The organism is Pusillimonas sp. ANT_WB101 (assembly GCF_008369125.1).
In the GTDB taxonomy this organism is placed as follows: Bacteria; Pseudomonadota; Gammaproteobacteria; order Burkholderiales; family Burkholderiaceae_B; genus Allopusillimonas.
The window spans coordinates 1434528-1492198 of record NZ_VOAY01000001.1; the positions used below are offsets into that span (position 1 = coordinate 1434528).

The window sequence follows — 57671 nt, forward strand, 5'->3', positions numbered from 1 at the left end:
GACATGTTTCAACCAAAAAAACAAAAACTGCACCGCCTACCTGCCGACCCTGAGCAAGCCGCAGCCTTCACGCTGGCAGACTTGTCCGCACCCGACGGCAGCTATCCACCTGATCGCGTACATACGGATTACGAAATGCGGATGGCGCAGGCAGGTATCGTTTTCGATGAGAACGGCTTTAATGAACAGGGCTTTCTGCTTCGCCGCCTGACCTCTCGAAGCTTGATTCTAGAGACGGCATGGCATCAGACAATGCGCCAACTGGCCGACACACACCTGACCCCACAACAAACAGGTACGCTTATACGGGCTGCAAGCCGCTTGCAGGAAGATATGGACAAGACCCTCGCCCTCATCCTGAAGGTACGCACTGCACAAGGTGAAGGGGCCTACCCTTTCCTGACAGGCTCCGAACAGGCAGTGGCGGATGACCCCCGCGCCGAAGCCCTCACGCTTAAAGACGGCATCCTCACTATCCCTCAGGTGGTGCAGGCTGAGCTGTTAGGCGAGGCTATAGCCGATGCAGAGGCCTGCACACTACCGACATTAAACGAAACCAAAACCGAAAACGCACACTGAGCTTGCGGCTTGCTGACGCGCCCCCCGCCGCCAGGCTTGACCAATCGGGAGCGTGTACAGGCTGGTCGATGCCCTGCGCGAGGCGATCCTTAAACACGATGTGCTGCACGCGGATGAGACGCCTGTCACGATGCTGCGCCCCGACACGGGAAAGCAAACACATCGTGCCTATCTGTGGGCGTATGCCCCCGGCGTGTTTGAAGATATGAAGGCCGTTGTCTACGATCTCACACCCGGCCGTGCTGGGGAGCACGCTCGCGCGTTCCTGGGCGAATGGCGCGGCAATCTGGTGGTGGACGATTACGCGGGCTACAAACACGGGTTTAGCCAGGGCATCATAGAAATTGGTTGTATGGCCCACGCGAGACGAAAACTCTTCGATCTGCATGTGGCCAACCAAAGCCAGCTTGCCAAGCAAGCCCTGGACTATATCGGCGAGCTCTACGAGATCGAGCGTGAAACCAAAGCGATGGATGCCACTGAACGATGGCGGATCCGCCAGGAAAAGGCCAAACCGATTGCAGATAAACTGCATGCGTGGATGCTGGCGCAACGACTACGGGGTGCCTGATGGCTCGGGAACGGCCAAAGCATTGGACTACAGCCTAAAACGCTGGGTGGCGCTCACGCGTTACCTGGATGATGGGCAGATCCCGGTCGATAATAATTTTATTGAACAACAATGCACAAGCCAGACTTAAAGAAACCCGCTAACGCCAAAGTCAAATGATCAGTCATGCCAATCATAGGCCGCAAGTGCTTACCATCCGCAAGACATTTCCGGCGTCTGACTCAAAAATTCAGTAATTAACACGCACTGTTACCACGTCTCTGTAGCTATCAGCAGCGAAATTAGTTGAGGGAACACGACCATAAGCTCTATAAGACTGATTCAGGCCAGTTCCAGTGCCGGCCAAAGTATTCACGCCAATTTGGCTGCCCCATTGCTTCCCCGTGCTGATTACATCGCGGTAAAGTTGATAGGGGACCTTGTCGGTGTTGCCAGATATCCCCCCTAAAGATGACATTAGTCCGGCACCAGTGGAACTATTATTGGATGGGTGTAGAGCAATATTGTAGGGCGTGCCGGGAGTGCAGTTAACGAAAATGTCGCTCTGCGCATCAACGTTTGTGGCGAGCACTGGGTGCTGAACCACTCCGAAATTCATATCTGATGCGTCCACATTGCAGGACTTGCTAATAACTGCTGTAACCTGAAATGGGAAATTCCCATCGTTATCTACGCCGCAACTAGAAGGCACCGACAATGTTGCCGATTCCAGACTGATCTTCGTGTTGTTGCCGCTGAAATTGTTTTGAAAGTTTCCAGGTGCAATCGGCGCTTGACCCTGAATGATTCGGCCCTGCATCATAATGACACCACTACGTGTTACGCCCGGGCCAACACCAGTCAACACGATCTCCACAGGAGCTGGTACCACCCCATTGTTTTTTGAACCCCAAATGGTATTGCCATCTGGCTGGAATAATTGGAACTGGAGTACATTACTCGAACTGCCGATCATCCGGCGTGGATTATAATTTCCTGCACCCTGACTTCCGTCACCGATGCTGAAACAGACTCGAGCATTTCGGGTTAAAGCGACTCCCGTATTTTTGCACTGATAACTCAAGGTCGCGGTAGAGGTTAGTCCAACGTTGTTTGCCAAGTCGACATCGCTAAACGTCATTGAAGACATCGTCGCGTTACATGAGAAATTAATTGCGCAGGCTAAGCCTGGCATCGAAGCCATCCCAATGGCAATAAGCATCTTCGCAAGTGCGTTGGAGGCTTGGGCGAGATATGAGACAGTCATGGCATTACCTCTAAAGGCGTACACGTGTAGGGACCTAGCGATGCTACACTTCGCCCTTGCCCAGTATAAGAAAAATCAACTTTGCATCTACCGACGGAATGCGCCTCCGATGTTTCTGCATCGTTCTCTGGCTGAATGTCTATCTGCAGCGTATTCTCATTCCGAAGATTCTCAAGATAGACCAAGCCATCGAAACCCACCATAGACACTTCACCGGTTTTTAGCGCACGCACTGGTGAGCCAACTGGCAAAGGTGTACCGTCAGGTCCGTGCACGGTTATGGACGCGGCCCTTACCTGCTTTATCTCAAAACGTACCATCGTACCTGCACCAAAAGTTGGTGTAGAGTTGGCCGTCACTTTATCTATATGAAAATCTGCCGGCAAAGACAGTGCGTCGATGCCAATTTTGTTCCGCTGATAGGCATGGATAGGCGTAACCAGTAAATATCCCATGTCGTTGGTAAGACCAACAGGGCGATTGCCTACCAACACAGGCACATCAGCGACACCCGAGGTTGAGACAACTGCAAAACCGTCGTCAACCCGCCTGCTGGCGAAAGTCTGTCCGCCCATAAATACGACTGCACCAGTAGCGCCTCCGTATACCTGACGCAAATCGCCAACGCTCAGTGCTCCTGCTGTCGCTCGTCCGTATCGACCCATATACTCTGCCTGGCCTTGACCGCCGCTCTGCTGGTCAGCATTTCGAGCGTTCACTCGCCAGCCCCAGCCACCTTCAGAGGGTGTCGTTTTGTTGGCGTCGAGTGTGAGTGCATTAGTATCGCCATCGCGTTGAGCGCCAGCGCTCATGGAGATGTCACCGTCTAGCGAAATGGTCAAGCCCAGATAGACGCTACGATCTCGACGACGATCAAGGTTCTGATTCACGTTCAGGCTGAGTGAGGCTCGTTGGCCCAAAGACTTAAACCAGAAGAGGTTGCCGTAACGGAGCGCCTCCTCCCCTTGATACTGAAGCTTCAAATAACTCAGGCCCGTATTTCCGAGCACAGGATGCGAGAATCCCATGTGAGCTCGCATCTGGCTACGAATATTTTTAGCGTCATATAAAGAAGGCACATCGCGATAATTGTCATTCGAGCCCAAGGCATTAATGCCTGCATTCAAGCTTGACCCAGACCAATCGTACCCTGCACTCCACTGCGTGCCTTGACGGTGCTCGTAGCGACTGCTCGTCAGAGAACCAGAAAACACGCCCAACTGTCCTGGGGCCCATACACCGCCTAGACCAGCATTGACTAAACCTCGTGTGCTCTCAAAATGGGTTTCTGCCGTGAACGTTTGACTCAAGCCGTGACGTAGCGTGCCACTGACTGCAGGATCCGATCCATAGCTAAAGGACTTTAAACCATACTGCTTTCTAACCGCACCAAGCTCCACACTCCAATCCGTCAGTCCTTGTTTCAAGAGCCTCTGAGTATCGTAAAGTGAAAAATCAAGCGTCTGCATTCTACCCAGCGCATCAGTCATAACGATTTGTGCGTTACCTGCTCCCGATATGCCAGGCATAGCATTAAGCTGAAAAGGACCTGCCGGCACCTGACCGCTGTATTGTTTTAACCCGTTTACGAAAAGCTCAATATCCGAGGGCACAGTCGCGGAGCCAAATAACTCAGGTAGCGGCGTAGTGATCCGATAGGGCTGCAGGTTAAAGTTGCGCCCAAATTGTATGCCCCCGATTCGCGTAGATCTGGTCCAGTTCAAAGAACGGGTATAAGTGTCTCCGGCGGTGAATGTAAGCATACTCTTTTGAAGAGACGTGCTAACCGACGTATCCAGTCTTACCGTGTTTACGCCCGAATACTGAGGCACTCCGTGCAAACTTTGAACTAGCGATGTCGAACTTGCTACGGTGTTGCCGGCAAACGCCCTAATCTCAGAAAATAGACTCAAGCTACTAACATGGTCGCTTTGCCGCATGCCGTACAAATCGTAATTCAACAGCGCGCCAGGCGACGCGCTGGCTGGCGTGTACTCGGCATCCTGCAATCCGGCCGTCGTCAGAGGCAAAGCTAAGTTTTCCATGCTCCCTTCAACAAAGAGACGCTGGTACTCCTCATCGTAACGAGCAGTGATACCATCGAGCCCATTAATTCGTACAGGCACATCACCTTCTTGCATTGACCGAATGCCGATATCTTTAAGCACTTTGGGTAGAACCCATAGCTCGCTTTCACGAAAAGTAAATGGGTAGATGCCACGCGGCGTCTGATTTACATATACGTCTATATAAAGGTCGATACTGGACGGGATCTTAGGCGATCCCGCCAAAGCCACCGACGTAACGGAAGGTATATGGCGCTTTATGACTTCGGGTGGGGGAGGTAGTGATGCCGACTTAACAGGAAGGGAAAAAGCAGATAAGAGGGCCGCTAAGGTCAGACCAACATGCTCACTGGGCCGTGTTTTCCGAAAGTTGAATGCCTCGCGTAATAACGCCATTGAGCAGTGTCTCTATTTTATTTTGGGCTACCGCTGATGGCATTGCAAAAGGTATGCGCCAGCGCATGGTTGAGCCCGGCAACACATATCCGAGTAATCCGCGTTGCACTTCAAGGGTTTTGCCGGTCGTGGTGACTAGCTTTACGTCGGCGAGCTGGGCATGTATTGTTCCCGTGTTACTCACTACTAACATCTGAGTGCCAGCTAGGTTCTGAACGCGCCAGCGAAGCGTCGGCTTTATTGGCGGGGCACTGACTGCAGACACAAAAACCGGAACTGAATACTGCATAACGAACTTGAGGCTTTTGGAACGGCTCGCTACAGGCAGTTCATCAATAATAAGACGATATGACTTTTCCTGATTCTCTGGAGACATATCCATTGCTGCTGCGCCCGAAGCTCGTGAGTCTACATCGCTCTGTGTCAAGTTTAAACGACCAGCGCGCATCACTCTAACCATGCGGCGCTGGCCAGGCTCCAGCTTTATAAAGGGCGGGCTTATTAGTAGGTCCGTCGTTTCTTTGTACTGATCCTGATCATCTTGTTGTGACCACTCGAATGAACGGATCTGGGCGTGAATGGCGTCGTTTCCTGTATTGCTAAGCCACAAACTCACTGCAGCTTGCTTCGGAAGCATCGTTACGGAAACCGGAGCAACCTGCAGCGTGGCGGCATTAGCAAACTGCCCCCCTGAAAACAGCAAGAGAAACGTTACCGTAAGACTTCCTCCCCAAAGCTTCAGAAAGTGCGACAAGCTGATCGCGCTCAATAAGCAACCGAGATAGTAACTAAGTCAGAATAGGTATCAGGCTCGTTAATATATTCTGTCGCGAGCACCGTGGCATAAACAGTGTGAGTTTGTGCAGAGCCGTCACCTGTAGCGGCAACGGTATTCGTACCAACAGAATTTCCCCACGGGGTACTTGCGACAGCCTGATACAGATTGTAATTTACCAGGTCCGGACTAGATGTTCCGGCCATTTCACCAGCACCCGTTGTGTCGAGATTTGAGGGCGTCATAGCAATCGTATACGGTGTCAACTTAGTGCACGTTACTGTAAACGCGCTATTTCCTGTCACATCGGCGTTGCCCTGATATTGTGTCCCTAATGCGATATCGGGCCCGGCGACGACGGTGCAACTTTTTGCTAATGTAATATTAACGTTGAAGGTTGCCGTAGCCGGGTTCACAGCTTGAGACCATGCGGCGGTGGAGGCCGTCAGAGTAATTACAGTTGCAGCGCAAATGGCATTAATTTTTAAGTTTTTCATATGGTTCATTATTGTTGAGACGCTACAAAATGAGCAACTCTGCATAAGGCAATTGGAGTTGGACAATCGACATTGTCTGGGATTTGAAACAATAAAGATAGGCCAACTCTGTGATTCGTGAGGGTGTATTCGTTTAAATCAATGATCGCTATCATAGAAAATCAGATTAACCGATGTCGTTTTATCAAATTTAGTTCGTGACTTAAATTAAAATACACTTTTACTTCATTAACTTAGATGAAAAAAGGCAATTTCTCCTGTAATTCGACGCCGTAAAATTTGTTTTATAATTTTGTTTCATAATGACACATTTAATTACTATGGGTTTTCTCCAATATGTTGTTAACACTACATAATGTTACTTGCACGTTCTAGTTAAATTGTAAAAAAAGGGGCACGAAATGTCGGATCAACAACGGAGAGGGAAATACACGGTGGAATTTAACTGTATTACTCCAGACCTCACCTGACAAACACTGTTCGATCTGTCATGCAGAAAACGACCTCGAGCGGGCTCCCAGCATCTGAGAATGCGGTCGCTGGCTCTGGATCCTGATAGACCCTCAGAGCAGCCCATTCAACTTACCCAGCTGGGTGCCTCTGCGGAAAGAAGTCAATCAAAGAAACACTGTTCGAGTTGATTTCAACTCGAACAGTGTTCTCATTGCGCGATTTTGAACCACAAGAGATGCTTTCGCGGTATCTACATCTTATTTCAAAGCGCATTCGCTGCGTCATATGCGGTTTTGGTTGCGTGTGAAATATCGGCCACGTCGCGGCAGTCGCCGACCATGACGACCTTTATGCCTTGGTTAATCAGCCCCTCAGTCTGGAATGCGACAGGGCGAGCGCCGGTGGCGATTACGACACTGTCGCAGGGTATTTTTACAACTCTGCCGTCCTTATCCGTGCAGATCAATTGACCAATGGCAACTTCCAGCACCTTGTGTCCCGTGTATTGCTCTACGCCGAATCTTTTGTAATTTTCGAGCATCGTTGGTAAAACAGTGGTACTCATGCCGCTTGCAATCTGTCCCTGCATTTCCACAATTGATACCTTGTAACCCTCCGCACCAAGAAGTTCCGCCGTCTCGCAACCGACCACGCCACCGCCGACAACTGCCACGCGTCCGGACACGTCCTGCGCTCCTGCAAGCACCTTCCACGCATCACGTACGTTCGGGCCGTCGACGCCGGGGATAGGGGGTGTGAAGCTCGACGCGCCAACCGCCAGGATCACGACGTCGGGCGCCAATGCGAGCACGCCTTCCTGGGTGGCTGTTTCGCCCAGGCGCAGCACCACGCCCGCGAAGCGGACCGCGTGCACAAGATCTTCTGTGGCGCGGCGTATTTCTATCTTTCGCGGCGGCACGTCGGCGATGTTCAACTGCCCGCCCAGCCGGGCTTCTTTTTCGAACAGCGTGACGCTGTGCCCCTTTTTCGCAGCGACTCTCGCAGCCTCAAGCCCTGCAGGGCCGCCTCCGATGATCACTACGTTTTTCGCTGTCTTCGCGGGTGTGACGATGCGGGTCTCCTCAAAGCCGTTCTCGGGATTGACCACGCAGGCGATGAACCCGCGGTTTAGGACAGCGTCGACGCAGCCCTCGTTGCACGAAATGCACCGGACGATGTCCAAGGCCTTTCCTGCAGCGGCCTTGTTCGCCCAGTAGGGGTCGGCCAATAGCGCACGGCCAATCCCGATCATGTCGGCCTTGTTGGATTGCAGCACACCCTCTCCCATTTCGGGGTCGATGATGCGCCCAGACGTACTGACGGGGATAGAGACGGCCTCTTTCACCGCGCCGGTGATATCCGCAAAGAAGCAGTAGGGCTGAACACCCATCGGCGGGATCGTGTCTGCCATGTTGCCAGTATGGTTTGCCTGCCCCACATGCAACATGTCGACGCCAGCTTCCTCAAGCCATTTCGCGAATTGCGGCGCGTCGACCTCATCAACGCCGCCTTTGCCGCGCTCTGGCGTGACGACGGACAATTTGTAGTCGAGGATCATGGTCGGCACGGCCCTTTTAAGCGCACGCACCAGCAGCAATGCAAAACGCGTGCGGTTCTGGAGAGAGCCGCCGTATCTATCTGCCCGCTGGTTCATCTGCGTGCTGCACAGTGCACCTACAAGCCTGTCGCCATGGACCTGAACAACGTCCACACCCGCTTTCTGCGCGCGCACCGCACAGGCGCACATCTTGTCGATGATTTGCATCAGGGTGGCTTCGGACACGTCATTCACGAAATTATGCATGTCGTGGTGCAGTTGAGTGCGCACGTTATCCATTTCGCCATTGTCAAACAGCGCGTTGAGGGCATCAACGTCATACTCGGGATAAAAAATCTGCACGCCGAGCTTTGCGCCATATGCATGCACGTTATCCGCGAGTAAGCGGAAGCTTTTGATCTGGCTGTCGTTAAAAAGTTTGGGTGTGGGAGCAAAACTGCGTATAGGTGCTACATCGCCCAGAACAATATAGCCCGTGCCGCCCTCGGCAAGACGCGTGTAAAACGCTCTGCTCTGTGCACTGATGCTGCCGTCCTTCGCTTCATATCCTGTGGTGAGCGGGGGAAACATTACGCGATTCTTAAAAGTGATACCACCGATGCTGATCGGCTCCAGTAGCTTCATTACGAATTACCTTCTTTGGTTAATCTGAAGAGGATGTGAGCACGATTGCGGGGAACCGTCCCTTTCAATGTGCCGAGAGCTGCCCTCTGGCAACATCCATCTTAATCAGTAGCCAAACTTACCTTAGCAAAGCTAAGGTGCATCGCTACTTCCAATGCCGGTGGTTTGTTTCGCTACTCGGCGGTCGCACCTTGTAGCCTGCTGGGCTGCCCCCACCAGCCGCTTTCGAGCGCAGACGCCAATGACTGCTTCTGGCCTATTGTGTTGAAAAACTCCCCGAAACGCACGCATTTTAGATATCTTAACGTTTAGTCGATAAACGGGAGGGCACCGCGATGATGGGTCAACAAACGGGCGTGCAGGATAGGCTCTTTTATTCCTTCAACCTTGATGATCACGTGCCCTCGACGCACATGTTGCGTGGCATTGATCGCTTTTTTTGACCTGGGTGATTTGCGCAAGCATCTTGCCCCTTTTTATAGCCACACTGGTCGGCCATCGATTGATCCGGAATTGATGGTGCGTATGCTGGATGTGGGTTACTGCTTTGGCATTCGCTCTGAGCGTCGGCTGTGTGAAGAAGTTCATCTGAACCTGGCTTATCGTTGGTTCTGTCGCCTGGGGCCTGAAGATGCGGTGCCTGACCACTCAACCTTTTCCAAGAATCGACACGGTCGCTTTCGCGCTAGTGAGGCGTTACGTCATGTGTTCGAACCCGTCCTGCGCCGGTGCATGACCGAAGGCCTTGTGGCGGGTGAAGGATTCGCCATTGATGCAAGTGTCATCAAGGCTGACGCCAATCGAGCACGTGGTATCCCCGGCACTGAAGCCATTGACTGGCGCCAAGGTGAGCAACAAAGCCGCGCGGTGCGCGAATACCTCGAAGCGTTGGAGGGAAGCAATCCAACCGATGAGGACATCCTCACATCGACAAAACCGACAACACCTGCGAAGAACATTTCATTGACCGATCCCGCCGCGCGCTGGACCGCAGCACCAGGCGGTCCAGCTTTCTACGCCTACTCGACCAACTACCTGATTGATCTACAGGCGGGCTTTATCGTGGATGTGGAAGCGACCCCCGCCTATCGAACCCAAGAGGTGGAGTCGACCAAGATCATGGTGGATCGGGTCGCACAACGGTTCGGACTCAAGCCTCGCCGTTTGGTGGGTGATACAGCCTATGGAACGGGCCCTATGCTCGGATGGATGGTTCAGGAAAAAGGCATTGAGCCGCACGTTCCCGTTTGGGACAAAACCGAGCGCAAGGATGGTACTTTCTCAAGCAGTGACTTTGCTTGGAATGAACAGGAAAACGAGTACCGTTGCCCAGAAGGACATGCATTACGCAGTGACAGGCGTGCATTCAAAAATCCACGCACACGCATCACCAAAGCGGACGCGATTATCTACTGAGCCAGCCAATCTGATTGCACTACCTGCCCGCAGAAAGGCCAATGCTGTCCAAACACGCCAACGCGTAAAATCGCTCGCAGCGTCCATGAAGCCGAGCGGAATGTGGCTCGGGCCATCGCCGCAACGCCTGAGTACCAGCAATCACGCTGCGACAGAAAGAAGGTTGAGATGCTATTTGCTCACCTTAAGCGCATCTTGAAGCTGGATCGTTTGCGACTACGAGGGCTCTCGGGGGCACAAGATGAGTTGTTGCTGGCGGCGACTGCGCAGAATTTACGACGAATGGCAAAGTGGTTGGTAACAAGCGATCAAAAGACACAAGAAATGCCCGCTTGAGGGTAAGGAAAGGACAGATTCCTGATGCAATCGCGTCGCGCTGGAAAACCAATCAGCCTAAAGCAACTTGAGCAGACCTATTTCTCAGCGTTCAAACCGAGTTTTTCAACACAATAGGTCGCTTGCTGCCTGACAGGCCGAACAGTGTTTATCAGATCAAGCCTAGGTAAATACACTTAATCTGTCTGGTGATGCCTCGTCTAGCCTTGGACAAGTCTGTTTTTATCATGCACTTAATAGAACTCTAACGATGGTCACCGCCCCTGTCAAACAATATAGAGTCTTGGAATATGCTTGGGAAGACATAGAGCCAGAACCGTAGCCATGACTTGTGCCCGAGTTTCTCCGAGATGGTGGGTGGGTTGCAGTCGCCGTTTTCGGTTTCAATTTGCTAGATGTTGAAAGTTTGAAAACTTGAAAATTTTGTGCAAGGCGGTAGGTAGTGGGAAGCCCACTCGGAGACGATAAAAACTACCCCCTTCACTCTGCTTTGCCGGTCTCTACCTACTTGCAGGGACGCGCCCGTCGGTAGGCGGTACCAGTGCAACGGAGCAGTAAGCTCGGCACAGCCTACACCTTGCACAACGCTGTACCCAACTTGCGCTACACAACCTGATAACCGAAAACCAAACCCTCCACCTGCTACTGGCAGCTCTAACCCCCTGTAACCAGCGCTGCAGGCTAGCCCTTCGAACACGAACCAGTGTCACCACTCTCAGGTTTTGCGACAATGCCGCCACACATAACAGAAATATTCCTTTGATAAGCGGCAAGGCTCAGAAGGCTCGCAGCCCACATCAACGCACACCGTAGGGCTACCCCACCACTTGAACAACGTCACTTTAATAGGGGGCGATTTCTGCTCCAATCCTGCTCCAAATTGCGCCAATGGCATACCCCATCGAAATGACCAATTTTCATTCAAATTAGTCACTTAACCATTTGATTTTAAAGATTAAGTTAGTTGATTGCGTGGGCGCTTTCGTGTAAGATTGTACTTACTGCATCAGGGCAGTGTTTTTTCATTAACTCATTGGCCTGTGCTGGCAGCAACTATGCGCCCTAACCTGTTGATCTATATAGTTCCCAGTGACGCCCACCGGAGCTAAAAGCTTGTAGAATATCGGTTCAGGGGACGTAGCTCAGCTGGGAGAGCGTCGCGTTCGCAATGCGAAGGTCGGGAGTTCGATCCTCCTCGTCTCCACCAGTATTAAAATCCTGACCGCTATCGGTTAGGATTTTTTTTGCCCAGAGCGCCTGTGTTGGCGGGAGTTAGGGGTATTTCCTCTTGAGCGCTGGCGGTTGCATTTCATAACTCGATGGACTGCCCAGCATAATCCCACAGCCGTTATCCCAAAGAAGAGCAATACATCAATAGCAGGCTCAGTCGTTCTCCCGTTCAAACAGACGGCGACACCACACTGGTCTTATCGTAATCTGGTCAGTTAACGTTTATCACACAAGGAGAAGACACCATGCCAGAGTCCCCAATCAGGAAGCCGGTTTCGATGTCTAATTTGAAACTGGGCCGTGCAGAAAATATCAAGGATCAGCTTGCCGAAATAAAATCAGGCACGGGCACGACTGTGCTCAAGTTTGAAGACGGCTACGTGCCCAAAGGCAAAGTCGTTGAATTTCCCAAGCAACCGTTGGTATTGAAGTTTCAGCCGACGGCCTATCGATCGCTAGAGCCCAAGGAACTAAAAGCCTGGCAGGCGGAAATTACCGAGCGTACAGGTGCCAAGCTCGATGCCGAAAACGGCACTGTTACGTTCTGTGGAAGCGATGGCGCGCCAGCAGCCCGCTCTGATTCCGACATAGAAACAGCCGCCAGCGCCAAGGCTAAAGCTGAAGGCTCCTCAGGGCGTATGCGGCCATGGGATGCGCTGCCAATAGTGCTTGATTTCCCGCCATTAGCCTATGAAGTCGTAGGACCCAGCCAATTCAAAGACTGGGTTGGCGAACTCCAAAAACAGTTCGGTGTCACGTTCGACATCGGCACTGGGCATGGGGGCACAATTACGTTTTGCGGCCGTGGCGGCAGTGGCGCGGCGGGCCGATGCGACTGCGATGACGAATAAACGTGACCGCTAAGCAAACTGTGGGGATCTTCTCTCATCATGACGATCTCCACGCCCACCTGGTGGCCGATCACATCCGGAAACTTGGCCACCGTTGCCATCATATTGCTACCGATAGGTTGGCTTATAGCCGCTCTTTATCCTGGTCCTCTGACCGGGCACTGGCCGAAATTCGCGATATCAACGGTCAGCTCGTGCTTCCACGAGACGTACACACGGTCTGGTGGCGACGCGTAATGGCGGGCCCAGCTTTTGACGAAGGCGTGGGCGCCAGTGCGCGTGCGCTTATCCCCACCGAGTGCCGCACGGCCATGACCGGCCTGATGTTTGCAGACTTCCAGGGGCGTTGGGTCAATGACCCAGCCGCTGAAGTCAGGGCCGATAATAAGCTGGTGCAACTGAGGGCCGCGATCAGGGCCGGGCTTACGGTACCTAAAACCCTGGTCAGCGCCGATCCAGAGCAGATCAGAGCTTTTGTCGAGCAAGAGGGTGACCAGGCCATCGTGAAGGTGGTGCGCGGCACATCGGAATTCTCTATTCCCACACGGCGGATCACCGCTGCCGACCTTACTGATGACGCGGCCCTTGTAGCCTGTCCGGCTATTTACCAGGCCCTTATTGAAGGCGAGGCGCATCTAAGAGTGCACGTTTTCGGCCAACAGGCCACAGCCATCCAACTAGAATCCACCCACCTGGACTGGCGCCCTGATCTGCAGGTTCCGATGCGGCAGGTGGCATTGTCAGACTCACTGGTCTCACGTTTTATTGGGCTGGTGCACGATCTTGGCTTGGCCATGGGTATTATCGATGCAAAAATCAACCAAAACGATGAGATCGTTTTCTTGGAAATAAACCCGCAAGGACAGTTTCTGTTTATGGAAGGTTTGACCGGCGTGCCGCTTTCTTCGTACATGGCCGACTTCCTGACGGCATCGCATGGATAGTTTGTTAGGCATGGATAGGCGTTCGACAGTACACCGTGCCACGCGTATACCTTCACGATTCATCTGCATCCAGACTTTGCGCGTACCGTAGCCGCGAAAGTTCTGCTCCCATATTCGATAGATCTGCGGCTTCAGTTGTTCGTCCTTACGCGCCCGCTGGCTGCGTAGCTGTGGTTGTCGCCCCCTGGCGGCATGTCGCCTGACCTGCAACACCCTCAAAGATGCTGAGCACGCCAAGTTCAAGACTGAGCCCGACACTTCGCTGAGCGTTGCGAGGGACTATGCACCAGCAATGCAGTTCACCTTGGCTGCCCTGATGCTGCGATGTATCAAAGAGGTAGTATTCTTATCAACAGCAGTCGCAAACTAAACTTCTAAGAGGTTAAGAATTGACAGACTCAACACACAAACTATCTCGTTATCTGCTCGGTTTTGCGGCAGGCTTCGTTGCAGTACTTGTCTTTCACCAAGCAATGTTGACGTTGCTCCATAGTGTTCACTTCGTTTCATTTGCGCCCTTTCCCCTTGCTCCGACAGCACCATTTGGTGTGCCAAAAATCTGGTCACTGGCTTTCTGGGGCGGTATTTGGGGCTTGGTGTTTGTCCTGCTTGAGTGTAAATTCCCTCGTAACCTGCTCGCCTACCTGATAACCGCAATCGTGTTTGGCGCGGTCGGCCCAAGCTTGGTAGCGTGGTTTGTGGTGTCACCATTCAAGGGCCTGCCTATGGGCGGGGGCTTTCACTCCGCTGGCGTGATAACCGCTTTTCTCGTCAATGGCGCTTGGGGGTTGGGTACAGCTATCTTTCTACTAGCAACGGCTGGGCGGCTGATAGCTGCATAAGAGCGGAACGGCCAGAAGCGCTAAACTACGCCATTTCCCCGCTATTCCTTACCATCTTGCTCGGAGATTTCTTCCCAGTTCAGCTCACTACCCCACTACCAAGATTTAAATCCTGACCAGTTTCGGCTGGTTTTTTTTTCTGGAGAGACTCTGTTGAAATTCTCTCCAGAGCCCTATTTTCCGAACATAGATCCGCCCGGCAAAAGTTTTTCTATCCCTGGCAGATAGAGCGGTTCGCCAACTCGCTCTCCGCGGCTCATGAAATCTAGCAGGCTGTCACTGTTTTGCGTTTGCGCCGAGGTGATATTTATAAAACCTGTTACATCACCATATTCTTGCCTGTGATCTTCACGATTTGACCGCGATACGCGAAAGTTGAATGTGCCAGACAAGTGATCGAGCCTGGCGTGCTCCAGAGTCAGCTCACCGACATCGCAGCCTCTTTCGTTGAAACTGCATGATGTCCAACCTGAACCGGGCTCCTCGAAATCGGCCGACGGGCTTTCTGTAAATGGTTTCATTTGTTGTACTAGACGTAAAATATCCGCCTCGGTGATATTGTCCGTATCCATTTTCGGAAGCTCTAGCGTTGCAGCAAAGTTACGCACTGTATCCAACGCATCCCCCATTGACTCTGGGGTGATGGTGATGGAGAAGTGCCGCCCTGTAACTTTTTGGGCTACAGGCTGCCGGCCGGGCAGCGTCACGCTAAACATTACGTTGCAGCTTCCCTCTGCATTCGTTCCATACAATTTAGCCTGCACATAAGTTTCGTCTTTGCGTCGAATCTCTTTAGCAGCCTGCGTGACTTTGTCGTTAACATCGCCGTTCTCAATCATGGACTGCATGCTGGCTTCAAACCGTCTACGTTCTTGCTGAATAAGCTTTAGTTCTGCATCGGGCCCCTTAGCATGCGCGTCCAACTCGGCGCGATCAAGGTCGCTTTCGAGATTCTTCAGCCCTTGCGGCAACATGCGTTCCAGTTGATCGGCGTGACCATCAGGCGTAATAATCGTAAACGACGCACGAGCATCATCGCCGCCCAAGCATGTCCAGTACTTGCCTGGGCCGCTAATTTCAAAACCTGGCGGAAGCTCACCAGCAATAGATTGGTTTGAAGGCCCAGTTTTTTCACCGTAAAAGCCTTCAACTTCAACCCTTAAAGTGAATTCTGCTGGTTGCGTAGCTGCCGCGTCGTGCGCCACGTTAGCAAGTCGCACAAAGTATTCAAACTCGCCCTGCTCATTAGGCGCATCCAGGTCGGTACGGCGTGTGTAACTGTATGGACTATCTGGATCAATTGGACGGGCAATCACCTCGTTGCCTACAATCAGATGCAGCCCATCCCGGCTGCTTTGTTCTGGGGATTCGAGAACGAACCGAACGGTATACGGCATAGGCGTGGTATGGGTCGGAGGCTGAATCCGAAACCGCCATACTCGTGTTGCCACCGGCTCAATCAGATCGTTTGCCTGGATACTTGTAAGCTCATTTTTCTTGGTATTTTTAGCCTCGCCTTTAGCCTTGCTTTTAAGCTCGTAGAGTGATGGCACCGTCAATACAACGTTTTCAACGTTTTCGTAGAACTCGTCTACATCTAAATACTGCGCTACAAACTGGGGGTACAACGCATAAAGCCCGCCATGATAAGGAGCAATGGCATTCAGCTTTTGCGCTGCCTGCTTTAGACCAGCATCTACCTTAGCCAAACCCGTTCCCCGCCAACCACCTTTCTGCTCAAATATATATCGTAAGTAAGCAGTGCGACGCCAGTCCCGTGGATCCTTACTGCCAAGCATATTGCCTACGGCGTACCAAAAATACCAGGTTCCATAGGCACATTGCCATGAGAAATTCCCGCTCGGGGTTTTGGTGGGGGTGTAAGGTTTGAACCTGCCCCAATCCAACGGCTGGTCAAAGAAACGGGCCCAAGTGATCCGTGGTGATCCCTTAAGCCCATGACCATAGGTGTATGCGTGCGTCCGTTCCATGTATTGAATTTGCACGGCTGAGGCGGAGCCTTCCGTTAGCCAATCATCAGCGGTCTCATCGTCGTAACATTCTTGGGGTCCAGGCTCCTCAGTGGTGGCGTAGTTGTAATACTCTGGATTCGCTTTCTGAATACCATGAAACAGCTCATGCACGGCAGACGCCTCGAAAAGCTCTTCTACCGATCCAGTCGGCTTTAAAAAGCCACGATGCGTAGACAGCATCATTTTGCCGCTTGAGCCATGAGTTGAACTTTGTGTTAATGGATTTGCGTTTAGAAAACCCACATAGCGTTCGCCACCCTCAAAACTCAAACGACCTTCTTCATTCAACTGGTAAGGTGCCTGGAAAGACATGGATTGAAACCAGAAACTAGCGTGCTCCAAGCTTTCTTTGTATTTTTGCGCAAAGATCTTGCGCTCGCCTATAGGCGGCTGTGCCCCGAGCGAGGGGTCATCAAGAATCGTCCAGATCGTTGTTGGCCATTTGGCATACGCTGGGTTACTTGCACCAAACATAAGAACGACTAACGCCAGCAGATAACGCATGGTGCGATTCCAAAAAATATGTACGCCAAATCAGCGTGATTGAACAGTAGCCTGCTGCTGGATCGAGACAATACGCGAAAAATATCCGCTTGAGTTCGAACCAACGTTGACACCGCTGATTTCGACCGGGGCTGTGCGATAACGCCAGATGTTTAGGGGTCAGGAAAACTCGACCCTAAGCCGCACAAGTTGGTCCAGCTGGATAAGTGCCACCTTGGTGACGAAGAGTAGCCTATCGCGCATAACGCCCGCCAGCACATTACGGCCAGCCTCAGATGATAAAATACCAACGAGGCGAAAGCCCTATATTCCGCCGTTTCGGCTGAAAAGGAAATCTCATGCATAAAACCCTGCATACAGTATTGCTGGCGTCGGCACTGTCAGTTTGTCTGGCTACCCCCGCGTGGTCGTCGGGCTTGATGGACAGCATCAAAAGTCAGGCAACAGAAAGCCTGGGCGGTATCACAGCGCCTCAATCGACGTCGGGAACAAGCGCAATGGGTAGCACTAGTGGTTTGGGTGGTTTGGGTGGCGCTAGCGGCTTGGGTGCGGCTCTGGGCCTGCCCAGCATCGCGGGCGATACAGCCGGCAATGCGGCGGGGGTGCTGCAGTATTGCATCCAGAACAAATACCTGGGTGGCACTGACGCCGCCAGTGTTAAAGACAAGCTACTGAGCAAAGTGGGTATAGGCGGCAAGCAAGAACAGCAGCAAGATAGCGGCTATCAGCAGGGGCTGGCTGGCATGCTGTCGGGTAGCGGTGGTTCTACCTTCGATCTGGGCAAGCTCAAGAGTGATCTAAAGGACAAAGCCTGCAGCTATGTGCTTGATAACGCTTCATCGCTTCTGTAAAGGCTTCCCCACGCGGGGAAACCGTTCGGTTCACCAACATTCAAGCCCTGGTTAGTATCAGTCGGGTGATCCCGCAGCAGCAGCAAATTTCTGCAAACGCAGCCCTTGGGCACGGGCCTCTGCCAGCAATTGATTCCAGTCATCTGGCGGATGCCCGCTTCCCAACATCTTGCGAAACACCCGGTAGGCGTCGTCGTTGCTCTCGTAGGCGCGTTCGGTGTCCTCGTCGTTGACCCACACAAACACGATCACCTTGCTTGCTGCGTGATAGCGGAAAAAAAGCTGGTACTGCTGAAAGAACTTGGCTCTGAACCAATGCTTGTAGCTGCTACCTAGCGAATTGCCCTGCCGGTATTCTGGCCGTGTCGGGTCTTGCGGGATGACGTCAAACGCCAGCGTGGTGATCGCCGCCAGTCGCTTGGTGGCGTTCTTCTTTACGTACCCGGCAGCATCCTTTTTCTTGAACGCCTTAACTTGCTGCGTCAAGGCTTCAAGTTGCGCACGAAACAGCGGATGGGCAAATACTGTCCAGCCATGAAACTGCAAGGGTGTGGGCTTGCCCGAACTCACTCATCCTCCGCCGACAAGGGGGCATCGAGATCAACCTCTGTATCGCCGGTGAGTAATTTTAGGCGCTGAATAAAGCTGGCGTCGACGGCCTGGAGTCGGTGTGGGTGTGTGGCGATATCGTGCGCCAGGAACCCTAGGAAAGCGCCAAGGACAGGGTCGGCTTGCTCAGGAGGCTTAACGCGCGTCAGCACGACCTCACCGCCGGGGCGAATGGTGTACTGAATTTTGTCGCGCTTACTTAACCCCAAGGCGCGGCGCACGGTTTCTGGCACCGTGGTTTGGTAGCGGTCAGTCAGCGTGGATTCAACTTCGAGGGTGGCAGCCATGGCGCGCTCCGGTTAATGCAGTAGATTTTGACCAGAATAATGCACTCGCATTGTCACGGCAATGCATTGGCATTGTCTAGGTCAATATTCATATCTTTACCATGATGGGTTGATTGACTTATCTGAACCAAGAATGTTGACGGGAATTTTTGGCTGGAGATTAGATGCCGCAATCATTGGCGGTTAACCACTCGGCAATGTCTACGTTAACCGCACAATGTTGTCTTGACCAATATACGTATAGCTCCATATACTGAAATCTCATTGGTTAAATATCTATCGGATAAACAATGAGCGACCTGATGCCACACCTGCAAAAGACGAGTGTTCCCCTGAACCCGTCGCTGGCAGTGTGGCATTTTTTCCCTTACCAGGCGCGGCGCTGGTCGGTTGCCTGTATTGCGTCAAAAAAGGGTTGTCTTATTTATCAGATGCGGCACTTTGCCCGCACGAGATGCACCATAGCGACTTTCGCGCGCTGGCGGTGCCTGCCAACAGTACTCAGGATCGGCGTCAGGTCGATTCGAAAATGCTGGGTGTCTGCCGCCAATTCGTTTTCAGGTTTCCCCCCACGTGTAGTCCCTCGCTGTGCAAAATGCTTTCTTGCATCAGCGCAACGGGCAGGCGTGTATGACTGCGTCAGTGGCACTGGCGCGTCAACGCGATGCATGCGGTGATCGCTTCCTGATACGAACATGACGCCCCAAGCCGCCGATCATCCCGCACGGGTTTCGGATGGTAGGGTACTCATGATGTCATTACTCCCATGAAACACGTTGTTTTGCGCGCTACACCCTGGTGTCTGGCGCTACTGTTGACGGCCTGCGGCGAAAGCAAGAGCGAGGCACCGGCACCCCCACCACCGCTGGTTGGCGTGGTGACTGCGCAGGCGGAGAACGTGCCACTCGTTAAAAATTTGGTCGGCCGTCTGTCGGCGTTTCGCAGCGCCGACGTGAATGCCCGGGTTGCAGGCGTATTGCTCAAGCGTGCTTACATTGAAGGCAGTGAAGTGAAGAAGGGGCAGCTGCTGTTCGAAATTGATCCGGCGCCCCTGAAAGTTGCGCTGGCCAGCGTTACGGCGCAACAGGCCAAAGATCAGGCGAGCCTCGATCAGGCGCGAGTAGACCTCGCACGCTATCAAAAGCTGAATCAGCAAAAAGCGATTGCCGAGCAAATTTACGCCAACCAGAAGTTCCTGGTGCGGCAAGATGAAGCGACCGTTCAGACCGACCAAGCGTACGTGCAAACAGCGCGTATCAATCTGGGTTACGCCTATGTCACATCGCCCATAGATGGTCGTGCCGGCCAACAGCAGGTTACCGAGGGGGCGCTGGTGGGTCAGGGTTCGGCGACCTTGCTTACGACGGTGAGCCAACTGGATCCGCTGTACGTCAACTTTACGATCGGCGCGAATGATCTGAACGCGTTGCAGACGGCGGCTGAACATGGAGACATTCAGCTGACTGAATCTAGCAAGACCACGGTCAAGGTCACGCTGCCCGACAGCACGCCCTACCCTGAGCTCGGTACCGTGGATTTCTCGGCACCCACGGTCGATCCCTCTACCGGATCAGTCACCTTGCGTGCGCTGTTACCTAACTCAAAATTCAAACTACTTCCGGGCATGTATGTCAATCTGCAGTTGGCGCTAGGTCAACGCCATGACGCGTTTCTCATTCCGCAAGCTGCGGTGCAGCGCGACATCACAGGCCCTTATGTGCTGGTGGTGGATAAGAGCGGCAAGGTCTCACACCGCAACGTGACTACGAATGACACACAGGGCGTTAACTGGGTCATCACATCTGGCCTGGATATGGGGGATCAGGTGATTGTTTCGGGGGTGCAGGTGGTGCAGATTGGTGCACAAGCCCGGACGGAGCCGTGGCAGCCAGAGGCATCGACTGCTACGACAGCGGACGCTGCCTCGGCACCCTCTAAAACCGCTGGCGACCAGTAATGGAATTTTGACATGTCGAATTTCTTTATTGATCGGCCCATTTTTGCTTGGGTGATTGCCATCCTGATCACGCTGGGCGGTGTGCTGGCGATCAACAATCTCGGCGTACAGTCGTACCCCAATATTGCGCCACCGCAGGTTTCGGTCGTCGCTCACTACCCTGGTGCCAGTTCCAGCACCGCCGAAGGTTCAGTGACTGAGGTGATTGAGCAGCAACTTACCGGCATTGACAACCTGCTGTACTTTAATTCGTCGACAAGCTCCAACGGCCGTGTGGCGATCACGCTAACCTTTAAACCTGGCACCAATCCCGACATCGCTGCAGTACAAACGCAGAATCAGGTCTCGCGGGCTGAGCCGCTGTTACCTCCGGAGGTGCTTGCACAGGGTATTGTTGTCGCCAAGACCAACCCAGACACGTTGATGGCCATCGGCTTACGCTCGGATAACCCCGCCATCGGCCGGGACCGCCTGAACGACATCGTCGCCTCGCAGGTGCTGAACCCAATTTCACGCGTACCCGGCGTGGGGACGGCGAATCAGTTCGGTGCCGAATATGCCATGCGGATCTGGTTGAACCCAGAGAAAATGCACGGTTATGGCCTGTCGGCGACCAACATAATCAACGCGCTGCAAGCGCAGAATATTCAGGTGGCAGCCGGAACATTGGGCGCAGACCCGGCCGTCAAGGGCTGGGGCTTTACCTCCAACGTGGCCGGTGAGGGCCTGTTTTCAACGCCAGAGCAGTTTCTCGACACCATTTTGCGTGCCAACTCCGATGGCACGGTGGTCAAGCTCGGGGACATCGCAACAGCAGACTTTGGGCCCCGAAGCTACGGCTTCGACACCATTTACGACGGTAAGCCGATCGGTGCCTTTGCGATCCAGACCTTGCCTGGTGCCAACGGCCTGGCCGTTGCCAAGGCCGTGCGCGCAGAGATGGTGAAGCTGCAGGCGGGCTTCCCCGAAGGGGTGAGCTGGTTTGTTCCTTACGACACGACAACCTTTATCAAAATTTCTATCCAGGACGTACTAACGACACTGGCCGAGGCCCTGGTGCTGGTGTTTCTGGTGATGCTGCTTTTTCTGCAAAACTTTCGCGCCACCATCATCCCCGCCATTGTGATCCCTGTCGCACTGCTGGGGGCTTTTATTGGCATGGATGCGCTGGGGTTCACCGTCAACCAGCTTAGTTTGTTCGGCATGGTGATGGCCATTGGCATCGTCGTGGATGATGCCATCGTTGTCATCGAGAACATCGAACGCATCATGACCGAGGAGGGTTTATCGCCCAAGGAGGCGGCTCGCAAGGGTATGAAGGAAATCTCGGGCGCTGTGGTTGCCATCACCGCCGTGCTGCTGGCGGTGTTTGTGCCTTCGGCGTTGCAGTCGGGTTCAACCGGCATTATCTACCGTCAGTTTGCGCTAACGATCGCGGTGTCGATGTTCTTCTCGGCGTTTCTCGCGCTGACGTTCACGCCGGCACTATGCGCAAGCTACCTGAAACCGGAGCACGAGCGCAAAAAAAATCTGCTGTATCGTAAATTTAACGACGTATTCGGCTGGACGCATCGTACCTACATTGGTCATGTGGGCCACGCCGTGCATCATGCTCCACGCTGGATGGTTGTGTTTCTCGTGGTAGTGCTGGCGGCCGGGTTTCTTTACGTCAAGCTACCGGGTAGTTTCCTGCCGCAAGAAGACCAAGGCTACTTGCTGGCGATGGTGCAATTGCCGCAGGGCGCGACCAAGCAGCGCAGCGAAGCCGTGATGGACCAAGTATGGGGCGTGCTGCAAAAGGAACCTGAGGTCGAGCACGTAATGCAAATCATCGGCTTTAGCCCCGTTGGCTCGGGTGAAAACAACGGCATGGCGTACATGCAGTTGACGGACTGGGGTAAGCGCACGCTTTCTGCGGAGCAGTTGATCCCAAAGCTGAACGCAAAACTGCACAAAGAGATTCGCGATGCGTCTATTGTCGTCGTCAACCTGCCCACCGTGCATGGTCTCGGGCAGTTTGGTGGTTTCGACATGTACCTCGAAGATACCGGTGGACTCGGACGCACCGCCCTTAATCAAGCGCTCGAGACGGTGCAGAATAAAGCCAAGGAAAACAAGGTGCTGGTCAATGTGCGGCCCAACCAGCTGCCGCCGACGCCTCAGCTCGATTTCACGATCGATCGCGTGCAGGCCGCCTCGATGGGGCTTTCCGCCACCGACGTCGCCAATGCGGCCAGCCTGATGCTCGCGCCCACCAATGCTGGCCAGATGTTTGCAGAGGGGCGTGTAAAGTTTGTGATGCTGCAGGCGGCCGCGCCGTATCGTATGGACCGCTCTGCATTCGATGATTTCTACACGCCCAGTAGTACGCAGAAGAACGCTGACGGCACGCCGGCGATGATACCGATTTCCAGCGTGATCAAGAGCCACTGGTCGCTTGTATCGCCTTCTTTGGCGCGTTTTAATGGGAACCCGGCGATCGAGGTGGTGGGCGACGCGGCCCCCGGCTATGCGTCGGGCGAGGCAATGGATGCGATGCAAAGCATCATGACGCATGACCTACCGCAGGGCTTTGGCTTCGACTGGACAGGCCAGTCGTTTCAGGAAGTTGCATCGAGCAGCGGTGCGCCCATGCTGATGGCACTGTCCATCTTGGTGGTGTTTCTGGCGCTTGCTGCCTTGTATGAGAGTTGGTCAGTACCGGTCGCCGTGCTGCTTATCGTGCCACTCGCGCTGCTTGGCACAGTGCTATTTACGATGGGGCGCGGCCTCTCCAATGACGTGTTCTTCAAGATCGGGCTGGTGACCGTAATCGGCCTGGCGGCCAAGAACGCGATTCTGATCATCGAGTACGCCGTTGCGGCACGCAAGGAAGGAAAAACCCTGCGTGAATCGGTGCTGACCGCAGCACAGTTGCGCTTTCGGCCTATCCTTATGACCTCGTTCGCGTTCATTCTTGGCGTGTTCCCGCTTTTTATTTCCAGCGGCGCTGGCGCTAACGCGCGTCATGCCATCGGTACCGGCGTGATCGGCGGCATGCTGTTTTCCACGATTTTCGGGTTACTGCTGATTCCGGTGTTTTACGTGATCGTGCGCCGCATTGTTGGCGACAAACTCGATGGCGCGGGTGTGCAGAAAGAAAGACCGCCGACGGACACGTGATGTGATTTTTGAAATTTTGCTCGAGCCTGGGTGCCGGGCACTTAGCCTATCGGAACCGTTTTTGTGCGACGTTTTCAGGATGGGGTTGCCTTCCTGGAAGCAGCGCATCAGGATTATTGTCCGGTAGAGTCGTAGAGTAGTGAAACCCAAGTTTGACCATGTCCTACCTCAACGTATGATAGATTGGATAGATTGCACCCACGCATGGCACTCAGCGGCTATGACAGCCAGCACGGTTTCATGCCTGCTGATTTCATCTTGCATCAATTTCGGGGAAAAACATGGGCATTACCGCAATCATTGTTCTTGTCATACTGGCCATAGTCGTCATCTATTTTATCGGTATCTACAACCGGCTCATCGCTCTGCGAAACCGGTACAAAAACAGCTTTGCGCAAATCGAAGTGCAGCTCAAGCGTCGCTACGACCTGATCCCTAACTTGGTGGAAACGGCTAAGGCATATTTAACGCATGAGCGCGAAACGCTCGAGGCCGTGGTCGCCGCACGCAATACCGCTGCCAAGGGTCTGCAGGCAGCTGCCGCCGACCCTGGCAACGCCACTGCCATGGGGCAGTTGGCCGGTGCAGAAGGCGCCTTGAACAACGCCATGGGTCGTCTTAACGTGGTAATGGAAGCCTACCCCGACTTGAAGGCTTCGCAAAACATGCAGCAATTATCCGAAGAACTCACCAGCACCGAGAACAAGGTGGCCTTTGCCCGCCAGGCATTCAATGACACGGTCATGGCCTACAACACCTACAAGCAAAGCTTCCCGCCGGTTCTGGTGGCAGGCGCCTTTGGGCACTCAGCTGACGCTGCTTTGCTCGAGTTTGAAGACAGCAAAGAAATTCAAGCGGCGCCAAAGGTCTCGTTTTAAACGAGCCCGCCATGAATTTTTTTGAACAGCAAGAGCGCGCCAAGCGTAATACCAGCAAGCTGGTTGTGCTGATGTGCCTGGCGGTCATTAGCCTCGTCGCGATTTCGTCGGTAGCCGTCGCGGCGATTCTGGCTTTACTTGGTCAGCGCGATCCGAACGCCCCCTTCATGCCAGGAAGTTGGTTTGCGCAAACAATTGCCCTGCTCGACTGGCACTTGGTCGGCACCATATCGGTGCTGGTCATTGGGGTGGTCGTGGCCGGAAGTCTGTTCAAATACTTGCAGCTACGCGGCGGCGGCAAAGCGGTAGCTGAATCCCTTAATGGCCGCCCCATCAACCCGGGCACCATCGATCTCGAAGAACGGAAGATTCTTAATGTTGTAGAAGAAATGGCGATTGCATCGGGCATCCCTGTTCCACCCGTGTACGTGTTGGAAGATGAAAGCATCAATGCCTTTGCGGCTGGTCACACGCCACAGGATGCGGTTATCGGTGTTACCAGGGGCTGCATCCGGTTGCTTACCCGCGATGAACTCCAGGGCGTAATCGCCCATGAATTTAGCCACATTTTTCATGGCGACATGAAATTGAACACCAATTTAGTGGCAACACTAAACGGCATTCTGCTTCTTGGTCTAGTGGGCTACATTTTGCTGCGCAGCGCGCCGTTCAGACGCAGCAACTCCAAAGACAATTCAGCACTTATCATGCTGGCCATCGGCGTGGTGCTGATCGTAGTAGGCTTTGCCGGAACGTTTTTCGGCAACCTGATTAAATCTGCCGTTAGCCGGCAACGCGAGTTTCTGGCCGACGCGTCATCAGTGCAATTTACCCGCAACCCCGATGGCATCGCCAATGCCCTGAAAAAAATCGGAGGCTATCAGGCAGGATCTAAGATCCACGCTGCAAACGCGTCTGAGTACAGCCATATGTTCTTTAGTCGCGCTATTGGCGGCGCATTTAGCACTTTTATGGCCACGCACCCGCCCTTAGAACAGCGCATCCGCCGTGTGCAGCCCGATTGGGACGGCCGCTTCACGTCGCCACAGTTACAGCCCGCCGATGCAGCAATGCCCGACAGTGATCGCTCTCGCGCCGTTCGCGGGGTGTTGGGCGCAGTAGCCGCCGGTACGCTGGCCGGCGGCCAGTTGCCAGCACACACGACGCCATTGCAGGCCAACGCTTCGCAGGACGCCATTGAGGCCATTGGCCAGCCCGGCGCCGAGCATTTCGCCTATGCCCAGCAAGCCATCGCAGCGCTTGAACCCGAATTGCGCGCAGCCACCCATGATGCTTACTCTGCACGAGCCCTAATTTATGGCTTGTTGCTGGACGCATCCGAACCCGTGCGGTCCAGCCAGCTGGCCGCACTGGAGCAGCATGCCGAACCGGATGCGTATCGATATGTGCTGAAACTATCAGCCAAACTCGCGGCAATGGATCCGCGCTTGCGTCTGCCATTGGTGGCGCTTGCCTTGCCCGCGCTCAAACAGTTATCAAGTACGCAATACACCAACTTTAAAAGCTGCCTGGGCCAACTGATTATGGCCGACAAGCAGGTCAGCCTTATGGAGTGGGCGTTATACCGTATTGTGGTTCATAACATAGAGCCACCACCCCGCAGTCCGAACAAAGCCGCGCTTGGCAACTTGCGCGACGAGTGCCAGGTTTTGTTATCGGCACTTGTACATGCCGGCCATATGGATGACAGCGTGGCGCAGGCTGCCTTTGATGCTGCTGCGTCCAGCCTGCCATTCAAAGACTTGACACTGCTGCCACGCGATGCCCTGTCGGCAGCGGCACTGGAAACCGCTGTCATCCATTTATGCAACGTTGCACCGTCTGAAAAACGAACGCTGATTCAGGCACTGGCGCGAGCCGTCGAACATGATGGATTTGTCACGGTAACGCAGGCGGAGCTGCTGCGAGCCATCGCCGACTCGCTGAACTGTCCACTGCCACCGCTGCTTGCAGACGTGCACGCTATCTTATAGGTATCGCCATTGTTTAGAGACCTGATTGACGATCTTGACGACTACTCTGTAGAACCGGACATGCTTTTGGATGTGCCCTTCGTGCCCACCGATGAGGCTGTGATCGAGGCCATGTTGAACCTGGGTGAAGTCGGCCCCGCCGATTTACTTTACGATCTGGGTTCGGGTGATGGCCGTATTTTGGTCGCAGCCGCACGAGATCGCGATACTCGCGGCATCGGAGTAGAAATTGACCCGCTTCGAATTGCCGACGCGTTCGACTACGCTGCACACACTCGCGTTGAGTATCTCGTTGATTTTGTTGAGGACAGCATCTTCACCGCTGACATCAGCGACGCTACGGTAGTAACGCTGTATCTTCTTGATTCCATTAATGTTCAATTACGGCCTCGACTTCTACGAGAGCTGCGCCCCGGTACCCGCATCATTTCACATGCCTTTGATATGGGCGACTGGAAGGCGGATGAGCGCGTCGAGTTCAGCGGCACCAAGATCTACAAATGGATTGTGCCCGCTCAAGTTGCCGGCGTATGGGAATGGAATGGGTACGACGGCACGCCGTATCGCGTGGAGCTACAGCAAAAATACCAGGAAGTCACAGGGCGCGCCTGGGTGGCAGACGCAGTAGCCGAACTGAAAAATGCAACGCTCTGTGGTGCGTCGCTAGAGCTGGCAATCCAGGAAGGCGGCGCAACGTCACCCACCACTTTCACGCTGAGTTTCGAGAATAACGATTTGCAGTCCATCGTTGAGAATGCGTAAGCGGCCTTAAAAGGCCGCTAGAAACAAACCTGAGCCACCGTACTACCAGTGGTCTAAATAAGACGACAAGCCTCGCCAAAATTAAGCTGTGATCCCGACTATAGCCGAGTTCCAGAAGCCCTGACAGCAAACTGTTGCCAGCGCGCCGTGCTGGAGGCATGTAAGTAGGCCCTCGCAGAATACGCTCGCAAAAACGGTGATCAAGTCGGACAAAATTTAAATCTTGAATGGATACCCGAAGCGACGTTCCAATGCCCCAGACAAATTTCATTTCAAGCCTAAATATTCTGTATACTCGTTTGTCCAAAAAGATTAAAAAAGAAGGGGACGATGAAGCATGGAAATGAAGCGTAGAGATTTCGTTAAAGGGTGCGCAGCGGCCTGCGTTATGCTGCTGCCAGGCGTTACCTACGCTGCAGTTGGCAAACACTCAAACAAGGCATCACCCTCCAGTGCCGGTATGCACATCGAGAAATCGATCAAGGCGAGCTTTGGCGGTGGCTTCTCGGTAAAGTCTCATCGCCAATCAAACGGGCTGACCCACGCCGACATCGAGCATTTTGGTACCCAGTACGCGGTCACTTCTGCAGACTTGCTAGACTGGAAAATCGTGCGCTCCGTTTGAGCGAGCTACGCACTGCATCGTCATTTCCCATCAGCTTGCCGCTATCCGGGGATAAAAACCTCTGGCTATCCTTCGGTGAGCCGCTCTTTTCGCATCAATTTAACAAGAACAATTCACAGAGGAGATAAGCCGTGTCCGAGAAGATCACGAGCATACGCATCCACCCCGGTATTGGCATTGCCCGCATGGGAGACAGCGACGAGTTTTATATCGGCCCTGAAGCGCCGGGCGTCGTGGTGGATCCGGGCGGTAACGATGGGCCAGGGCCAAACGGTGGAACCTACCGCGACAACCAGGCACGGTTAAAACGCCAGGCCCAGCGTTATCGGGTGTATGCCTATGATGCCAACGACAAGATTGTTGCAGAACTCACGTCGGATTCGGATCTGGTGCAATCGCTGCAATGGCGCGTTCATGTCAGAAACATGAAGGCGGCAAACTATGCGTTTCAGGGCGCGTACTTGTTTGACCCGGACGCGTTGCGAAACCCCTCCATCCAACCTGGCAAGAAGCCTGTCGAGCGTGATCAGCTCATTATCGACCCCGGTGTGCATACGATCGCTTCCGGGCAATCAGGCCCCGTAGTGATGAAGGGTGATGTTTTTACGGGCATTGAAAAAGGTACATTACCCGGCGAACTGCGCTTCGAAGGTTTTACGCCAAAAGATGCATCGAAAGACGTTGATGTCACTTACGCAGCCGCCAAAGATATCGAACTGGGGCAGCTTCGGCTCGACGCAAAAGATCGTCTACTCTTTGTTCCATCGCCCGGAAAAGGCGGATGTGTTACGACACCCAAGGTAGTCTTGTCAAACCCGAGTGAAACCGTTAACCCTCCCAACGGCCCAAGCAACGGCAAGAACCCGCTGACAAACCAATTTGGTTATTTCAATATTCCAGGCTGGTGGGACGATACCTGTGGCGGCGAAATAGACGCCACGGTCACGCTTAAAGACGGCACGATCTTAAGCACACGTGATAACGTGAAATCAGCAACGGATGAAGGCACAAGAAACCCGCAAGCCGGAGCATGGATTGTTACTGCACCACCTAAATTTGCGCCGCATATGTACCACGTAGTGTCGATTCTGGATCGCGTGTACGAGACGTTTCCTGATGCCTACCCTTACGCCGGGCAGAAGACAAACTTTTACCGCGATGTGTATCCGATATTCGCCAATGCGGTTAATTATGGTTGGGTAAGTGCCGAGGCGTCAGGGGTTCAGGCCGAAACCAAGGGCATCGCCCATGGCCCCAAACAGCCAGGCAACGTGCTCAACCCGGGGTATATTTCGGTGCTGGCTGACCCAAGCGACAGCAGCAAGCCGTTAAGACAAAGAATCTATAGCCTGATGCGCCATGCACCCGGAAAGCGCGGACGCCTGGTTGATTCGCTACTACCCGCCCCTCCGCAACGACCGACCAGCTGGAAGAACGAAGAATTCCAGCGTACCGAAGACGACACGAAAATGCCCAAGCTTTGGGGCACGGCAGGCAAGCCATTACAAAACCAGCAATTGGGCAATAACTTTCCTGACCAGTTCTTGAGCCTGACCGACTGGCAGTTGAATCACATGAAAAACTGGGCAGACGGAGACTTCGAGGTCGGCACCTTGCAAGAACCCGTTGCCCTGGAACAATTGCCGTTGACGGAGCAACCACATGCACTCGATAGCTCGGCACTTCAACCGACCATTGGTGGGGGCTTTCACCCGGGTATTGAATTCCCGTACTTGATACTTTATCAAGAGTATTTTGCCGAGGCGTTTCGTGTAGGCAAAGACATCGAGCCAGGTTCAGTGGCTGCCTATATGTCCAGCCCTTGGCAGGGTGACTTCTGGTCGTGCAACGTAGCATGGTGGCCAACACAGCGACCAGATGTGGTTTTTGAATACGATCAAAACAACCAGACCAGAACCTATAAAGAGTGGTTTCGTGGCTACGATGCTGACGGCGAACCACTCTCTTCCACCGATGGCTACGACCAGATGGAATATGCGTGGTCGAAGCTGGGCATGGTGCTCCCCATCAAGACCGATGACGGCAGTTTATTGAAGGACAACGGCTCGACTGTGTTCGTCGAGCAAGAGCGTCATCCTGCACTGAACCGGCCACCCGTTAAAGGAAGCTGACGCTTGCTGCCGATCCAAGACGACCAGCCCGACACGCTATGGGACGTTGTTGTTATCGGCGCCGGACCGGCGGGCGCAGCAACCGCCATTACGCTGGCCAAATTTGGCCAGCGTGTATTGTTGGTGGAGGAGCGAATAACCTCCAGCTTCAAGCTGGGAGAATCACTGCCACCAACATCCATCGGTCTGGTTAAACATTTTCTGGGTGATCTTGCAGATTCAGATCCAAGCCTTCCCGGCCTGTTCAGAACCGCAGGCAATGTGTCGGTTTGGGCGAACGAGCAGCCCGATGTCACTGACTTTTTTTTCACGCTGACTGGCTTTGGTCTGAACATTAACCGCCTGGCATTCGATGAGGCCCTGCGGTCAAATGCCGTTGCAGCCGGAGCCACCTTGCTCAGCGGCGTTCGCTTTGAGTCTTGCGCACCTATCGCTAGCGCTGCCAGCAATTGGCAAGTGAGCCTAAGCTCAGGCACGCAGACGCAGACGCATCGCGCAAGATATCTTGTCGACTGTTCAGGTCGACGGGCCGTTGTCGCCAGGGCGCTGGGTATACAGACGGTCGACAACAGCGACCAATTGTTCGCCTACGCGCAATGGTTTTCTTGCGCCGGCGAAGATAATGACCGCTATACCCGGGTCGAGGCTGCACCATACGGCTGGTGGTATAGCAACCGCCTGCCAGGCGCTGAAGGCAATGAAACCCAGAGACTGGTGGTTTTGCACTCTGACAAGGACTTGCCCGCAGCCAAAACGGCGGCCCGTCAACAAGGCTTTGACCAGTTGTTGGACGAGTCGACGCATATCGCACCTCTACTTAAGGCCAAAGGCTATCGCCCTTGCGGGGCTATCAAAGGTGCCCCGGCCAACAGCCAGCGATTGCAAGAATTTTGTGGTGAAGCGTGGATGGCGGTGGGCGATGCGGCGCAAGCTTATGACCCGCTATCGTCGCAAGGCATGGACAAAGCACTGAGCACAGGCAGTTACGCCGGACACATGATCCACTACGCCTTGACAGACTGTGCGCAGGGCTCGACCGGACTGGACAGTCGCAATACATACGTTAATCAGTACGCTGAGCAACAGGGTCAACTTTGGCAAGCGTATGTCACGCAACGAGACTACTACTATGGCATTCAGCCCCACTGGCGTGATGAACCGTTCTGGCAACGCCGGCGACACCTCACAACGCTCCGTAGGGCAAGCTTGGGCTAGTTTGCTCTAGCAGCATGCTGTACCAGAAATGGCCGCCTGATCACAGCCTGCTGCACCAAGCACGTAGTGCTTGAGGCCGCCCGATGCCGGGTGTAATATTGAACGACCCAGCCTACCCGGCCATCAGGTGTAGAGGCGCTTCTGAACACAGGCCCCTCGCAGCAACAGTTTGGCGCAGCACACGACCAAACCAGTCCAAAACCCGGTTTTAAAAGTAGTCACCCGAAATTCGGATAAGCAATAAAGAGGGTTGGCAATGACTGGCAGCATTTCTCAGAAAGCATTTCGTAACTCCAGCTAAGCTTTTTTTCAGGAACCCGAAGCGACGCAACGGGGATCAGAAGAAAAGTCGAAATCGGAGACACAAATCATGTGGAAGCTCTTACGTCTTGCTGCTCTCATTGCGATGACGATGCAAACTGCGACGGGGTGGGCGCAAGACAGTGCACTCATGGTGCGCGGCAAATACCTGATGAAAAGTGTGGTGGCCTGTGGCAATTGCCACGTGGCACGAAGCAGCAAAGGCGAACCGTTGTTCAGCAAGGGGCTATCTGGCGGCATGCTGTTTGAAGACCCCGCATTCAAAGCCTACGCACCCAACATCACCCCGGATACCAAAACCGGTATCGGCACATGGACCGACGCGCAACTTGGCAAGGCGATACGCGATGGCATCCGGCCCGACGGAAGCGTAATCGGGCCACCCATGCCCATCTACTTTTACCGAAACCTGTCCGACTCGGACTTAGCCGCGATTATCGCGTACCTTAAAGCCCAGCCGGCTGTACAGAACGTTGTTGAAAAATCAACCTACCACATGCCATTGCCAACCAGCTACGGCCCGCCTGTAGGCCATGTGAGCACGCCCGCGTCGACCGACACCCTGCTTTACGGCGAATACTTGAGCAACATTGGCCATTGCATGGATTGCCATACACCACGCAATAACAAAGGTATGCTCGTCCTCGCCAAACTGGGCGCGGGCGGTCAGGCCATCCAGGGGCCTGGCGGAGAAGTGATTACGCCCAACCTGACCCCGGCCCCAAGCGGGTTAAAGAGCTGGAGTGATAAAGAAATTGACCATGCTATCCGCACGGGGATTTCCAAAGACGGTAGCCACCTTCAGCCCGTCATGGCGTTTGATTGGTACAAGAATATCAGCAACCCCGATATGGCTGCCATCATCGCTTACTTGCGCGCACTGAAACCAGAGCCGTTCGGAGGTAAATAACCTGTTTACATGCAGGTTCACAAACATGCGCACACTACCCTGTAGGTGGCCGGGGTACCGTTTAATGTGACCTTGTCTCTGGAGCTTCGATAGATACATTGCCTTGAGTGGTATGGCGTTTAAGCGCACAGGAGACAACAACTAAAGCTCAAGCAGCAATGGCTTGTCTGCACCATAGCGTTTTCAAAGTAACGGCCAAAAACAACGATTGAGGAACAGTATGAAAATAAAATCCGCCATCGCCACACTTGCCATCGCCACGGTACTACCGGTCAGCTCGGCATGGGCACAATCGGCCGACGAACTGGCATTTCAGCAATTGGGTGCAGCGCTGAAAGCCGATGATGTAGAGAGGCAATCTGCCATCAAAACCTGTGTAGAACAAGGCATTGGAGAAAACCCGGCAGGGTTGGCAAAACTTATGGGTGTTCCGGTCGAGCAAGCTACCGTGGCATGGTGTGCACGCACAACCAATGGCATCGCACAGGGCAAGCTTAACTGGGCTGACATCAGTGCGTTAAACCAGGGCACCGTTACGCCCAATGCACACAGCGTGCTTACGACTACGTCAGATGGTCATTGAAAAATTCAGGAAGGTGCTGATCTCAGAACTTCAACGTGGCTTTTCGGGATCGATAGGCTCATGGCTGAACGCCCCTACATCTTGGGGCTGAAGGGTTTCTGAATATGAATCATTTTGGCCAGCATGGCTTTGCAAAAACGCACTCACTTGGCATGGTTCGTTAAGGTGTATTTCGGCCAGCATAGTTCGGGTCATGGTAGCCGCGCGAGCCTGCGATTGAGGGGACATACTCGACCGTAAATTAGAAAATTTACTAGTCATTGATCAGACATCAACTTCGAAGTTGCTCCAGAAGCTCATCGTAAAACCTTGCAGCGCAGGAAACGCGCGCTTCATACACACCACCATTTCCAGTTTTATCGCCGCCGTTCAGAAAAATTATAGCGCCAAGAAGATACTTAGCTAACCACCGTGTACACGGCTGTTACAGCGCTCGTAGCATGGGCCACAACATCACATTGTGGCCCGTGCCATTAATATCGATTGCCGCCGTTAGCCAACTGGCTTTGTAGCCTTCATCATGGTCATGGCCCCGGCAATCATGCTACCCATATCACCCATGTTGGCGGGCAATATCAAGGTGTTGTTCTTCTGAGCCACTTCTTTGAACGCGTCGACATAGCGTTCGGCCACGCTCAGGTTAACGGCGTCCATGCCGCCAGGTGTCTGGGTAGCCCGTGCGACGCGTTCCAGGGACTCTGCCGTGGCCTGTGCGATGGTCAACAACGCCTGGGCTTCACCCTGGGCGTAGTTGATCATGGATTGCTGCTCGCCCTCAGACTTGAGAATGGCTGCCTGACGATTACCCTGAGCAATATTGATGTCTTCCTGCTTTTTGCCCTCAGACTCGGTCACCAGCGCGCGCTTGGTACGTTCAGCGGTAATTTGCAATTGCATGGCGCGAAGGATTTCTTCTGGAGGGGTCAGATCGCTGATCTCATAGCGCAGTACCTTGACGCCCCAGTTGGTGGCCGCTTCGTCCAGCGCCTTTACCACAGCCAGGTTGATCAGGTCGCGTTTTTCAAAGGTTTCGTCCATTTCCAGTTTACCGATGACAGAACGCAAAGACGTTTGTGCCAGATTGGAAATTGCCAGCACGTAGTTGGTGGACCCATACGAAGCCTGACGGGGATCGGTGACCTGGTAGTAAAGCACCCCATCCACCTTTAATTGGGTGTTGTCTTTGGTGATGCAAACCTGGCTAGCGACATCAAGCACCATTTCTTTCAGTGAATGGCGATACGCCACTTTTTCAAGAAAAGGAACCGTAAAGCCCAAACCCGGTGAGAGCGTACGATCGAATTTACCCAGACGTTCAACAACAAAAGCATGCTGCTGCGGCACAATCTGAATGGTGGATTTGATAATGACAAACACGACCAATGCCGCGATTATCCAAAAAGACAACGTCACTAAATTACCGTCCATGGGGAATCCTGTAGAAAAAAAAAGATGAAAGCATTTGAGGATTCAAATACCTAGTTTTGGGTGCCTGGTGAGGGATACCGGCCTGGGCGCAAGATTAGCGTCAGGCCTTGTACTTCGTGAATGTAGTGTTGGCCGGGCTGCATAGGTTGGTTGGTGTCTATGCGTGCGCTCCAGTTGGCACCTCGATAAAACACCTGGGCCTGACCGTTTTCATCCCAAACTTCCACGATTACGCTTTGCCCTATGTCTTGCACCACATTAGGGTTCGATTGCGTCGCCACGTAGCCTTTAGACTTACGATAATGATGCAGCACCACCAGCCCAATTAGCGCTATAACCAAGCCGCTGGCAATTTGCCATACCAGCGACAACCCCGCATACGCCGCCGTACCAGATGCCAGCAAGCCCAGGGCCACCAGTAGCAAATAAAACGTGCCTGTAGCCATCTCCAGCAGCAGAAACAGCGCAGCTACGCCAAACCAAACCCACATGCCATATTCCTTATAAAGTGCCCCTATTTTGGCACGTTAAGCTGTTTGTAAGAAAACCAATCACCGGTTCACACAATTAAGAGGGCTAAGGGGGCCCCGTGAACACAACAAGTACCTTGTCTTTAGCCTCGCCAGCCTGCCGTGCGTGGCGACGAAAACTGGATATGCACGTCGCCCTGAACAGCTTGTCGCTGCAGTCATTGCTTTGCCAGCCGCCCAAGTGGCTATTGTCAATAATGATATCGGCGAGTACGGACACTACCACGCACCCCGCTGCTCTGGCACATATTTGACCAGCAGCAGCCCCACCACTCTGATCGCGGCAAGAATGCCATAAACCCAGGCGAGTATTTCGCCCATATTGCTCTGATGCGCCAGGATAGCCGCCACGATCGATATTGTGGCAATGGCGCCAATTTGCAGCGACAATGTTCGCAGTGCCGCCAGCATGGAAGACGATTCTGGCGCAAGCTGCAGCCCGGCATTACGCATGGATGGGTTAATGGTGCCGTTTCCGGCCCCAACCAGAAACGCCGCAAAAGCAAGCCAGGCATAAGGCGAAGTCCCTGCCATGGGTGGCATTGCAAGCAGGATCAGCCCGACTATCGTGACTACACTGCCGACATACAGTGGAAGACGATAGCCAGTACGACGCAGCAGCATGACGGCGGTTAGCGAACAGATCATGGCGGCCGCCCCCTGTGCTGTAAGCAGCGTGCCCGACCCCACCGCACTGATGTCGTAGCGGTTGATGGCATAAAGCGGCACCAGTGCCATGGCGCCAATACTAAACCCACTAAAAATCATGTTGACCAGGTTTACGACACCAAAGTCTGGGCCGTAGATAAACCGTGGGTGAATAAACGGTGCGTCGCTATGCCGGATGTGCCGAAAAAACAGCACAAGGCACACGATGGCCAAGAGAAATAGTGCCACGAACAGGAGCAGCTTGCTTCCCAACCCCTGTTCACCAAGTACTGTGGCTGCGAGCATACCGGCGAGAAGCGCAGAGCCGAGCAATGCGATGCCCTTGGTATCCATTTTTTTGACGGGAGCATCACTTGATGGATGATCATGCGGTATGAAGTGCCAAGCAAGCAGAAAAATAGCCAGCCCGATCGGTACATTCACAAAAAACACATAGCGCCAAGAGGCATAGGTGACAAAATACCCGCCAAAGACAGGGCCTATCATGGCTCCTACAGGGAAGATGCTGCCGAACAAGCTCACATAGCGATCACGTGTCGGACCAAAATGATCCACGATAATGCCTGTGGCGGTAGGCGTAAAACCAGCACCCCCCGCTGCCTGCAACGCCCGCAGGACAATCAGCACGTAAATATTGTCGGCCATCCCGCAGCCAAATGAGGCCAGCGTAAACGCCACCGATGAAATGATGAAAATGCGACGTCTGCCATAGCGTTCGGCAAGCTTGCCGCTAATGGGCAGCATCAGCACAAAGCCGAATGAGTAAGCCGTAATGGTCCAGCCAGCCAAGTTGATGGACGTGTCCAGCCCTTGCTGTATGGCATGCAGCGCCGTGGCCACAATGGTCGAATCGATGGACATCATGAGCAGTGCCATCGCAATGACGGAAAAGATGGCGTTTCGACGAGCTGGTGTGCTGACAGTGTCAGTCATGCGGAGGTTACCAAGGCTGCGACCCAGGAGAGTGAATGTTATGCGCGCAGGGCACAGTTAGACTTTTCAACAGTGCAGCCATGGTGCCTCTGAGGCCAGAGAAGAACGGTGCAACGGTTAAGCCAATCTTCATTCTACGCGCGCTGAAGTACATGGACTTAAACAGCCACTTCAGCTGTATGATGGACTAAAGAGGGAAACCTCAAAACCTCCATGACATGAGTGCCGTCTGCGACGCTTTATTACCCCAGGAGACCCTATGGACGCACTTGAATTAGCCGTGCCACCGCCAGTCGTCATGATCGTAGTCGGCGTACTGATGTGGCTGTTGTATTTTTTATTTCCTGCGTTTACGCTGCCTTCGATCAGCCATATTTGGATAACCATTATTTTCGTTCTGGCTGGATTGGTTATCGGTATGTTAGGCATTATCAACTTCAACCGCGCGGGAACAACCAGCAACCCCGGAAAGACTGCGCAGGTTTCGGCACTGGTCACATCAGGCATATATCGCTTTACGCGCAACCCTATGTATATAGGGGTGCTTCTGCTATTAATAGGCTGGGGCGTATACCTTGGAAACATACTGGCGCTGATATGCGCCTTTATATTCGTGCTTTACATTAACCGCTACCAGATCCGACCTGAAGAGCGGCTGCTGGAGCGCAAATTCGGCGATGAGTATGTTTCTTATAAGGCGAAAGTGCGGCGGTGGATATAGCACCTTATGCCATCGCAGGCCAAGTACCGACGTCATGTGAAGCTTGCGAGTAGCCTGGCAATGGGAGTAAAAAGAATTGTGCACAGACGCTTGGCGACACTCGGCTTATCAAGCAAACCTGGGCTGCAGATAGCCTCACGATTACATGCCTGTACATGCAGAAAATAGCTCGAGAGCGTCTACGGGCTACTCTTTGATCAGCGCGTAGTTCGCAAAAGCGAACCCAACTGATTCCAGCAACGTGTTGGAGGCATTATGGCAGCGATCAGTGGGGTTTCTGGCGAACAATTAAGTTTGATTCGGTGGCATTATTTTTTGTATGTTGCCGCAGCGCTGGTTGTAATGGTTGCTGCCATTCTCTACGGTAATTTCTGGTTTCTTGACTGGGTTCACGTAATGAGCGGCGTGTTGTGGACAGGCATTGACCTTTTCATGGGTTTTGTCGTCGGCCCCATCCTCCGCAGTGTCTCCCCGCCAGTACGCATAGAATTCATCACACGGCTAACGCCCGTAACACTGTTTCTTTTGCCAACGCTGTCCGTGCTTACCGGTACAACAGGCTGGTTTGTCGCCGTTCAGGGCGGCTTCACGCAATTGCCCTGGCCCCAGTTTGGCTGGATCGCTGCTGCTTTGATTCTGGTTACGCTCATGACAATACAAGGCATTGGCTACCTTCTGCCAACCAGCTTGCGTGTGTGCTTTGAATTGCAAAAGCCCCAACCCGATGGCGAAAAAATCAGGCACATGATGAGCCGCTTTTACTACGTGGTAGCAAGCCAGGGCGCAATGCAGGTAATTATTATTGTTGTTATGGCGAAGCTGGCCACTGGCGTATAACGAAAACCGGATAATCTCCCGGGGCACACGCGCCACCGCCGACCTTACACAAAGCGGCATTGACGTATTGGATGCCGCGCTTCTGACCGTGCCAGACTGGGCCGCTTCAAACAGGTACACTGGCCGGCCATTTCAAGGGAAACAACTATGACGACGCCACAATGGGGTTATGAACGGGCAGACTGTATCGGCGAACATGCCCTCGCCCTCTTCCTGGATGACATGGAGCGTGTTGTTGATCACTACGCCACCCTGGATGGTGAGCAGATTGAAACCCGCGTCTTTCAGGCACAGGCGGCTGCGAACAAGCTGCTAAAAGCCTACGCAAACAATGCCCGCAAAACCACTGCCTTCGACGGGCAGTTTATTGACATCAAAGCCTTTTCCGACCCATCCGGAAAAACGCAATTTGTGCCTATATTTTCTACCGGCCTGAAACAGAAATTGATGGCGCTGCTGCAGCGCAGCGATCAGACTACCCGGCATTGAGTGCTTCGCTGTCGAGCTTCTACTGCATGCTCATCGGCGGCCATGGGGTGTTTGCAGTATTTTTCCGTGATGTGCTACCGAAACGATAATAACGACTCAAGAAGCCAGAAACATAACCTGCTCGGGGGGTATAAACAGCATTACTTTATCTCCCGAGCGAAAATCAGTTCTACCGCGAATATGCTTTACATCCACAAACAGCGTAAAGCCTTGAACGTTGATGCTATAACGCGTGGCACTGCCCAAAAATTCTCCTGATACGACCTCACCGTCAACCACGTGCTGGCGTGGTGCGTCGATGACATCTATCCCTTGCGGCCGAATAACAAGGTTGCCACGACCCTCGCGAACATCTTCGGCCAGAGGCAATCGTAGGCCCTCCCCGTCAGCAACAAACATTAGCCCACCCGCTGAACGTTCTGTTCGCCCTGGAATAATGTTGGCCGTGCCGAGAAACCGCGCGACAAACTCGTTGGCCGGGTTATCGTAGATCTCTGCAGGACGGCCTATCTGCTGGATGACACCATCGGCGATCACGGCGATGCGATCACAAATGGAATTGGCCTCTTCCTGATCATGCGTGACAAATATGGTGGTGATCCCAAGCCGACGTTGCAACTGAAGGATTTCCTGGCGCATCTGCACCCGCAAGCCGGCATCAAGATTGGACAGCGGTTCATCAAGCAGCAGAACACGCGGTTCAACGGCCAGGGTACGAGCAAGCGCAATGCGTTGCTGTTGCCCGCCTGAGAGCTGTGAGGGATATCGGGCCGCATATTCACCCATGCCGACAAGTTCCAGGGCAGCTGCCACACGTATCTTGATTTCGGCGCGCGGCACGTGCCGTTCCTCAAGCCCGTAGGCCACGTTTTTGGCTACGCTCATGTGAGGCCATAAGGCATAGCTTTGAAACACCATACCTACGTCTCGCTGCCAGGGCCTGCGCTCGCCGATGTCTTCGCCGTCTAAAAGAATGCGCCCTTCAGGCGTTGGTCCAAAACCAGCAATCGCTCTGAGCAAGGTAGACTTACCGGAGCCTGACGGCCCCAAAAAAGCAAAGAACTCTCCGGGTTCAATAGATAAATTAATACCTTTGAGCACCTGGGTCGCACCAAAGGACAGGAATAGGTTTTCAATATCGATGCGAACGGGAGCGATATGCAGCGTGGCCTGCTTCGACGTGTTCTGGCGAACATCTTCGGCCTGTGTGCTCACCGCTGCTGCAAAAAGTGCGTCTCTCATATCAAAGGCCTCAAAAGCATAGACTTACGCCATCCTGTGCCGGGCGCCAGCAACCAGCATATGCGACAAGAACGTTGCTATCCCAACGATAATCACGGCGATAATGCCGAGCGCAGCACCAGCACCTCGGCCCGATACGGTCTGCATGAATAAGTAAATTCCGTAGGAAATTGGCGCGTCAGATTCTCGAGAGACCAACATAAGCGTTGCCGACAGTTCAACAGCCGCCGTAGCGAAGCTGGTAATGAATGCCGCGACCAACCCTCCAGACATTAAAGGCACAACAATACGCCTGATCGTCGTGAGCGTTCCTGCGCCGCTATTTTGCGAAGCCTCTTCCAGAGACAACGGCACCTGCTGCAAACCGGCCACGCAGGCGCGAAGTGCATACGGCAATCGGCGCACAGCAAGCGCAATCACAATCACCCCCCACCACGAGGCCACGGATTGATCCGAAAACGGCACATTAATATTATTGAAGGCCCTCAGGTATCCGATCCCTATGACGACCCCAGGAATCGCCAAGGCAGACATTGCCAGATAGTCTAACCATTTGCGTCCGGCAAGCGTTGTACGGTGCCCGATATAGGCAATGGCTGTCCCGATCAGCACATCAATCAAGCCAGCCAGTCCGGCATAAATAACGGTATTGGTAATAAAGCCCAAGGCAGTGGTGAACGCTTCGTGATAATGGTTCAACGTGAAAGCATTCGGAAGCACACTAAACGACCATATGGTTCCAAGCGATAGCAACAAAAGCCCCAAATGAGGTGCCAACACAATGGTAAGAATTAACAGAACCACCACATAGCACCCAGCCGCCTCAACAGGATGCAGATCACGTTTGGTAAGCCCTCCGCCGCCACGCTGCACGGTCGCGTAATCTTTGCCACGCATTCCTAAAAATGCGATCCACATGGCAAAAACGGAAAACGCCACCAATATGCAGGAAATGACATAACCCATGGGATCGGAAATGCCAATGGACGTGATCCTTAGATAAGCTTGGGTTGGAAGCATATTGCTGACGTCGAGTAGCAAAGGCGTGCCCAGATCATCAAACGCTTTCACAAACACCAACGAGGCGCCGGCAACAAAACCTGGCCGGGAAAGTGGAAAAACGATCTTACGAAACAGCCTGAACCCGCTAGACCCTAAAGACTGCGCCGCCTCCTCCATGGATCGGTCGATATTGCTTAGACTGGCTGACAGATTAATGAGAATGAACGGGAAATAATGGATGCTATCCACCAAGATAACGCCATTTAAGCCTTCCATAAATGGGATGGTAAAGCCAAAATACTGACGCAACAGCAGGTTAACGCTGCCGTTTGTGCCCAGCAGCAAGCGCATGGCCACAGCACCAATAAACGGAGGCATCAACAGCGGGATGAAGGACAGCGTCTGGATAACAATAGACCCAGAAAAATTAAAACGACTTGTAAAGTATGCCAGCGGCAAGGCAAATATGGAGGCAAAAAACACTGAGGCACACGCCACATACAGTGAGTTAACAAACGACTCCCGAAACAAGCTGTTTGCGAAAAAATCGTGAAAATTCAGCAGCGTAAATTCACCAGAGTGAGGGTTTTGAAACGCAACAAAAATCACCTTCACCACGGGGAAGACAAGAAACAGAATCAAAAAGGCGGCGATGACGCCATAGACTACATAAGGTTTTAATGAAGGTAGCCCAAATGCGCGCCGCATCACGCTGCTAGCCATCGCAGAATCACTCTCAGGTTATCTGAATATAATAAGGCGGCCTGCGCTCAGTAGGAGCACAAGCCGCCTGGTTGAGAAACATCACAGCATAGCCTTGGCTTTTTGAGCCAAATCTTTAGCTTTGCTGTAATTTTCAACGGACTTACCGTCCCAGTCTTTTTCTACCTCAGCCTGACGGCCTTCCACCTTATCTTCGGCCTTCTTGCGCTTTACCTTGAAGATGGCACTGAAGTCGGGCGCTGACGCCTGTTTTTCCGTAATAGGCACGTTGTAGACCAAGGCTTTGGCCTGGCTGATTAGTTTTTTAGCCTCATCGTTAGGCGATTTTTCAACTGCGGCTTCTGCTTCGTCAATTGCCTTAACTGCCGCCTGCAACTCAGAAAAACGATAGGTAATCATTACATCGTATAAAGAGTTGACGACGTTATAGCGCCCTTGCGATAAGTTTGAGTCAAAATGCACACCGGCCTTAATCTCGCCCTTAAACGGGTTGGGAATGCCTTCAGGGGCATTTTTATACGCGTCCTCGGCGACCGGTAGCCGCATCACTTTAGGGTTAAAGAGTAATTCCTGACCCTTCTCAGACAATACAAAATCGACGAATGTATGCGCTGCCTTAGCATGCGGGGCATTGGCTACGACGCCAATAGTCGCCGGCACCAGCGTTGTTCCCTCAGGATATTTGAATTTGACGGGGAAGCCTGCCGCTTTGGAGGTAAAGCCAAAATAGTCGATGACTATGCCTATACCAAACTCACCGCTATCAACGCCCTCAGGAACACCGAAACTGCGATTGGTAATTAGCTTTGCATTGCCGGCTATTTCTTTGACTGTTTCCCAACCCTTGTCCCAGCCCTGGCCTTGAAGAATCGTTTCGATTTCCAGGTGAGTCGTGCCCGAACGTGAAGGCGCAGAAATACCAAGATGCTGAAAATATATGGGCTTGGTGAGGTCTTCCCAGGTATTAGGGTCTGGCAGTTTGTAGGACGTCATGTAGCTTGTATTCCACATGAATCCATACCCTGAAAGGGCAAACCCAAGAAAATAGCCATCAGGATCATCAATCTGATAGCCATTTATTTCGGATGCTGTTTTCTTGGTGGCCGGTACATATTTTTCGAGCAGATTGTTCGCTTTCAACACTTCGAAAGCATCAGGCGAAGAGGCCCAGAATATATCTGTTTTGTTGTTGCCTGCAGTTTCCTGCAAATACTGTACGCCGGCCGACGTTCCTTTGTTGATGACATCAAGGTTTATATCAGGATGTTCTTTTTTGAAAGCCTGCTTGAACACGGCTGTCTGGTCAGCGGCGAACGATGTCACGATGACGAGATCGTTATCGGCAGCAACTGCGTCAGCTACTGTAAAACATATGCCGGCGGTGGCAACGGCAGCGAAGATACGCAGCCGACGTTTGTAAATCGAGGTCATTGGTAGTCCTCCTTCTTTGTTTACATTCTGCTGCGCTATCTCCGTATATATTTTTTTTGTCTTCTCCGCTTGTATTCTATTACCTGCGGGTATATTTGTTAAACCTTAATATTCGAAACTATATGTAACCGTATATCGGAGCATGTTCATTTGTGGAGAGTCTCGCAGAGCTAAGACAGCTCCTCCAACACCAAAATCCATGCAACCCACACACATCGCGGTAAGATGTTCTGTAATGATGGAGGCAATACCATGCGTATCCTGCTCACTGGTGGTACCGGCCTGATCGGTCGAGAACTTTGCAAGCGCTGGAGCGGCGAAGGGCATGAGCTTATCGTTTTAAGCCGCCAACCGCAGAACGTGCCTCAGCTTTGCAGCGGCGCTCGGGGTATTCAAAGCCTGGATCAGCTGAACGACACTGCTGCTTTAGACGCGGTAATCAATTTGGCGGGCGCGCCTATCGCTGATCGCCCGTGGACTAAGGCCCGGCGCGAGGTGCTCTGGAAAAGCCGGGTTGATCTCACCCAAAATCTGGTCAGTTGGTTAGCCAATCAAGCCATACGCCCATCTGTTCTGATCTCAGGCTCTGCCACCGGCATCTATGGCGATTGCGGTGACGCCGTACTCGACGAAAACAGCCCCACAGACACCGGCGATTTTGGCAGCAAACTATGTGTAGCCTGGGAAGAAGCAGCGCGTGACGCTGAAACCCTGGGCATTCGGGTGGTGCGGTTGCGCACTGCCCCTGTCCTGGCACCCAATGCCGGCATGCTGGCCAAGATGAAGCTTCCTTTTAGCTTAGGGCTGGGTGGGCGACTGGGTAATGGTCAGCAATGGATGCCGTGGATACACCTTGCCGATGAGGTGGGTTTAATCGATTTTCTTCTGCATTGCGACGTGTGCACCGGGGCCTGGAACGCCTGCGCACCCCAAACCGTGCGCAACGCCGAGTTTGTGCGTGCACTGGGGCTCGCCTTGCACAGACCCACGGTTTTGCCGGTTCCCGCTGCGCTCTTGCGCCTGGCCTTGGGTGAGATGTCAATATTGCTGTTGGGTGGCCAGCGCGTGCAGGCCCATTGCGCTCACGCGGCAAGCTATCGTTTTCAATTTGAACGACTGGACGAAGCCTTGATTGATGTGTTGTATTGAGCTGTGCCGCCCTTGCCTTGCCTTGCCTTGCCTTGCCTTGCCTTGCCTTGCCTTGCCTTGCCTTGCCTTGCCTTGCCTTGCAGTGTGCACCAAAAGGCAGAGTGCATGGTATTTCCGTTTCTCTGGCCTTTATCGTTCACTCGTTTGCTACGCATAAAGATGGCTAGTTATGGCCACATCAAACTACGTAAATTACAGGCTGAAGTGCATCAAACCATGTGGGCTCCTGCGATTAAATCTGACTGTAAAACGATGGAGAAACGACGCGAAATACTAAACTCAAAAAAAGGCTCGCGGAGACCCTCTCAACTGCAGCCCGCAGCACACATAAGCATCATTCACCATATTGAATCTAGGGTTTATGCCCGTTTCATTATTTCAGGCTGTAACTGAAAATTGATCAGAGAACTAAGAAAGGTCTGAGTAAGTCGATTTTCAGTTGAGTCCGTTGTCTTAACTGATTGATTTTATAGAATCTATTTTTTATCCGGAGCTTGCTCAGAGCCTTCTTAATGCCCGGAATGTGCCGCCTTCACAACTGATGCACTAACACCCGCGTATTGGCCTGTTGAGCACAATCTGAACTACCCAGTAACAGCAATCTTAAAACGCCGTGGGGTATCCAATGAGCTTAATCAAATCTGTCGCATTATCGGCCTGTCTGCTTTGGCCTGTTCTTGTGCCAGTCGCCGTTGCCCAAGATAGTGTGGCAGAGATTCTGGAAAAGGCACGCGCTGAAGCCAGAATTCATAACGAGTACAAGCTTGCCTTAAACGACCCCGATCCTGGTGTTCGGCTGGCCGTTTTCAATCAAATGCTGCAACAAGACGACCCCGGTCTTCATAAGTTGGCCATTGAAACTGGCTTAACCAGTGCCGATAGCATGATGCGCTCAACAGCTCTGAAAGGCGCCGTGCTGTCGCTAACGCAACTGCACATCAAACTGGCTGTCGATCCAAAATCATCTCCGCGACAACAAACTGAGGCGAAAAAATATCTTGAACAGTACGGTTCTGCAATAGCGCTAACCATGCAAAAAAAAGATGAGAAAGAAGGAGTGTTTACTGCCAGCTCATGGAGTGGCCAAGTCAACAACCTTCAGTTATTACTTCTATATAGCAATATCAACGCAGTGTTGACACTACAGGACGACAACTCCCTTAAAGGCACACTAAATCGAAGTAACATTCCATATATCGCATCGATCGATTTATTTTGAACCGAACTTAGCATCATTGTTGCCACAACACCTTCAATCGTCGCAGGCTGACAGCATCTGCTGTATCTGTTGTCGAGGCAATGCTTACTCGAATCATTTGTGCACGCCTGGGTGCAAAGTGAATGGTGGCCACACCATCTTGGTAAGCCGGCGCCACCGATATAACTGACGTCCAGGTACGCGTAACTGGGGTAGGTTTGATCAGTATCTCTACCCTGCCGGGTAATTCGTTACCAGGCAGCCCACGGCCATCCAGCACAATACCTGACACCACAGTGCTTTTTGCGCCGAGCGAAAAATCCAGCGTCAGCGGCCATTCATCCGGTGCGACACGCCACAGCCCATCATTACCCTGAGCGTACAGATTTTGTGCCCGAAACGCATCGTCTGTCGGCGGATTGCTCCAGGCTTTAATTTCTAGCATGGCGTTTGATTGTGCGCCGATCTCTTTCGCTTCGGCTGGCAGCTCAGTATTTGATTCTGCCTCGCGTGCCTGCGATGCATTGGCATTCCTCTCGCTCCGCGTTGCCGTTTCATTTCGCAGAAAGGCATCCACTTTAGACATGAGAAAGTCCTGCCGGACTACGGTTCCGACCCCCGACCGGGCATTGACAGACACCAACATGCCGATTACTGCACCGTCGATAAGCAGTTGGCTACCACTAAAACCTTTACGTATGACACTGCTGGAACGCGTAGGTTGAACACGCAGTAACTGGACGCCGTCGTTATCTACGATACTGACAGCCAATTGCCCTATCGTGCCATCACCGTTAACGTAGCGCAACACAGCGATTCCGTTGCGCTTCAGCTGTGAGTCTACCGCGCGGGCAATGCTGGACGCACTTAGACCACAGTCGGGCTCTGCTATGCCCTGTACGGGGGCTATGGCGACATCATCCGCCAGATCAGTGGCCGTGCCGGCCTCACCAAACAAGCGTTGCTTGCCCTCACGTCGCACGTTGTGTCTGCCTCCCTGCTCCACAGCAACGTGCATGGGCATTACCGCATAGCAGCGCCCTGCATAAGTGGTCAGAAATGATTGACCTGTTTCAAGCGCTGTCTGTCCGGCAGACAACACCACGGCCTGTTGCGAAAATGCGGACGACGTGAGCAGAGCCAAGCAAGCCAGCATCATCCTAATTAGCCAGAGCTTATTACGCATGCTTGTGTTTGACAGCATAAGCCCTATCCCTCTTCAGCGTCATCATCAGGCGCGTTCGCCACTGCCTTTTTGCGGCGACCCCAACACCAGCGTTTGACGTCAGGCATCGCCCGCAGAACATTCAGCAACGAACTGGCCAGTGTCAAAAACCCCGTCAACAACACCAAGGCTATAACCAGTGTGCTTTGATGTTTAACTTTGACCCACCAACTGGCCTGGAAACTGTATTTGCCCCCGCCATAACGCTCGATATCCACGCCCTCTGCGGGTGCAAACATTACAACATCCATGGTTTTGTACGCGCTGATATCAGGCTGCGCCGTGGTAAAGCGCACAAATCCCTTTGGCAACACAAGCGCACCATTTTTATCCCTGACACCGGCTAATACAACCTGGTCTCCAAGCATGAGCGTAGACTCCTCGGCCAAGGTTCTGCCTGCCAGCGCATCTTCAGATGCCGCAAAAACAGCCAACTGCCCACCTTGCAGCATTTTATTGACGCTCCACGCCACATCATGTCCTACCTTTGTATGCCCTGCAAATGGTAATACGGTCGTTGAGACTTGCCGCACTTCAGAGCGGGGTCGCCAGCTGACATTGACCTGTGAAGCCAACGGGCGTCGGACTGAATCGCTTTCATCAGTACTAACAAACCCAAGCGGTCCGCTATCACGTCGTAAAGCCATGTACACCACGCCGGAAGCTTGAGTGGATATTTTGACGTTTATCGGGTTTCCAACGTCAGCAGTTAAATCCAACAGCTGTTTGTTTGCCGTATCAGGCCATTTCAGCGCTTGCCAAGCCTGGCTGCCACAGGCATTTTCATGTGTCTCTGGGCCCTCTACCGCTTTTTGTCGACCAGGTAGTCGCTCACAGACAAGTGCCTGCCCAATGTCCCATTGGGTGCGGCCTACCAGTTTAATGTCAATAATCTCAGTCTGCGCAGTCAGGCTTAGCTGCCAGGAGGCATGTGCTCGCAAAATATTAAACAGCGCAATTACGACAACCAGTAACAAACCCAAGAACAAAAACACCTGAATCTTGGCCATAACCCAAGACGTCCTGTTTGCGCCGGCCTTATCCGCAGGTAAAACCGGCTCATCCATCATGGGGTGCCGCCATAAAGAACAGTTACAGAAGCCTTGGGCAATTCACGTCCGTAAATTTCGCGCTCTATGGTGACTTCAGCCGCGCCTTTTAAAGCAGCCGGCACGTCAACATTGCAGACGTAATCAAAGCTAGTGCGTCGCCCTTCAACGGGTACACAATCGACGGCATTCTGATCGGAAAATGATGCATACACATCGGTGGCATTGAACGAATTAATGTACAAACGCAGTTGATGCTGTTCAGCAGAATCAGAACGATGCACCACATAGGTATTGCCAGTGGGCGCATCACACGACCCGTTGGCAGCCTGGACGGCGACTTCTAAATTTGCGTATTTAGCGAGAAAAGGCAGTTGTAGAGATTTTTTATACGGTAGTAAAACAATATCACCAGGCTGCGTATCTGGCGGGAACACATACTGATTACTGGCCATGTATACGCCATCTCGCGTCAGAACGCTCAGACAGACTTCAGACGCGGCAGAATTCGCTTCGCTTATGATGGCTAGACTGCCCAGCGCCTTGCCATCTATCACGCTGTTATCAGAAACACCAACGATTACTGCGCCGCTCACCACAACATCCTGACTTATGGTTTCGTTAAAAACCCCTTTAAGTGTAGCCATTTTTGGCGGAGCCGCGATTGCCACACTGCTGGCAGCCGATGCAACGGCAAGCAACACCCGCGCAAGCACATGCCACCGCATACTTGGACCTGGTTCAGGCAGAAAGAGCTTCGGCATGCTTGCTCCTTACAGCAATGCAGGGCAAGTACCCTGCATTTGCTCGAGGTTTACGTGCTTTGTGTCAGACTATTTACGCCAATACTCGTTAGCGGCGGCAATGGTCTGGAAATGCGTAGCCACAACATGAGAGACGGCGATCAGGCTGTTGGCATCATGAGCATAACTCGGGCGTAGTGCTTTGCGAACAGCTGGGTCAGTTTGGGTGGTTGCCACACCCTTTTGCGACAACTTTACCGCAAGGGCGAAGCCTGCTTCAGGTGTTTCTGTAATAAGCGTGGCCAAGCCTGCTTTTTGCATTTCAGGCTTGTCTTGGGCAGAGGCAATACTGATATAGCCTATGGCCAAGGTCACTGCCAACAACGACGTAAAGAGAAATCGCTTTGGCATCCATGTACATCGCCGATATACGGTCGTATTCATTTTGTCATCCCCCTAAAAAGTACTGTTTATTGCACAGAATTTTATGGCGTCTTGAAAAAGGCCACGGCGTAAAAAGCAAACTTCATCAACCCCATGCTAGCGGGAGGTGCTCCACACCGTCAACAGGGGTATTAGGGCGTACCAGTTTCGCGAAAATGCCCACCTAGCCGCGATTGATCTCGCTGTGCTGAAGTAGTCAGCACCACCATGACTGGTTCTACTCTGCGGTAGTGACCGCTACGGACGCAGCGTGCGTTGACACGGCATCGTCAGCCGCCCCACCAATCAATGGCAATAAGCGGGACAATACGTTTACCTGACTCATTTGGCTTACTGTGGCCACATCGGTACAAAACAAACTCTCGTTACCTACGACTACTGCCAGCGCCTGGGCACGCGAAATGGCAACATTGATGCGGTGTATATCAAAGAGAAAATCAATGCCGCGCGGCGACTCTGACGCATCGCTGGTACACAGGCTAAAAAAGACGACAGGTGCTTCTTGCCCCTGAAACTTGTCGACACTACCTACACGGGCCTGCGGCCCAAGCGCTTGCTGTAGTTTATTAACCTGGTGGTTATAAGGTGCGACAAAAAGCATGTCATCCCATGTAATGGGCCGCGTGCTGCCGTCCTTGGCAATAAACTGTCGCTGCAGACACTGCGCAGCAAGCTTGGCAATAACTTCAACCTCTTCATCGCTGGCCTGCGTGTTTCCCTGATGTGCCATGGGCACAAAGACCACACCCGCGCTCTTGTCTAGATTACCTTCATAGCCTTCTGGCACAATAACTTGCTGTCGGTCGTTATTGGCGTCAGCCTTTAACTGGCCCTGGTAAATGGCGTGGCTAATATAGTGGTTAACGGCAGAATGCATACGAAACGTCGTATCAAGAAACACGCCCATGTGCTCGGGAATAATCGGTGAATCATGCAGCAAATAATCGAGTATCGACAAACCACTGTCTGCCGGGTGTGAACCCTGCGACGGTTGCCCCAACTGCATTTGATCGCCCATTAACACAAGGTTTTTTGTGGCCCGGCTCATGCCCAACAGGTTGGCCACCGATACCTGCCCGGCCTCATCGATAAACAGATAATCGAGCTGGTCCACCATCTCGTCGCGGCAAAAACCCCAGGCTGTGGTTCCAATGACGCAGCCGGGTTCCACGCATGATGCGATGGCTTCGTTCTTGGTCACTACAATGCCATTGCCCGTGACCTCAGGCCCGGTGTCTTTGGTGCAATAACACTGCACGGCAATCGCTTCCGTACGACAGTACTCGGCGACACCCACCAACAGGTTGTTGATTGCCTTGTGGCTATTGCTGCTAATACCGATACGCTTACCTTGCTTTACCAGGTGAGCAATAATGTGTTTACCTGTGTAGGTTTTACCCGACCCCGGTGGGCCTTGCAGGGTAAGGTAGCTGCCGTCCAGGCGCTCAACGGCGCTAATCACCTGGGCCAATCGTTCGCCAGGCTCAGACGCCGCGACTATCGGGCCGCCATCATGCAACGAGATACGCGGCGGATCACGCCGTAAAAAAGCAAGAATGGCGGCGTCGCCCAAAACACCCTCCTCATAGCGCTTGACCATATCGTCAATTGCCTTCTGGATGGCTCCGGGGTTCACGTACTCATCGGGTATCAGCGAGATCAGGTCACCCGGATCATTGGCAGACTGCACCACACACAAGCCTTCTTTCAGGTTGGACATGTCCGCCAGGAACGTGACCTTGCGCAACGGCTCTTCCAATAGATACATGGACGACTGACGTGGCGTCTTGAATTCTTGATTGGGGTTGAAGCGGTATTCGTAGGCCAGATTTCTGGCTCTGGTAGTGGGCTTGAACGCTTCTCGCCCAGTACGGCGGCAGTTGGCAAGACAATCAATATCGTCTTCAAGCTCGTCATGACTCAAGCCCAGGCGATCAAACAAGCGCCAAAAAGTGGGCTTGCTTTCACGACGATGAAACTCAAGCATCCACGCCAGGTTCTCGGTAATACGCGCCTGATCTTCAGGTTCTGTCTCGGCTCGCGCTAATAAACGGTCACGGCGTTGGGTGCGTTCCGTGATTTCGTCGCTGGTTGGTGGTTCTATCAGCTCGAGCTGGCCGCTGTAAACAAGGCCATGAACGTGCTGCTGCTCACGCAACCAGATGGTAAGTTCTTGCGTTGAGTTGCAGTCATCAATGTTGTAGTCGCGAATGTCTTTCAAGATGGCCGACGTTTGCCAGGTATTGCCTTCTTGCCCTTGCTGGTGCAGGTTGCGCCACTGCTCGTAAACAACGACTGAGTCTCCGCCGCTACCCACCGCTGTGTCGCGTTTGCCGCGATATAAGTGCTCAATATTCTTGATCGAATACTTGGGTTCACCAACGCGAAGGCCGCCCTTCACGATTTTGTACAAATCTATAAATACATTGTTGCGCAACAGCTGATCAACCTCGTGCTCACCAATGCCGTAACGCCCCATCAACCGCCGGCACGCGGCGATCTCATAGTTGGCGTAGTGGTAAATGTGCATGGTCGGGTCACGTAGCCAGCGCTCATACACCCAGTGGATAAAATCACTGAATGCCTGTTTTTCTTGCTCGCGGTCATGTGCCCAGAAATCCTTGAACTGGCGTTGACCGGCGTCATCCAGGTAGGTGCAGCCCCATAAATACTCAAGCCCGCCCTCATCCAGCGGAAACCCTTCAATATCGAAAAACACATCCAGATCAGAATGCGGGGGCAACAGCACAAGCCCTGCTTCAGGTTGTTCAGGGTCTGGCGGCAGCACTTCAAACAACGGCTTTTCTTGGCCTTGGCTGGCTAACTGAATAGCCGCCTGCGCCTTGAGTTTTGCCATGGTTTCGCTGCTGACACCGCGCACATGCTCAGCCTTTGCGTCAATGAGTTGCCGGCATGTAGAAATACCTGCCCGGTTTAGTTTTTTGACCTGAGAGCGCGAAATATTGGCTACAAGTGAAAGGTGGTCTTTATCTTGCAGTAACTGCGCGGCGTATTCAGACCATCGGCCATGGCTTTTTGAATCAGCCGGGTCAGGCATGGCTGTGGAATCAAAAGCTTCTTGCTCCGCCAGAAAGCGGGCCTTTAGGGCCAGGTAATAGTAGAAGTAGTTTTCGGTCTTCAGGCGCATGCATTCTTGATTACCCAGAGCAACCACAATGTGGTCGGCACGCCGCCCTTGCAAGGCCTGGAGCATTTCTACATAACAGCAAAGCTGAACTACAAAATACGGCTTAACCGAGGACGCCAGCTTGGTGTCCCACACTTCGTAATGGTAATCGCCTAACGTGCTGGCGCCAGCCACCTTAACCAGAAAATCGGCATGGCCTCTAAACGGCGGCAACTGCAATACAGCCTGATAGATAACATCAGCGCCAGACTGCATGGCTTCATGGGTTGCCTGCAGTTTTACAGCGATATTTTTGTTGGCACCGTCGCCCACACTACCTATATCAACAACCCGGAGGCCTTGGGCCTGAAACTGGCCCAACAGCCCACTTTCATGAACCAGCCCTTTTTCAGCCAGCATGGTATTCAGGGCATCATCCTCATCCCGCTGTGGTGCATCTTGCGGACACTCCAGTGCCCATCGCGTCATCCACGAGGCGAATGGGCTAGCCATGAAGGTGGTCAAATCGCTTGGGGAGAAAACGAGGTCTTGCTGGTTTCTATACATATATGGCACATACCGCTACGCGTATGTGGAAGACAGTCAGGAGCGAATGCCTTACCGACACTTCAATTGGGAGGCATGCCCGAGAAAAATGAGCGTCACCTTGTCACTTTGGTCGGTGATACAGACGAAAACACCAACGATGGGAGCGATCAATACCTCACTCTAGCGCGGGCAATCAAAATTATAGGTGCCTACGGGCTTGCCATTTTCGGCGAACTTTAGCTCAATTTGGCACTTGTCTTCGTTGCTGACACTTATCGAAAAGCGCGACAAGGCCGTTGCCTGGTTTGCCACCACCTGCACCCCACCACTTTGGCTTACTTGCGACGAGCCACCGCGACCTTCTTTTTTGGCATTTAGCGCGTACTCAAGCTTGCCACTTTTGTCGCTTTTAACGTAGGGAATAACCACGCTTGGATGCGTGTCAGGTACGGTTTCGAGCCAAACCTGTAGATTGAAGTCAGCCACCATCATTATGTGCTCCTGAAAACATTACTTTAGTTTATTTCAATTAGGGACGGTGCTCTATTGGAACGTGTTCCGTGCATGATGAACGCGATGCCGTATGGGGCGGGTGAAGATCGCCCCCCCGTCCTGTGAAAAAAGAAAAAAAGGGAGTGCGCCACTGCGGCACACTCCCTCTCCTACTACATCATTACATAAGAATAGCTTACATCTGAATGGCTGTAGCGACGTTGCCATTACCACTTTGAGTGACGGTGGCTACGCCTGAAACAGTAGTACTCGACTGGGAGACATAAGCTGCATTCAAGTTGCCCGACTGCATTACATTAGCTGTCTGAATGATGCCTGCGCCATTACCCGACTGATTAACGACAGCCAGCTCAAGAAAGCCAGACTGTGTCACATTAGCGATATGGCCTTTACCACCCTGTGTGATGAACGCTGCCTCAAGGCTACCGGACTGGATCACATTGGCTTGAAGTACAGCACCACTTTGATCGACGTGCGCGGTGTTCAAAGCGCCCGACTGTGTCACATTAGCGTCATTGTAGCTGCCGACCTGCGAGACATTAGCTGTATTGCCAAAGCCTGATTGGATGACAGTAGCCGTCTCCATCGACCCGCGCTGGTAGATATCGGCTGTATGGCGCGCGCCTGACTGATCTATAGTGGCGGTTTTAGGAAGGTTAGAACCTACCTGAGTGATCGAAGAAGAGTCGTGATCGCCGGTATCCGTAATGGAAGCGGTGTTATAGCCTTGCGACGGGTTAAATTGTGCGCTCTGATCAATGATGGCATTGCCATTTGTGGCGCCATTTTGTTCAATCGTTGCCGTTTGATAAGAGCCGACTTGGGTGATGGAGGCATTGTTGTCGCTACCGTAACCACCGTAAGAGTTGGCATTGATCGTGGCGACTAGCTTAGTACCGTCCTGCTGGCTGATGGTACCTGTATTTGAATTACCGTTTTGATAAATCAAACCATAAACGCCAGGATCGCTGCCAGCAGGTGCGCCGACATTGCTCTGGGTTATGCTCCCTGTGTTGCGGCTACCCCAATTGGTGATATGCCCCTGTGCACCATTGCCATTATCGACTTGGGTGATTGAGCTTGTGTTGCGGTTGGCACCAGGAAGCTCATTTATGACAGCGTTCGCGAAGCTAACGTTACCGTCTTGACCGATTGTGCCGGTGTTGCGGTTGCCCTGTTGGTTGATGGTCGCTGTGTTATTTCCCAAGTGCGAATTTTCCTGCTGGGCGGTAGCAGTATTCAGCGATCCTGGCTGGTCGATGACGATGCTGGAGCTGGCGGCCATTGATGTGCCGGCACCAAAGGCGAGGGTCAGGCCCAGCGCCAGAGCTGATAAATTGGTTTTCATAATGTTATCTCTCGCTATAAGTGTAGGCCGAAAATAAAGAAGCAACCCAGTGGCCATTAGGCTAGGTTACGGTTGAACAACTGTGAAAGAGCCACCAAAACCGATCTGCGTAACAGCGATGGTTTGGTTTCCCAACTGCGTAATATCGATTTGATTGTGGCCGCCAATTTGTGCGGCGGCGGCGGTGTTTCCGCCGTTGTTCTGATTAATATTGATTTGGTTTTGGAAACCCATCTGGCCGGTGGCCGCCAGATTTCCATCCCCATTTTGAGTAATGCGTGCCGAGTTATCGGCGCCGAACAATTGCACGACTGCTGCCATGTTGTCAGAACCATTCTGCAGAATCTGTGCTTCGCTATTGACGCTCGCAGATGTTTGCAGAATCCGTGCATGCTGGTTGGCACCGCTGCCCTGGGTAATTAACGCCTTGTTCACCTGGCCACTTTGGGATATGGTTGCGGTCGAACTGTTGGTGCCGGAAAGCTCGCTGGGTGCCAGATCCATCATCGAACCCAGATCAGAGGCATAGGCGCCCGACGCGAGCACGCAAACACTTGCCACAAGCGCTAAACGAATACGTTGAATACGTTTGTTATTCATGGATTACTCCAGGAAAGAGATTTGTAGTCAGCAGCAGCGAAATCAGTTCCGTTGGCTGCCCCGCTTACGGTCTTCGACGGAACTTCCTCTACATAGGTGCTCTCTTTATTCAAATAATGCTGAATAACAGGGTTGTCCCAGTCTTGCGGGTTCTTCAGTACCCACAAATTGTCTTTAACGCCACCCACGATTAAGTGCGCAACTGCCGCTTCAACCGCTTCTTGCACGCACAGCTGCGCGGGCTCGTTGCTGGTAATGCCGCCTTCAATTTGAAGCAAGTCGTTGAAGTTCACGAACTTGAAGACGCTAGGATGTATCTCGTAGGAATAGATGGTTTTGGTAGTGGAAACGCTTTGCAAAACCTCGCCGGTATTGACGTCAACGCTGCGCAAATTAATGCCCACCTGATCCACCCGGTACTGCGCCGATGCACCTACGCCCAAGAACTGCGCACCCAGGCCCCCCGTGCGAACGTTGCTGTCGTACGAAACAATTCCACCATTAAGCACAATGGAAGCTGGCATAAGGTTAGGAACCCTGACCTTAGACTGCCCATTGCCGGAGTCCTCGTCATCGATGGCCCGTATCACACGTCTTTCGGTAAGCAGCGACTGCAGATCTTCGCGCTCAACCGGAATAAACCAGCCTGAATCCTTAAGCGCCTTGATCAGCATAGAGCCAGCGCCTTGCGTGACTGCCGTGGAAAAGGCACTTTCTGGTGAGGGCTTGTACTGCCCGGTCTGATCACGAAAGCCATATACAGCCACAACCACCTTGCCTTTGGGCGGAGGAAACTCCAGCAGATCGCGGGTCGCTTTGGTGGGCGGCGTTAAGTGCGCCTCGTTGTGGGTGCCGGAGGGCGGTACATAAGCGCACGCTCCCAGTAAAACACTTGCCAGTGTGCAGGCAATAGCTACTTTCGTGCGACGGTGCCACGCTGGTGCTTGGGGTGAGTTGTGTAATTTCATTATTGACCAAACGTGGAAGAGGAAACCTGAAAGGAGGTCGACTGACCCGTCGTTTTATCGGTCGTCGTAATGGTCAGCAACCCGCTACCCGCGTCTGCCACAACAATCGTGAAGCTTTCCGTATTCACCGTGCCAGGGATCAGATTGCCACTGTTGTCAAATAACTGTGAAGTCGCTGCGGCCGAAATACGGCTAAGCATGGATTGCTCCAGCGTCTGATTGAATCGATCTAAAGCCGTTTGTTGGCCCAGCTCCGACTTACCCAGATCTCGCGAAGGCGGCTCGTGCTTGTTTTGTGCCTGAGCGCTGCCCAGAAGGTAATTACCGTTAAGCGGGTTACCGCCAAAACTAGGGTTCACCGGCGTGTAAATGAGCTGCCCGGCACCGGCTGCCGAAGCAAGCGTAATCGCTGCGGTGGCCGTCAGGACGCGGACTAATCCAGCGCCATGTTTAATGATTAATATGTTCACTTACATTTCCTCTGGACCCAGGTCAGGGCTTTTGAATAGCCTGAGCTGTATGTTTAGATTGACGATATTTTTATAGGCGATGGCAACCGCCTCTTTGGCGGCTTCTTTCACGCCAGACCGCGCTGGCGCAAGAAACGTATGGAAAACACGTTGATCCCTGTAGCTCACCCACATCTCACTACCGTACTGAGGGGTGGCTCGTTCATAAATCGTGATCGTGAACTTAGAGTCGGGATACAAAGTTTGCCAACGTTCGGAAAAGCTCTTGTAGAAATCCCACCCCAGAACCGTCATGGTTCGGTTAATAATGATCCCGCCCAGCGGATCTTTATTGATTTCGCCAGAATCACGGACTACGCCGTTATCCCCAGGCCCGAGCTTAGCTGGTGCCTTCGCGAGTGCGCTCTGACATATCAGGACAGACACGATCAAGACGAGCGGTATTCCAAATCGCTGCACCTTAACCACTCCATGACCAACGTCGCCAACAAAGGCGTCGGGTAATGTGTTCCGACATGTATTCCCCTAATTTTTATGCGCTAACTTGCTAATTCGTGTTTGATGCTTAATGTAAGCAATTGAACGCAAATTTAAGATAGGCTTTAAGTCGGCTATTAATAGAGAGCGATATGTGTTAATGAAAAATGCCTGGTTCATACTGAATAAAAACACTCGACAGACGAGGCTACAGCCGTAGGAAATAGTCTGATCGTCTCTACTGAAAAAACATATAACTGCTAAAACCGCCTATTTATGGCATAAAACACACAAATATAGGCCTTTCACCTTTGTTTTTTGCTTATGATGTCGTTGAAGAAAAGCCCTCTTTTCTGTCATCAACTAGTAACGCTTCGACTCAGAATGATCGTATTTGTCTGGCCAATATCGCTTATCCGCCATATGGCCTAGGCCATTAATAAAAATTAACGAGATTTAACCTTTACTACGTATTTTGATAAAAACACTGTAAGCACGGCGTAACGCATTCAATCTGTAATTAGGTCTGATGATCGTCAATTCCTGTCTTTCTTCTGATCGACAAGAGGAAAAAAGGGTGTACCGTTGCGATACACCCT

45 protein-coding genes, 1 tRNA gene and 3 pseudogenes are annotated in these 57671 nt (G+C 52.8%); 23 read left to right on the plus strand and 26 right to left on the minus strand.

Annotation, left to right across the window (positions count from 1 at the left end; all coding sequences use genetic code 11):
- The first annotated feature begins 3 nt into the window (after positions 1-3).
- Positions 4-579: a hypothetical protein gene (locus FQ179_RS06480; RefSeq protein ID WP_149396401.1), complete on the plus strand. Its 576-nt coding sequence runs from the start codon at positions 4-6 to the stop codon at positions 577-579.
- A 61-nt stretch (positions 580-640) separates the two neighbouring features.
- A pseudogene (locus tag FQ179_RS06485) lies at positions 641-1262 on the plus strand (IS66 family transposase); the annotation flags it as partial.
- 117 nt (positions 1263-1379) lie between these two features.
- Here the strand turns inward: FQ179_RS06485 and FQ179_RS06490 are convergent.
- The 5 genes from FQ179_RS06490 to bilR all read right to left on the minus strand — a co-directional run bounded on the left by FQ179_RS06490 (position 1380) and on the right by bilR (position 8765).
- Positions 1380-2396: a spore coat U domain-containing protein gene (locus FQ179_RS06490; protein ID WP_149396402.1), complete on the minus strand. Its 1017-nt coding sequence runs from the start codon at positions 2394-2396 to the stop codon at positions 1380-1382.
- Positions 2393-4858: a fimbria/pilus outer membrane usher protein gene (locus FQ179_RS06495; protein WP_149396403.1), complete on the minus strand. Its 2466-nt coding sequence runs from the start codon at positions 4856-4858 to the stop codon at positions 2393-2395. Before FQ179_RS06495 ends, FQ179_RS06490 begins: the two co-directional genes overlap by 4 nt.
- The gene (locus FQ179_RS06500) at positions 4809-5561 is read right to left on the minus strand and encodes a molecular chaperone (protein ID WP_149396404.1); all 753 of its coding nucleotides are present in this window, start codon (positions 5559-5561) and stop codon (positions 4809-4811) included. The genes FQ179_RS06495 and FQ179_RS06500 overlap by 50 nt, the downstream gene beginning before the upstream one ends.
- 62 nt (positions 5562-5623) lie before the next feature.
- Entirely contained in the window at positions 5624-6130 is a 507-nt protein-coding gene (locus FQ179_RS06505) for a spore coat U domain-containing protein (RefSeq protein ID WP_188074520.1), read from the minus strand.
- 715 nt (positions 6131-6845) lie between these two features.
- Entirely contained in the window at positions 6846-8765 is a 1920-nt protein-coding gene (gene bilR, locus FQ179_RS06510) for a bilirubin reductase, long form (RefSeq protein WP_149396406.1), read from the minus strand.
- Between the two features lie 335 nt (positions 8766-9100).
- Between bilR and FQ179_RS06515 the strand changes: the two are divergent.
- The 4 genes and pseudogenes from FQ179_RS06515 to FQ179_RS22640 all read left to right on the plus strand — a co-directional run bounded on the left by FQ179_RS06515 (position 9101) and on the right by FQ179_RS22640 (position 13542).
- A pseudogene (locus tag FQ179_RS06515) lies at positions 9101-10517 on the plus strand (IS1182 family transposase).
- A 1131-nt stretch (positions 10518-11648) separates the two neighbouring features.
- Positions 11649-11724: transfer RNA gene (locus FQ179_RS06520), tRNA-Ala, on the plus strand.
- 301 nt (positions 11725-12025) lie between these two features.
- Positions 12026-12598, plus strand: coding sequence for a hypothetical protein (locus tag FQ179_RS06525; protein WP_149396407.1), 573 nt, complete (start codon positions 12026-12028; stop codon positions 12596-12598).
- Positions 12599-12600: 2 nt separating this feature from the next.
- Entirely contained in the window at positions 12601-13542 is a 942-nt protein-coding gene (locus FQ179_RS22640; RefSeq protein ID WP_255474921.1) for a RimK family alpha-L-glutamate ligase, read from the plus strand.
- Positions 13543-13557: 15 nt separating this feature from the next.
- Here FQ179_RS22640 and FQ179_RS22645 read toward each other — a convergent pair.
- Positions 13558-13758: pseudogene (locus FQ179_RS22645) on the minus strand (IS3 family transposase); the annotation flags it as partial.
- A gap of 173 nt (positions 13759-13931) precedes the next feature.
- On the opposite strand from FQ179_RS22645, the gene FQ179_RS06540 reads away from it, so the two are divergent.
- On the plus strand, positions 13932-14384 hold the full coding sequence (locus FQ179_RS06540) for a hypothetical protein (protein ID WP_149396410.1): 453 nt from the start codon (positions 13932-13934) through the stop codon (positions 14382-14384).
- Positions 14385-14557: 173 nt separating this feature from the next.
- Here FQ179_RS06540 and FQ179_RS06545 read toward each other — a convergent pair whose 3' ends face one another.
- Positions 14558-16921, minus strand: coding sequence for a hypothetical protein (locus tag FQ179_RS06545; RefSeq protein WP_149396411.1), 2364 nt, complete (start codon positions 16919-16921; stop codon positions 14558-14560).
- A gap of 338 nt (positions 16922-17259) precedes the next feature.
- On the opposite strand from FQ179_RS06545, the gene FQ179_RS06550 reads away from it, so the two are divergent.
- A complete protein-coding gene (locus FQ179_RS06550; protein WP_149396412.1) occupies positions 17260-17772 on the plus strand; it encodes a DUF2501 domain-containing protein in 513 nt (170 codons plus the stop codon).
- Between the two features lie 57 nt (positions 17773-17829).
- Here the strand turns inward: FQ179_RS06550 and FQ179_RS06555 are convergent, their stop codons facing one another.
- Positions 17830-18342: a type II toxin-antitoxin system YhaV family toxin gene (locus FQ179_RS06555; RefSeq protein ID WP_149396413.1), complete on the minus strand. Its 513-nt coding sequence runs from the start codon at positions 18340-18342 to the stop codon at positions 17830-17832.
- Positions 18339-18668, minus strand: a complete 330-nt coding sequence (locus tag FQ179_RS06560) for a type II toxin-antitoxin system PrlF family antitoxin (protein WP_149396414.1) — start codon at positions 18666-18668, stop codon at positions 18339-18341. Before FQ179_RS06560 ends, FQ179_RS06555 begins: the two co-directional genes overlap by 4 nt.
- A 766-nt stretch (positions 18669-19434) precedes the next feature.
- Here FQ179_RS06560 and FQ179_RS06565 point away from each other — a divergent pair.
- From FQ179_RS06565 to FQ179_RS06610, 10 genes are all read left to right on the plus strand, one after another.
- Complete coding sequence (locus FQ179_RS06565; RefSeq protein WP_149396415.1) at positions 19435-20625, plus strand: efflux RND transporter periplasmic adaptor subunit; 1191 nt, start codon at positions 19435-19437, stop codon at positions 20623-20625.
- Between the two features lie 12 nt (positions 20626-20637).
- The gene (locus FQ179_RS06570) at positions 20638-23787 is read left to right on the plus strand and encodes a multidrug efflux RND transporter permease subunit (protein ID WP_149396416.1); all 3150 of its coding nucleotides are present in this window, start codon (positions 20638-20640) and stop codon (positions 23785-23787) included.
- A gap of 281 nt (positions 23788-24068) precedes the next feature.
- Positions 24069-24665 carry a LemA family protein gene (locus tag FQ179_RS06575; RefSeq protein WP_149396417.1) on the plus strand — a complete coding sequence of 199 codons (597 nt, stop codon included), beginning with the start codon at positions 24069-24071 and terminating at the stop codon, positions 24663-24665.
- Positions 24666-24676: 11 nt separating this feature from the next.
- Positions 24677-26659, plus strand: a complete 1983-nt coding sequence (locus FQ179_RS06580; RefSeq protein WP_149396418.1) for a M48 family metallopeptidase — start codon at positions 24677-24679, stop codon at positions 26657-26659.
- Positions 26660-26668: 9 nt separating this feature from the next.
- Complete coding sequence (locus FQ179_RS06585; protein WP_149396419.1) at positions 26669-27421, plus strand: class I SAM-dependent methyltransferase; 753 nt, start codon at positions 26669-26671, stop codon at positions 27419-27421.
- Positions 27422-27758: 337 nt separating this feature from the next.
- A complete protein-coding gene (locus FQ179_RS06590; protein ID WP_149396420.1) occupies positions 27759-28046 on the plus strand; it encodes a twin-arginine translocation signal domain-containing protein in 288 nt (95 codons plus the stop codon).
- A 131-nt stretch (positions 28047-28177) separates the two neighbouring features.
- The gene (locus FQ179_RS06595) at positions 28178-30178 is read left to right on the plus strand and encodes a LodA/GoxA family CTQ-dependent oxidase (RefSeq protein ID WP_149396421.1); all 2001 of its coding nucleotides are present in this window, start codon (positions 28178-28180) and stop codon (positions 30176-30178) included.
- Positions 30179-30181: 3 nt separating this feature from the next.
- A complete protein-coding gene (locus FQ179_RS06600) occupies positions 30182-31393 on the plus strand; it encodes an NAD(P)/FAD-dependent oxidoreductase (RefSeq protein ID WP_149396422.1) in 1212 nt (403 codons plus the stop codon).
- A gap of 370 nt (positions 31394-31763) precedes the next feature.
- Positions 31764-32624: a c-type cytochrome gene (locus tag FQ179_RS06605; RefSeq protein ID WP_149396423.1), complete on the plus strand. Its 861-nt coding sequence runs from the start codon at positions 31764-31766 to the stop codon at positions 32622-32624.
- A 220-nt stretch (positions 32625-32844) separates the two neighbouring features.
- The gene (locus FQ179_RS06610) at positions 32845-33207 is read left to right on the plus strand and encodes a hypothetical protein (protein ID WP_149396424.1); all 363 of its coding nucleotides are present in this window, start codon (positions 32845-32847) and stop codon (positions 33205-33207) included.
- 492 nt (positions 33208-33699) lie between these two features.
- Here FQ179_RS06610 and FQ179_RS06615 read toward each other — a convergent pair whose 3' ends face one another.
- From FQ179_RS06615 to FQ179_RS06625, 3 genes are all read right to left on the minus strand, one after another.
- The gene (locus FQ179_RS06615; protein ID WP_149396425.1) at positions 33700-34635 is read right to left on the minus strand and encodes an SPFH domain-containing protein; all 936 of its coding nucleotides are present in this window, start codon (positions 34633-34635) and stop codon (positions 33700-33702) included.
- 50 nt (positions 34636-34685) lie between these two features.
- Positions 34686-35126: an NfeD family protein gene (locus FQ179_RS06620; protein ID WP_149396426.1), complete on the minus strand. Its 441-nt coding sequence runs from the start codon at positions 35124-35126 to the stop codon at positions 34686-34688.
- 258 nt (positions 35127-35384) lie between these two features.
- Entirely contained in the window at positions 35385-36767 is a 1383-nt protein-coding gene (locus tag FQ179_RS06625) for an MFS transporter (RefSeq protein WP_149396427.1), read from the minus strand.
- A gap of 259 nt (positions 36768-37026) precedes the next feature.
- Here FQ179_RS06625 and FQ179_RS06630 point away from each other — a divergent pair, with 259 nt between their 5' ends.
- The 3 genes from FQ179_RS06630 to FQ179_RS06640 all read left to right on the plus strand — a co-directional run bounded on the left by FQ179_RS06630 (position 37027) and on the right by FQ179_RS06640 (position 38814).
- On the plus strand, positions 37027-37488 hold the full coding sequence (locus FQ179_RS06630; protein ID WP_149396428.1) for an isoprenylcysteine carboxylmethyltransferase family protein: 462 nt from the start codon (positions 37027-37029) through the stop codon (positions 37486-37488).
- Between the two features lie 255 nt (positions 37489-37743).
- The gene (locus FQ179_RS06635) at positions 37744-38325 is read left to right on the plus strand and encodes a hypothetical protein (RefSeq protein WP_149396429.1); all 582 of its coding nucleotides are present in this window, start codon (positions 37744-37746) and stop codon (positions 38323-38325) included.
- 147 nt (positions 38326-38472) lie between these two features.
- Complete coding sequence (locus tag FQ179_RS06640; RefSeq protein WP_149396430.1) at positions 38473-38814, plus strand: hypothetical protein; 342 nt, start codon at positions 38473-38475, stop codon at positions 38812-38814.
- A gap of 96 nt (positions 38815-38910) precedes the next feature.
- Here the strand turns inward: FQ179_RS06640 and FQ179_RS06645 are convergent, their stop codons facing one another.
- The 3 genes from FQ179_RS06645 to FQ179_RS06655 form a co-directional block, all read right to left on the minus strand.
- Positions 38911-39972, minus strand: a complete 1062-nt coding sequence (locus FQ179_RS06645) for an ABC transporter ATP-binding protein (protein ID WP_223146225.1) — start codon at positions 39970-39972, stop codon at positions 38911-38913.
- A gap of 108 nt (positions 39973-40080) precedes the next feature.
- The gene (locus tag FQ179_RS06650) at positions 40081-41781 is read right to left on the minus strand and encodes an iron ABC transporter permease (protein WP_149396432.1); all 1701 of its coding nucleotides are present in this window, start codon (positions 41779-41781) and stop codon (positions 40081-40083) included.
- A gap of 81 nt (positions 41782-41862) precedes the next feature.
- Complete coding sequence (locus FQ179_RS06655; protein WP_149396433.1) at positions 41863-43212, minus strand: ABC transporter substrate-binding protein; 1350 nt, start codon at positions 43210-43212, stop codon at positions 41863-41865.
- A 252-nt stretch (positions 43213-43464) separates the two neighbouring features.
- Here FQ179_RS06655 and FQ179_RS06660 point away from each other — a divergent pair, with 252 nt between their 5' ends.
- Positions 43465-44361, plus strand: a complete 897-nt coding sequence (locus FQ179_RS06660; protein WP_149396434.1) for a TIGR01777 family oxidoreductase — start codon at positions 43465-43467, stop codon at positions 44359-44361.
- A 625-nt stretch (positions 44362-44986) separates the two neighbouring features.
- Positions 44987-45580 carry a hypothetical protein gene (locus FQ179_RS06665; RefSeq protein WP_149396435.1) on the plus strand — a complete coding sequence of 198 codons (594 nt, stop codon included), beginning with the start codon at positions 44987-44989 and terminating at the stop codon, positions 45578-45580.
- Positions 45581-45593: 13 nt separating this feature from the next.
- On the opposite strand, the gene FQ179_RS06670 is transcribed toward FQ179_RS06665, so the two are convergent.
- The 11 genes from FQ179_RS06670 to FQ179_RS06720 form a co-directional block, all read right to left on the minus strand.
- The gene (locus FQ179_RS06670; protein ID WP_149396436.1) at positions 45594-46763 is read right to left on the minus strand and encodes a hypothetical protein; all 1170 of its coding nucleotides are present in this window, start codon (positions 46761-46763) and stop codon (positions 45594-45596) included.
- A 5-nt stretch (positions 46764-46768) separates the two neighbouring features.
- Positions 46769-47794, minus strand: coding sequence for a hypothetical protein (locus tag FQ179_RS06675; protein ID WP_149396437.1), 1026 nt, complete (start codon positions 47792-47794; stop codon positions 46769-46771).
- Between the two features lie 56 nt (positions 47795-47850).
- Positions 47851-48597, minus strand: coding sequence for a hypothetical protein (locus tag FQ179_RS06680; RefSeq protein WP_149396438.1), 747 nt, complete (start codon positions 48595-48597; stop codon positions 47851-47853).
- Between the two features lie 69 nt (positions 48598-48666).
- Complete coding sequence (locus tag FQ179_RS06685) at positions 48667-49020, minus strand: hexameric tyrosine-coordinated heme protein (protein ID WP_255474856.1); 354 nt, start codon at positions 49018-49020, stop codon at positions 48667-48669.
- 217 nt (positions 49021-49237) lie between these two features.
- Positions 49238-52660 (minus strand): TM0106 family RecB-like putative nuclease, encoded by a 3423-nt coding sequence (locus FQ179_RS06690; RefSeq protein ID WP_223146202.1) that lies wholly within the window; start codon positions 52658-52660, stop codon positions 49238-49240.
- 216 nt (positions 52661-52876) lie between these two features.
- Positions 52877-53188, minus strand: a complete 312-nt coding sequence (gene csgH, locus FQ179_RS06695; RefSeq protein ID WP_149396440.1) for a curli-like amyloid fiber formation chaperone CsgH — start codon at positions 53186-53188, stop codon at positions 52877-52879.
- 196 nt (positions 53189-53384) lie between these two features.
- Positions 53385-54557, minus strand: coding sequence for a hypothetical protein (locus FQ179_RS06700; RefSeq protein WP_188074522.1), 1173 nt, complete (start codon positions 54555-54557; stop codon positions 53385-53387).
- Positions 54558-54623: 66 nt separating this feature from the next.
- A complete protein-coding gene (locus tag FQ179_RS06705; protein WP_149396442.1) occupies positions 54624-55157 on the minus strand; it encodes a hypothetical protein in 534 nt (177 codons plus the stop codon).
- Positions 55154-56125, minus strand: a complete 972-nt coding sequence (locus tag FQ179_RS06710) for a CsgG/HfaB family protein (protein ID WP_149396443.1) — start codon at positions 56123-56125, stop codon at positions 55154-55156. The genes FQ179_RS06705 and FQ179_RS06710 overlap by 4 nt, the downstream gene beginning before the upstream one ends.
- A complete protein-coding gene (locus tag FQ179_RS06715) occupies positions 56125-56595 on the minus strand; it encodes a curli assembly protein CsgF (RefSeq protein ID WP_255474857.1) in 471 nt (156 codons plus the stop codon). The genes FQ179_RS06710 and FQ179_RS06715 overlap by 1 nt, the downstream gene beginning before the upstream one ends.
- On the minus strand, positions 56596-57021 hold the full coding sequence (locus FQ179_RS06720; protein ID WP_255474913.1) for a curli production assembly/transport protein CsgE: 426 nt from the start codon (positions 57019-57021) through the stop codon (positions 56596-56598).
- Positions 57022-57671 lie beyond the last annotated feature (650 nt).

Coding starts and splice junctions, on each gene's coding strand:
- FQ179_RS06550 (WP_149396412.1), top strand. CDS start 17,260: ATGCATAAAACCCTGCATACAGTATTGCTGGCGTCGGCACTGTCAGTT.
- FQ179_RS06625 (WP_149396427.1), bottom strand. CDS start 36,767: ATGACTGACACTGTCAGCACACCAGCTCGTCGAAACGCCATCTTTTCC.
- FQ179_RS06710 (WP_149396443.1), bottom strand. CDS start 56,125: ATGAAATTACACAACTCACCCCAAGCACCAGCGTGGCACCGTCGCACG.
- FQ179_RS06635 (WP_149396429.1), top strand. CDS start 37,744: ATGGCAGCGATCAGTGGGGTTTCTGGCGAACAATTAAGTTTGATTCGG.
- bilR (WP_149396406.1), bottom strand. CDS start 8,765: ATGAAGCTACTGGAGCCGATCAGCATCGGTGGTATCACTTTTAAGAAT.
- FQ179_RS06575 (WP_149396417.1), top strand. CDS start 24,069: ATGGGCATTACCGCAATCATTGTTCTTGTCATACTGGCCATAGTCGTC.
- FQ179_RS06685 (WP_255474856.1), bottom strand. CDS start 49,020: ATGAATACGACCGTATATCGGCGATGTACATGGATGCCAAAGCGATTT.
- FQ179_RS06640 (WP_149396430.1), top strand. CDS start 38,473: ATGACGACGCCACAATGGGGTTATGAACGGGCAGACTGTATCGGCGAA.
- FQ179_RS06545 (WP_149396411.1), bottom strand. CDS start 16,921: ATGCGTTATCTGCTGGCGTTAGTCGTTCTTATGTTTGGTGCAAGTAAC.
- FQ179_RS06590 (WP_149396420.1), top strand. CDS start 27,759: ATGGAAATGAAGCGTAGAGATTTCGTTAAAGGGTGCGCAGCGGCCTGC.
- FQ179_RS06665 (WP_149396435.1), top strand. CDS start 44,987: ATGAGCTTAATCAAATCTGTCGCATTATCGGCCTGTCTGCTTTGGCCT.
- FQ179_RS06610 (WP_149396424.1), top strand. CDS start 32,845: ATGAAAATAAAATCCGCCATCGCCACACTTGCCATCGCCACGGTACTA.
- FQ179_RS06605 (WP_149396423.1), top strand. CDS start 31,764: ATGTGGAAGCTCTTACGTCTTGCTGCTCTCATTGCGATGACGATGCAA.
- FQ179_RS06560 (WP_149396414.1), bottom strand. CDS start 18,668: ATGGCTGCCACCCTCGAAGTTGAATCCACGCTGACTGACCGCTACCAA.
- FQ179_RS06680 (WP_149396438.1), bottom strand. CDS start 48,597: ATGCCGAAGCTCTTTCTGCCTGAACCAGGTCCAAGTATGCGGTGGCAT.
- FQ179_RS06620 (WP_149396426.1), bottom strand. CDS start 35,126: ATGTGGGTTTGGTTTGGCGTAGCTGCGCTGTTTCTGCTGCTGGAGATG.
- FQ179_RS06495 (WP_149396403.1), bottom strand. CDS start 4,858: ATGGCGTTATTACGCGAGGCATTCAACTTTCGGAAAACACGGCCCAGT.
- FQ179_RS06705 (WP_149396442.1), bottom strand. CDS start 55,157: ATGAATAACAAACGTATTCAACGTATTCGTTTAGCGCTTGTGGCAAGT.
- FQ179_RS06670 (WP_149396436.1), bottom strand. CDS start 46,763: ATGCTGTCAAACACAAGCATGCGTAATAAGCTCTGGCTAATTAGGATG.
- FQ179_RS06565 (WP_149396415.1), top strand. CDS start 19,435: ATGAAACACGTTGTTTTGCGCGCTACACCCTGGTGTCTGGCGCTACTG.
- FQ179_RS06650 (WP_149396432.1), bottom strand. CDS start 41,781: ATGGCTAGCAGCGTGATGCGGCGCGCATTTGGGCTACCTTCATTAAAA.
- FQ179_RS06525 (WP_149396407.1), top strand. CDS start 12,026: ATGTCTAATTTGAAACTGGGCCGTGCAGAAAATATCAAGGATCAGCTT.
- FQ179_RS06690 (WP_223146202.1), bottom strand. CDS start 52,660: ATGGCTAGCCCATTCGCCTCGTGGATGACGCGATGGGCACTGGAGTGT.
- FQ179_RS06700 (WP_188074522.1), bottom strand. CDS start 54,557: ATGAAAACCAATTTATCAGCTCTGGCGCTGGGCCTGACCCTCGCCTTT.
- FQ179_RS06480 (WP_149396401.1), top strand. CDS start 4: ATGTTTCAACCAAAAAAACAAAAACTGCACCGCCTACCTGCCGACCCT.
- FQ179_RS06490 (WP_149396402.1), bottom strand. CDS start 2,396: ATGACTGTCTCATATCTCGCCCAAGCCTCCAACGCACTTGCGAAGATG.
- csgH (WP_149396440.1), bottom strand. CDS start 53,188: ATGATGGTGGCTGACTTCAATCTACAGGTTTGGCTCGAAACCGTACCT.
- FQ179_RS06615 (WP_149396425.1), bottom strand. CDS start 34,635: ATGGACGGTAATTTAGTGACGTTGTCTTTTTGGATAATCGCGGCATTG.
- FQ179_RS06570 (WP_149396416.1), top strand. CDS start 20,638: ATGTCGAATTTCTTTATTGATCGGCCCATTTTTGCTTGGGTGATTGCC.
- FQ179_RS06655 (WP_149396433.1), bottom strand. CDS start 43,212: ATGACCTCGATTTACAAACGTCGGCTGCGTATCTTCGCTGCCGTTGCC.
- FQ179_RS06630 (WP_149396428.1), top strand. CDS start 37,027: ATGGACGCACTTGAATTAGCCGTGCCACCGCCAGTCGTCATGATCGTA.
- FQ179_RS06505 (WP_188074520.1), bottom strand. CDS start 6,130: ATGAAAAACTTAAAAATTAATGCCATTTGCGCTGCAACTGTAATTACT.
- FQ179_RS06660 (WP_149396434.1), top strand. CDS start 43,465: ATGCGTATCCTGCTCACTGGTGGTACCGGCCTGATCGGTCGAGAACTT.
- FQ179_RS06580 (WP_149396418.1), top strand. CDS start 24,677: ATGAATTTTTTTGAACAGCAAGAGCGCGCCAAGCGTAATACCAGCAAG.
- FQ179_RS06675 (WP_149396437.1), bottom strand. CDS start 47,794: ATGGCCAAGATTCAGGTGTTTTTGTTCTTGGGTTTGTTACTGGTTGTC.